Here is a 57,671-nt window from a genome sequence, read left to right as displayed (position 1 = left end):
GTCGACGAATCGGAGGCGGCATTCGTCGTCCCACCGGCGATTGTCGGCGACGAGGCACTGGAGAAGACGTGGCGCGACCAGGTCGAGTCGGCGCAGAAGACATACGTCGCGCTCGTCGATGACCTCATGCAGCGTTACTCGTGGGTGTCGGACAAGGTTCATCGTCGCAAGATGGCGCGTGAGGCGGCGCGCGGCGTCCTCCCGAACTCCACGGAAACCAAGATCGTGGTCACCGGCAACGTGCGGGCATGGCGCACGATGCTCGAACTGCGCTGCGGCGAGGGCGCCGAGCAGGAGATCCGCCGCCTGGGGCTCATGGTGCTGCGCACCATGCAGCAGGAGGCCCCCGCCTTCTTCGGCGATTTCGAGGTGTACATGGCCGAAGATCGCCGCGAATCGGCGCGCCCCGGCTTCCACAAGGTCTGACGCAAGGCCTGACACATCGCCTGAAATCAGCCACAACGCTCGACCAATCATCGCACGCCGACGCACGCCGACGCACGCCGAGTCACATCGACGCGGCGTTAGGCCCGGAAGGACCCGCCCGCTGGCTGGTCCTTCCTGCGTTTGGCGAGAAGGCAAGCTCGTTGTTGACCGATCATGGCACCGCCCCTACTATTGCCGCCTCAGTCGAGCTCTAGCATAACGACAGCGGGCTACGGGTCACGATGCGCATCGGCGTCACGGTCGACGGAACACCTAACGAAGAGGGAGTCGTGGTCGAGCGGGCGTTGCGCTCGCTCGGCGACGTCCACTTCCTCGCCGCCGATGCCACGCTCCCCGCGCGACTCGAGGTGGCCCGCCCGGACATCGTGCTCAACCTGGCCCGCGGCGAGGGGCATCCCGAGCGGCGGCTGCACGTCCCTGCCTTCCTCGAGTACTTCGAGATCCCGTTCTCGGGGAGTGACAGCGTCACGCACGCCACCTGCGTTGCGCGCGCGCGCATGAAGTCGGCGTTGGCGGTTCACGGCGTCCCCACGGCGAGCTACGCGGTCGTCGACCGGCCGGAGCAGCTCGAGCCATTCGCGCGGCGCGCCTTTCCCGTCTCGGTGCGGCGCGAGCGTGGCGTGTCGTCGTGTCACGCCACGCTCGTGGCGCTCGACTACGACGAGTTGGAGTCGATTGTCGCCGAGCTGTTCGGCGTGTCGCCGGAGCCGGTCCTCATCGAGCGATTCCTCCCGGGTGAGTCGTTCGCCTGCGGAATCCTGGGGAACGGCGCAACGGCGGTGATGCTTCCAGCCATCAACATCCCCAACGACCCGTTCGCCCCTACCTCGTCGGCGGCGCGCGGCGTTCCCCTTTGCGCCGACGGCCTGGCAGAAGAGGTCGAGTCGATAGCGCTGCGCGCCTTTCACGCGCTGGGGTGCCGCGACGTGGCGCGCGTCGACATCCGTCTCTCGCATAGCGGCGTTCCCAACGTCTGCGCCGTGGACACCAATCCCTCGCTTACCCGCGCCGGCGACCAGGCGCTGGTGACGGCGGCGAGTGCCGCTGGACTGGCCGAGGAGGAGTTGGTGCAACGCTGCCTGCTGCTGGCGGCGGAGCGATGCGGTGTCCCGATGCCGAGTGTGCCGCCGCTCCCGCGCCTGGCGCGGCGCACGCCGGCCGCGGGAACGCGCCTGCGCTCGCTCGCGTCCTGATCCTCGCCGCGGGCCGCACTGCCACCGCGGTGGCAGTGCAGCTGCACCGCTGGCGAACGTTTGGTGGCCACACGGCGCGCTTCACCCCACGCCCGGGCTCGCCGTCCCGCGCGACTGGACAGCGCAGGCGCTGGCGCGGCAAGTTGGGAGACGCCCCCTTCTCCCCACTCGAGTCACTGACATGTCCATGTCCCCACATGCGCGGCAGTTGCTGACCGGGATCGTCTTCCTCGCGGCCGTCACGGGTGGCTGCGCCAGCGGGGGCGGTCGCTCGGCCGCCGAGGGGCGGCAATCGGACGTCATCTTCCGATCGGAGATCGCGAAGACGAGCGCCCTCAACGCGTACGAGGCGGTGCGCCTGTTGCGGCCGGCGTTCCTGGCCGGGCGTGGCCCTACAACGCTGTTGCGCACACGTGCGGGGAGCAGCACGCCGGTGGTGTACCTCGACAACCAGCGCTTCGGCGACACGTCGGCGTTGCAGAACATTCCGGTTGCGGGAATCATCGAGATCCGCCTGATCGGCTCGGCGCAGGCGCAGATGAAGTGGGGGAGCGACCATCCGGCCGGTGTGATCCACGTGTTGACCGGGACATCACGCCGCGGCACGCCGTGAGCCGCGGCGAACGCGGCGCCGTCAGCCGCGCCATGCGCCACGCCATGCGCCACGCCATGAGCCGCGCCGCGCGCCATACTGTCGGCGGCGCCCAGCGCTCCTAACGAACCGCTAGAGGTCGTGCGGGGCGGGGTGCGCTTCGGCGAGTTGGCCCAGCGCACGCAGCTCGCGCAGGCGAGCGCAGACCGCGATCAGCTCGGCGCCCAGCCGTTCGACGTGTGGCGCGAGCGATTCGGCTGCGGCGCCCTGCGCCAGGGCGTCGAGTTCGCGGGCCTGGCGCGCCAGGCGCAGGGCGCCTAACGTGGCCGCCGAGCCCTGCAGCGCGTGGGCGCCACTGGCCACCGCCTCGGCGTCGCCGTTGGCGGCGGCGGCACGCATCGTCGACAGGCGCCGGGGGGCGTCGTCGATGAAGAGGTCGAGGAGCGCCTGCACGAATTCCTCCGCACCGTCGCCGTAGGCTTCACGCATGCGATCGAGGAAGGCCACGTCGACGAGTGACTCGTCGTCGCGAACGTTGCCCGCCGTCCACCGCTCGACGACTTCCCGGAGGTCATCGAAAACGAGCGGCTTGGCGACGTGATCGTCCATCCCGGCCACGAGGGCGCGCTCGCGATCCTCGCGGCGCGCGCTCGCCGTGAGGGCAACGATTGGGCGGCGCACCACACCACTCGCCTGTTCCTCGCGGCGGATGGCGCGCGTGGCGGCGTAGCCATCCATCTCGGGCATCATGCAGTCCATCAGCACCAGGTCGTAGTGCTGCGCTTGCACCAGGCGCACCGCCTCCGCTCCGTCCCCCGCCACGTCGGCTACACACCCCAGCTTGCGCAGCATGCCGACGACCACCAGCTGGTTCACGGCGTTGTCATCGACCACGAGGATGCGGCGCAGCGGGCGTTTAGTCGTCGGCGGCTCGACCAGCGGGTCGTCGATCGGAGGCGCGCTCGGGCGCGCGGGCGCCGGGAGCGCCGGCGCTTCGGCCGGGGAGCTGGCGAGCGCCGCGAGGAGGTGCGAGGGGCGCAGCGGGAGGGCGAGAACGGCGGAGAATCCCGCATCGCGCAGCGAGGCGCCCGCCATGCGCTGGGCCAGGGGGACGACGGCAATGAGCCGGCGCAGCGAGGGGATCGCCTCGCGGATGGCCACGGCATTGGCGGCGAGCGCCGGGACGGTGGCGCGTCCCCCCACGACGACGGCGGTCACCGGCGTCGCCGGCTGCGCCGACACCAGCGCCGCCACGTCGGCGGCACTGGCCGCCAGCTGCACGCCGACGCCCGCCGACTCGAGGACGCCCTGCATCATGCGCGCGCGCTGCGCGTCGGGCTCGACGACGATGGCCGACCCGTTCGTGCGCCCCGTCGTTGCTGCTGGCGGCGCCCCCACCATCGCCAGGCGCAAGGTGACCCAGAAGGTCGACCCCTTCCCCTCCACGCTCGTCGCGCCGGCGCTCCCGCCCATGGCCTCGGCCAGGCGCCGCGAGATGGCGAGGCCGAGCCCCGTCCCGCCAAACTTGCGCGTCGTGGAGCTGTCGCCCTGCGAGAAGCTCTGGAAGAGGTGCGGGAGGACATCGGCGCGAATGCCGATCCCCGTGTCGTGCACCGAGAGCTTCATGAGCACCTCCGACCCATGGCACTCCAGGCACTCCGCCTCGACCACCACGCGCCCTTCGCGCGTGAACTTGATTGCGTTCCCTACGAGGTTGACGAGGATCTGGCGAATACGCCCCACGTCGCCGTCGAGCATGCGTGGGCACGCCGGGCTCATGCGGACCAGCGCGTCGATCTCCTTCTCCTCGGCGCGCGCCCCCATCAGCTCGAGCACATCCTCGATAGCGTTGCCGAGGTCGAAGGGGGCGTGGTCGAACTCCAGCTTTCCCGCCTCGATCTTGGAGAGGTCGAGGATGTCGTTGATGATCGTGAGGAGCGCTTCGCCTGACGAGGCGATCGTGCGCACGATGTCGCGCTGCTCGTCGCTGAGTGCGGTGTCGAGCAGGAGCTGCGTCATCCCCAGCACGCCATTCATCGGCGTGCGGATCTCGTGGCTCATGTTGGCCAGGAACTCCGACTTGACGCGGCTCGCCGACTCGGCCGACTCCTTGGCCTGCACGAGCGCGCGTTCCGCGGCGCGGCGGGCCTCGAACTGTCCGAGCTTGGAGGCGACATCGTCGACGAGCTTGAGGACGTCCTCGTCCAGCGGCTGTTCGAGCCGACTCTCGAGTTCGATGACGCCGCGCACCACGCCCCCCACGCGCACGGGGACGCCGAGGACCGAGGCAACGCCGGCGCGCTCGGCAATCGGGGCGCGAGGGCACGATGAGTTGCGCTGGTCGCGCACGTCCTCGACCCACATGGGGCGGCCGTTGCTCCACACGTGGCCGGCGAGCCCCACCGAGCGCTCGAAGCGCGCGGCGCGGGTGGCGGAGGCGAGTTCGGCGAGCGCGGGCTCCTCGGCGCACACCAGCCCCACGCATTCCAGCGTGCGATCATCGCCCGCGTCCCACCAGAGGGCCAGGAGGTCCCACCCGATCGCGTCAAAGAGCGATTGCAGGATGGTGGGGGCGGCGGCGCGCAGCGTGGGGGCGTGCTCCAGCGCCTGCGTGGTGCTGGACTGCGAGGCCATGCGACGGTTGGCCTCGCGCAGCTCGGCGCGCTGTTCCGACAGCTTGGCGGCGAGCTTGCGCACGTCGGCGAGGGCGGCGTTCTGCGACATCACCAGCTGCAACAGGTCGACCACGGGATCGTGCAGCGCGAAGTCGCTGATGGTGAGCCCGAACGCCTTGATCGCGTTGGTGTCGGTGAGCCACGGCGAGCCGAGGAAGAGGACCGTCTCCTCGTCGCCGTGCCGCACGTGCATCATCTGGCCGCGCAGCTGCATCCCGCTGCGCGTGTGGACGAGGATCCAGAGGAGCCCCGAGTTCCTGACCAGCGCAGAGAAGGTGACGGGGACGGGCGGCCGCTCGATGCGGAAGACGTCCTCGAGCCGCGCGCCGGGCTGCACATCGGGGCACACGCGCCCGATCGAGTGCCCCACCTGCACGATCGTCAGCTCCACGTCGAGGGCGACATGGAACGGGAAGGCCGTGGCGAACTGATCGGCAGGGAGGCCGAGGTGGAAGGCGCTGGCCGGCGCCCCCCGCGAGCGGGCGCTCACGCCTGCGTTCGAATTGCCCACGTCACCTCAAGGGTGTCATGGGGAACCCCGGGCAGGGCGCAAGCGTGCCCGGTCACGTCACAGCGCGCAGGGCGCGGCAGAGAGAGCGTCGGGAACAGGAGAGCGGCGCGCGTGTTCCGTACATCGTGGCATCCCGGATCGTCGGCGAGTGAGCGTGCGGCGCTCGAGGCTTTCACCTGCTGGTGATGATCGGCAACTTTGGAGGAGTTCTTGACTGATCGGAGACGCGTGGGACGACCACTTTCAACGCACGGTGACGGTGCACCCAAGGCTCTACGGGCAATGGCGTTAGGCCTTGCTCATGAAGGCGTCTCAGCGGCGCTGGCGCGCGCACTCGTGCTGGTCGCGTTGCTCGCGGGCGCGGCGTGTCGCGACGAAGGCAACGGCCCTGGCGATCCAACGCCCCCGGGAGTGGCGTCGGTGGAGGTCGTCCCGGCGACGGCGTGGTTGCACACCGGGGCCACGCTTCCGTTGGCGGGGACGGCGCGCAACGCGAGCGGTGGGGCGGTCACGGGGGTCACGCTACGCTGGGAGAGCAGCGCCCCGGCCGTGGCGAGCGTGTCGAGCGCCGGCGTGGTGCAGGGAGTGGCGGCGGGGAGCGCGCGGATCACGGCGAGTGCGGGGGCATTGCGCGACAGTTCTGACATCACCGTCGTGGGGACGACCATTCGCGTCCCCACCTTCGGGATCGAGCGCGAGGGAGTGACAGACGTCTCGTTGCTCGGCGTCTGGAGCGACCCGGCCACCGGCGAAGGGTTTGCCGTGGGGCAAGGCGGGGTGATCCTGCAAGGCACGGGGGGGAACTGGCGCCTGGTGCGCACCGACACTTCGGTGACCTTCGTGGGCGTGTGGGGATCGAGTGCGCGCGACGTGTACGTCGTGGGGACGGCCGGGGCCATCTGGCACTACGATGGAACGCGTTGGCTCCCGATGGCGAGCCCCTCCAGCGAGACGCTGCTGGATGTCTTTGGCTTCTCGGCGCAGGAGGTGTATGTCGCCGGCACCGACGGCACGATCCTGCGCTGGGATGGGACCGCCTGGCGCGTCCTCTCCGCCGCGCGCGGCTGGGAGCTGTGGGCAATTTGGGGAACGGCGGGCAACGACCTCTGGTTCGCCGGGCAGAACGGGGTGTTGGTGCACTACGACGGTGCGCAGTTCACGCCGGCCTCCTCCCCCACCACTGATGCGATCTTCGGCGTGTGGGGGAGCAGTGCGCAGGATGTGTGGGCGGTGGGGATCAACGGGCTCACGCTGCACTACGATGGGACTAACTGGCAGCAGCGTTCCACGGTCACGCGCCGCAACCTCTTCGCCGTATGGGGGCAGTCGGCCAACGAGGTCTACGCCGTGGGCAACACCGGTGCGGTACTCCAGTTCGACGGCGCCACCTGGCGCGTGGTGACCAACTCGGGCACGGGGCAGAACCTGCGCGGTGTGTGGGGCGACGGCGCGGGGCGCGTGTTGCTGGCGGGGTGGGACGGGACCGTGCTGCGCGGCACGCCGGCCACCGGGTGGCGCGCCGAGATCACCTCGCCGGCGCTGACGTCGGTGTGGGGGCCGGGCGACGGGACGATGTACGCGGTGGGCGGGGGGGGCGTGGTGCTCAAGCGCACCGCACAGGCCGGGTGGTCGGTGCTGGACGACACCCCGCCCACGCAACCGCTGTACGGCATCTTTGGAGCCTCGCCCACGCAGGTGGTGGCCGTGGGCGACACCGGGACGGTGATTCGCTACGACGGCACGGCATGGCGCACCGAGAGCACCGGACTCTTCACCCTGCTTCGCTCGGTTTGGTCATCCGACCCCGCGCACACCTTCATCGTCGGCGAGCGCGGCGTGATCCTCTCGTCCGCGGGGAACGGGACGTGGACGCCGATGACCAGCGGGACGACCGCCTTCCTGCGGCACGTGTGGGGGCTCTCGGCCACCGACGTCTTTGCCGTGGGCGACACAGGGCTCGTGCTGCGCTACGACGGGACCCAGTGGCGGCGGATGGCGACACCCACCCGTCAGCTGCTGCGCGGCATCTGGGGGACGGGGCCGCGCGACATCTTTGCGGTCGGCGACTCGGCAACGATCCTGCGTTACGACGGGAAGCGCTGGTACTCCATGACGAGCCCCGTGGCCCGCACGCTGCGCCACGTGTGGGGAACGGGGCCCACCGACGTGTATGCACTCGGCGAAGGGGGGGCGCTGCTGCGCTTCGACGGCACGGCGTGGCATTCGCTCACCTCGCCAACGACGCAGTACTTGTTGCAGCTGTGGGCCGAGCCCGGCCAGGGACGCATCTTCGCGGTGGGGCTGCTCACGACCATCCTCCGCGGGGAACGGAACTGAGCGAATGGCGCCCCACCACGGCGCGTGTGCTCCCCTTCACCCATCACCTCCTCTCGCCCCCTCGCCCCCTCGCCCCCTCGTGCCATGCACTCACGGCGCCTGACGTCGCTCGCCACCGCCCTGTCGCTCGCCGCCGCACTCTCCGCCTGCGCCGCATCGCCGCGTCACGCGACGACCACGCAGTGGGAGGCATTCGCGGTTCGGTTTGCGACCCTCCCCGGCTTCCCGGTGCGCGCCCTCATTGCCGGGAGCGACAGCGCGCGACGCCTCGACATCGCCATGATGGTGTGGCCGCTCCGTGCACCTGACGGCGACATCGTCCTCGTCGACGCCGGCTTCACGCGCGACAAGTTCATTCGCCAGTGGAAGCCCACCGCCTACGTCACCCCCGACTCGGCGCTGCGCCGCGCCGGTTTCGACCCCGCGCGCGTGAGCGACATCGTCGTCTCGCACATCCACTGGGATCACGCCGATGGCGTGGAGCGCTTTCCGCGCGCCCGCATCTGGCTGCAGCGCGCGGAGTTCGAGCACTACGTCGGCGCCGACGGCTCGGCCAGGGACCGGGCCATCGATCCCGACGTGGCCAAGCTGTACCGGCGCCTGTTCACGGAAGGGCGCGTGCGCCTGTCCGACGGCGACAGCGCGGAGGTGCGCCCGGGAATCCGCGTCTACACCGGCGGGAAGCACACCTTCGCGTCGCAGTACGTTGGCGTGGAGACGCGCGCGGGGCGTGTCGTCATTGCCTCGGACAACGCCTACCTGTACGAGAACCTCTCGTTGCGCCGCCCCATCGCGCAAACGCTCGACACGCTCTCCAACCTTGCGGCACAGACGCGGATGCAGCGCATTGCCGCACCGCCGCGCCTCGTGGTGCCGGGGCACGACCCGACCGTCTTTGGCCGCTTTCCCAGCGCCGGCCCGGAGGTTGTTGCGATTCGTTAGGTGCGCGGCGCGCCGGTCGCACGAACGGCCCGGGATCGCACCCGGGCCGTTCGTCTTTCCAGGCATCACGCGCGGCGAGCCACGCCGTGCAATCAGCCTTCCTCTTCCTCCTCCTTCCTGGCCTTCGCCGACTCGCTCACCACCTTGAGCGCGGCTTCGTGCGGCATCTGCTCATAGCCGTGGAAGCGCTTCCGGAACGACGCATGCCCGTGGCTCAGTGAGCTGAGGTCGGTCGCATAGAGGTGCATCTCGGCCTGCGGCACTACCGCCTTCACCATCGTGTGCCCCGCCATGGCCGAGTCGGAACCCAGGATGTGCCCGCGGCGACCGCTCAGGTCACCCATCACGTCGCCCAGAAAGCTGTCGGGGGTCGTGATCTCGACGTGATCGAGCGGCTCGAGGAGAATGGGCTTGCACTTTGGCGCCACCGCCTTGAAGCCGAGGATCCCGGCCATCTTGAACGACATCTCGTTCGAGTCGACCGAGTGATACGAGCCGTCGTACAGCTCGACCTCGAAGTCCACCAGCGGATAGCCGGCCAGGATGCCGCGCGCCGAGGCCTCCTGGATCCCGCGGTCGATCGCCGGCCGGAAGCCGGAAGGAATCACGCCACCGACGATCTTGTCGATGAAGTGGTAGCCGTCGCCGCGCGGACGCGGCGCCATGCGAATCCAGCAGTCGCCGAACTGCCCGCGCCCTCCGGACTGCTTCTTGTGGCGCCCCTGCCCGTCGCCGCGCGCCGTGATGGTCTCGCGGTAGGCGATGCGCGGCCGCGTGAGCTCGGCGTTCACGTTGTACTTGCGGCGGAGCTTGGCCAGCGACACGTCGAGGTGCCGCTCCCCTAACCCGGAAATGATGGTCTCGTGCGTCTCCGGGTTGTAACTCGTCTCGAAGGTGGGATCTTCGTCGTGCAGCCGGTGCAGCCCCTGCTGCAGCTTCTCCTCGTCGCTGCGCGATGCGGCATGTACCGCAAACTGCACCGCCGGCTCGGGGAAGCTCACCTGCGGCAGGCGCACGGGGTGCTCCCTGGTGGACAGGGTGTCGTTGGTGTGCGTGTTCTTGAGCTTGGCCACGCAGCCAATGTCGCCGGCGTGCAGCACCGGGACCTCGATGCGCTCCTTCCCCTGCCCCACGCACAGGTGCCCCATCTTCTCCACACCGTCGCGCGTGGCGTTGAAGACATCCTGCCCGTTGTTCACGCTCCCCGAGAAGATGCGGAAGAACGACACCTCGCCCACGTGCGGCTCGGACAGCGTCTTGAAGACGAGCGCCGAGAACGGGTTGGTGTCGACGGCGTGGATCTCAACCGTGTGGTCGCCCTCGGCACCCTTGAAGGCGTGGATCTCCTCCATCTCGTACGCCGAGGGCATCAGCTGCACGAGTTCGGTGAGCATGGCCTGGATGCCAATGAGGTGATCGGCCGAGACGGCGAAGAGCGGGAAGAGGTCCATCCGCTTCATCGCTTCCTTCATCCCGTGGATCGCCTCGTCGCGCCCGATCTCCGCCCCTTCCAGGTAGCGTTCGAGCATGGCGTCGTCGGTGGCGGAGATGGCCTCGATCAGCTCCTGGTAGTAGGTGTCGAACGTTTCCTTGTGCTCGGCCGGGATCTCGGCCTCGGTGTAGTCGCTCGACTTGCTCCCCGGGTTGTAGAGGTACGCCTTGCGGGTGAAGAGGTTGATGACACCGCGGAAGTTGGCGCCGCTGCCGATCGGGATCTCGACCGGGACCACCTTGGCGGAGAGCCGGTCCTTGACCTGGTGATAGACGCGGTCGAAATCGGCGTGTTCCTTGTCCATCATCGAGACCACGAACAGGATCGGGTCGCCGCGCGACACCGCCTCGTGAAACGTCTTTTCGGTCCCGACTTCGACCCCGCCCTGCGCGCTGACGACGCTGATGACGCCGTCAGCTGCCGCGATTCCGGCGATCGCATCGCCGTGGAAGTCGAGGTACCCCGGGGTGTCGATCAGGTTGATCTTCGTGTCCATCCATTCGGCGAATGCGCACCCGAGGCTGATGGAGTAGCCGCGCTCGATTTCTTCGGGGGTATGGTCGGTGAGGGTCGTCCCTTCCTTGATGGTGCCGTGGCGTTTACTCGATCCGGACACGAAAGCCAGGGCGTCGACCAAGGTGGTCTTGCCGCTGGCTCCGTGTCCGACTACCGCCACGTTTCGAATGTCCGTCGCGCGATATTCACGCATTGCATGTTCTCCCATGGTGGGATGGTGACATGCCCGGACGCTGGCGCGCGAGCGAGGGAGCGTCAAGAAGCGAACGCCCGATTGCCAAAACGCGAACGGGGCGCCCCGCGAAGGGCGCCCCGTCGACTGCTCGGACAGATCAGGATCGAGGTTCAGTCTCCTTGGTCGAAGTCGAGTCCATCGGCCTGGCGATAGCTGTCGAGAAGTGCATCACGGTGCGCCCCGGCGCCCGCCGGGAGGACGGCATGCGGTGCCAGCGAGAAGCTGATCGCGCGGCGCGTCCCTTCGGGCCAGTCGGGCATGAGGAGCCCGGCCACCAGTCGGCGAATCGCTGCGCCACACTCCGCGAGCAAGAGCTCGGCGGTGTCCTGCAGGACGGCGAACGGGATGGCCAGGTCGCTCGTGACGAGATGTCCCGTCGATTCATCTCGCCACGCGGCGTCTCCCACGGCGCCGCGCTCCGGCCACAAGGCTACGTGTCGGATCGTGTCCAAACGCTCGGTGGGCTCACGGTGCGCTTCGACCGCGGCCGCCAAGGCGAGGGCCAACGACTCGGGCGTGGCATCTCCGAAGAGCGTGACCACGTCCCGCGAGGGGCGCTCGGAATTGAGCGGCGAGGGTACGGAGTTCACGTGCGCGAGCACTGTCGAGTGTTCGGGGCGATCCTCGAGCATCACGAGGACGTCCATCACCCCTCCTTCTCAAAGGAACGCTCCGTATCGCAGCGGGCCGAAGTGTCCGCCTGCGCTTCTCGGAGCGGGAGTCCTTCACAAGGATGGACCCCGCGAGTGCGCCGTCGGCCACACCTCGGAAGATGAGGTTCCGATTACGTGACGTGCCCGATACGCGGACGCACGACGACCACTCCCGCAATGAACGCACCAGCGAGGAGGGCGAGGAGGAAGGCAGTCTGTGCCGAGCTGAGTTGGGCGAACGCCGCCGCCCCCAGCGCCCCGGGGACGACGGTCCCCGCCAAGGCGCCAAGGAAGAGGACGAAGACCAGCGCCCCCGCTGGGAGCGCGAGCCCCCGCAGCGATGTCGCGAAGGCGCTGAAGCACACACCCCACAGTCCCATCCAGAGAAGGTGGGTGACCGCGCCAAGGCCCACGGCGAACGACGGCGAGGCCGTGGCAAGGCGCAGGCTCGCCAGCAGCGCGCGCCCGGCGAGGTCGAACGGCAGCGTGGCGGCGTCGTGGCGCATTCCGAGCCCCACCAGCGCCCCCGCAGTCGCGGCGGCCCCGATGGCCCCGATGGACACCCCGTCTCGAACTCGGTTGGCAAGCACGAGCGAAAGGAAGAGGGGAAGCTGCCGACACTCAAGGGGGAGCAGGAGACCCGACACAGGGAGCTGGCGGAGTCGAGCGAAACGGAGGGCGCATGACGTGCCGCCAATCGCGCCCGCGCCCCCCGTACCGGGTCGTGCCCACTTGCTTGCCCGCGCCGTTGAATCGCATTATGACTTTCTTGCATATGGAACAGACCACATCGACGCAGCAGGGATCGCCAGCGCCGCAGGGCGCGCAGGCCAAGATCCTCGTCGTCGAGGATCGCCGCGAAGTGCTCGACGTCCTCCAGCGTACGCTGGCGGACAACGGCTACACGGTGATAACCGCGACCGATGGGGACGCGGCCCTGCAGGTCGCCCTCGACGAGCAACCGCACCTTATCATCCTCGATATCGGCCTCCCCAAGCGGAACGGGCTGTCGGTGGCGAAGGAGTTGCGGCAGCGCGCCTTTACCGCGCCGGTGCTGATGCTCACCGCGCGCGACACGGTCACCGACAAGGTGCAGGGCTTCGAGGCGGGAGCCGACGACTACCTGGCCAAGCCGTTCGACTATGACGAACTGCTGGCCCGCGTGCGCGCACTCCTGCGCCGCTCGTCGATTCGCGTGGAAGCGACGCTCATGCGCGTGGGCGACCTCACGCTCAATCCCATCTCGCGCGAGGTGATGCGTGGCGAGCGCGTCATCGCGCTCACGCAGAAGGAGTACGCGCTCCTCGAGTACCTCATGCGACACGCCGGAATGCCGGTGTCGCGCGAGCAGATCTCGGAGCACGTCTGGAAGCAGGAGTTCGACCCGACGACCAACATCGTCGACGTCTACATCAACTACCTGCGCAAGAAGGTCGACCACGACGCTGACAAGGCGCTCGTCCAGACGGTGCGCGGCGTGGGGTACATGCTCACGGCGGATCAGTAGCGGACACAGCCCCACCGAACGCCGAAGGCAGGCGCAGGGCGCCGGCGCGGCGGCGTCCATTCATGGAATGGTTTCTAGAATAGCGCGTCGTCCACCGATGAGTCGCTGACTGAACTGGCATCGGCGCTGGCGCTCGCGCTGACGACGGGCGCTGAGGCCTGCTCCAGCTCCGACAGTGGATCGTAGCCGACCATCGTTCCCACGCGCCCTTCCTCGGCGCGAATGCCGACAAAGAACGTCTCGCCCGTGGCGGTGGCGAACCAGGCCGAGGTGTCCCACGCCGTGTCGTCGCCCGCGTGCTGATAGCCCTGCGTGATCTCGGGGAGCGAGATGTGCAGGTCGAAGTCGCGCTCGAGGAGCGCGGCGCGCGCGCGCCCGCCGATCGTGTTGCTGAACTCTCCAAAGACGTCGAGGCCACCGGTGTCGAGCGTCGCCTCGCGCCGCAGCACCTTGCTCGCCAGGCGCACGGCGTCGTCGCGGTTGCAGGCGATGACCACTTCGATGTGATCGGTCTCGCCGGTCAGCGTGATCCGCCCGCAGATCCCGTCCTCGATGCGGTGGCCCGCCGAGTCGAGCGTCGACACGTCCTGTCCCGACATCACGCCTAACGTCTGGCGCGTGGCCGTCACCATCCACTTCCGCGCGTCCTCCCTGAGGTGGCGGCGCAGCTTGTCGATCGGGGCGGAACCGGCAAGGAGCGTTCGACGCAGCTCGGCGATGAACGTCTCGGGGACGAACGAGCGCCGGATCACGCCGGCAAAGTGGCGCACCTTGTCGGCGGGCGCCACGTCGCTGTCCGTCACCAGCCAGAACGAGGGGATCCCGGTGCGCGACTCGATGGCCAGCTTGCTCACCAGGTTCACGACCTGCAGTTCCGACACCAGCGGGAGCCCCTCGGCCACGAGGATAGTCGTGGGCTTGAGTTCCGATTCCTGGTAGACGCGCAGCGCGTGCGCACCGGAGACGGCCTGCGAGATGACGAAGTCGCCTTCGAGCAGCGGGATCGCGAACTGCCGGAAGTTGGGGTCGGAGTCGACGACGAGGAGGGAGGTCTGTCCTTCGGCGCCCTGGCGCTGGCGCCACCCGGCGTGTTGCGAGATCACGCGCCGGAAGCGCTCGTGCACCTCCGACGGGCGCAACGGCTTGAGGATGTAGTCGGCGATCCCGAAGCCCACCAGCCGCGTGATGTCTTCCTTGTCCTTCACCGACGACATGCAAACGATGGGAAGCATGCTGTGGGTGCGCGACGAGCGCACCGCCTCCACAACCGCCGTTCCGTCGAGGAGCGGCATCTGGATGTCGGTGAACAGGAAGTCCGGGTCGTGGCGTTCGATGAGTTCCAGCGCCTCGACGCCATTGCTGGCCTCGAGGATCTCATCCGACATGTGGGTCAGGATGCGCTTGAGGATCTCTCGCGTGACGAGGTCGTCCTCGGCGACCAGGATCTTCATCGTGGGGTGTCGGTTGAAGCGGCGGGCCTGGGGCGAGCCGGGCCCTCTGCCGGAGTATCGGCAGGTCGTTGCGGAGTCCCAACCTTCCCGCCCGCGCCCCGCCCCCGTCAGCGGCGGGGTGCCCCCTGCGACCCCTAGAACAGCTCGATCTCGCCCTCGTCGAGCGACTGCTGTTGCACCACCTTGCGGTCCCACACTCCCAGCTGCATGCGCAGTTCGGCCAGTCGCTCCTCCACGGCGAGGAACTCCTCGTACGACATCCCGATCATGTCCTCGCGCACCGCGGTGCGCAGCAGCGAGGCGTCGCGCGCAAAGCAGTCGAGCCAGGCAATGCGCTTGTCCACGTGCTGCACGAGCTGGTTGGCCATGTCCTCGAACTGCAGGCTCTGCACGACGAGCATCGCCCCCTTGGAGATCTCACCGGCCAGCTCGTGGATGTCGCGCGCCGCCGGCGAGTCCACCTCATCGATGAGCGTGCGGGCCATGTCGCGTTGCAGCTGTGCCTGGCGCACCATCAACTGGAACGCCTGCGAGAGCTTTCCCGTGGCATCACCCAGGAGCCCGCGCAGCTGCTGGAGGTCGCCAAGGGTCTGGCCAAACTGCCCGTCGAGCGACTCGAGCACCGTGGAGTGCAGCGTCGAGAGACGGTCGCGGACTTGCGCCGGGGTGAGTTCCGGGCCCGGTGTCGTGCGGTCGGTGGACATTGGTGAAGGGACGGCCGATGTCAGGGTACGACCTTCGCGATCACCTTGAGGAGCATCTCGGGATTGAACGGCTTGACGAGCCACCCGGTCGCGCCCGCCGCCTTGGCCTGATCCTTCATTGCCTGCTGCGACTCGGTCGTGAGCATGAGGATCGGTACACCCTTGCAGCTGTCGATACCGCGCACGTGCTTGATGAAGGTCAGCCCGTCCATCACCGGCATGTTGAGGTCGGAAATGATCAGGTCAACGGAACGGTTGGCGAGGGCGTCGAGCCCCTCCTGTCCGTTCCCGGCGGTCACAGCCTCGAAGCCCGCTTCCTTGAGCGAGTACGAGACCATCTCCCGCATCGTGGTGGAGTCGTCGACGACTAATGCTGTCTTGCCCATCGTGAGAATGCGTTATGGGTGGTGTGGCAAGGCGAAGAGGTTCCGCCGGCTCCTGTGCCGTACCGGCGCGCGCCGTTCAACAGAGCGGATCGATGCCGGCGCAGCACAGGTGCCCGACGCGGCCGTCCGGCCCCGCCGAGCCCCGCCCCGGCCCAACTCGCCCCTGCCGTAGCGCCAGCAGGAGCTGCAGTGCCGCCGTGTCGCTCGGAGCCGGGTTCGAGGTGTCGAGGACGAGCGTACCGCCCTCCGGAAGGGTGCGCAGCGGCGTGGCCAGCTCCGCCGTCGCGCGCAACGTGGCCGACCGCGGCAGGGTGATTCGAGGGACGTGCATCGATCCGTGGGTACCGAGGTGGTCCATGCTGAGGAGAAGTGTCGGCGCGCTACGCCGGCGGGATTAGCGGAATTTGAGGCGCCGACGCCCCGGCCGTGCCGGTTAACGCGGTGTGCCTCATCGCGTCCAACCGCGCGCCACCCGATGTCGGAGCTCGCCCCATGACCGTGTTGACCGCCAGCCACCGCACGTTGCATGCGCTCGGTGCGATGCTCCTCATGATCGGCTGCGCGGGATCCCGCGCCGGGTCCGCTTTCGACCAACCTCGCCCCGCCGTCGACGAACGCGAACTGGGGCGCGACGAGCAGGCTCGGCACGTCCTCAACCGCCTCGCCTTCGGTCCGCGGCCCGGTGAAGTGGAACGGATCCGCGCGATGGGCGTCGACCGTTGGATCGCGCAGCAGTTGACACCCGATCGCATCGACGACGCCGCGTTGCGCCGTGCGCTCGCGCACTTCCCGTCATCCTCGCGGAGCGCCGCCGAGTTGTTGCGCGACGCTCCGCCACCCGCGCTGCTCCGGGCTCGGCAGCCGCAACGCGATGACTCCATGCGCACACGCCCGCCGGCGCTGGCGCCCGCAGCCGGCGACTCGGTGGCGATGCGTCAGGGTGCGCGGCGCAATCGCCAGTTCGTGGGCGAGATCCTCGCGGCGCGCGTGGCGCGCGCGGTGGGGAGCGAACGACAGCTGCAAGAAGTGATGACCGACTTCTGGCTCAATCACTTCTCCGTGTATGTCGGCAAGGGACAGTTGCGGTACTTCCTGGCCGACTACGAGCGCGACGCCATTCGCCCGCATGTCCTGGGGCGCTTTCGCGACCTTCTGGGGAGCGTGGCGCGGAACCCGGCCATGCTGCTGTACCTGGACAACGCGCAGAGCGTCGCCGACTCTGCGCACCGCACGTTGTCGTCGCGCGCGGTGCGGCGGCGCGTTGCGGTCCAGCGCCCGCCGCTCCAGCGCCCGCCGCTCCCGCGCCCGGCAGGGCAGCGTCCGCGCGGGCTCAACGAGAACTATGCGCGCGAGCTGCTCGAGCTGCACACGTTAGGCGTGGATGGCGGCTACACCCAACAGGACGTGATCGAGGTGGCGCGCGCACTCACGGGGTGGGGTGTGCGGCCGCTGCGGAGCGGGGCGCCGGAGTTCTGGTTCAATCGCAACGCGCACGACGCCGAGCCAAAACGTGTGCTGGGCGTCACACTCCGGGGCGGGCGGGGGATGGAAGACGGGGAAGACGTGCTCGACTTGCTGGCGCGCCACCCGGCCACCGCGCGCTTCATCGCCCGCAAGCTGGCCGTGCGCTTCGTGAGCGACTCGCCGCCGGGCGCCCTGGTCGAGCGCGCGGCCGCGACCTTTCGCCGCACCGATGGCGACCTGCGCGAGGTGGTCCGCACCATCGTCACCTCGCCGGAGTTCTTCACGCGCGCCGCCTATCGCGCCAAGGTCAAGTCGCCCTTCGAGGTGGTGGTGAGCACGGCGCGCGCCCTTGGCGCCGAGCCCGACACGACCACCACGTCGTCGCTCGCGGTCGCGCGGCTGGGGGCCCCCATTTTCGGGCACCAGGCGCCTAACGGGTGGCCGGAGACCGGCGACGCATGGATGAACACCGGCGCCATCCTGTCGCGCATCAACTTCGCTCTCGCCGTCGCGGCGAACCGGGTGCCCGGCGCGCGGGTGACGGCGTGGCCGTCGTACGCCGCGTTGCGCGCCGCACCGCGCGAGCAGCAGGTGGATGGTGTGATCGTCGCCCTCCTGGGCGGCTCCGTCTCGTCCGACACGCGCGCCATCCTCATGAGCGGCGAGCATCCGCTCGCTCGCGAAGGGCTGGCGCCCTCGCCTGACGATCGCCCGCCCGGCGATCCGCCGCGACGCCCCCTTCGCCCCGCCGCTCCCCTCGCCGGACTCGACCAAGTGATCGGCCTCGCGTTAGGCAGTCCCGAGTTCCAGCGCCGTTGATCGCGAGTATCGCCCCCCGCGCTACACCATCTCCCGTCCCCCGTCCCCCGTCTCCCGTCCGCCTTTCCGCCCCTTCCCATGCGCCGCCGCGTCTTCGTCAAGTCGGGCGCCCTCGCCCTGGTCACCCTCGGCCTCTCCCCGTCGTTCCTGCGTCGCACGGCGCTGGCCGCCGAGTTGCCGCGCGCACATCGCGGGAAGACGCTCGTGTGCCTGTTCCAGCGCGGCGCCGCGGACGCGCTCAACGTCGTCGTCCCCCACGGCGAGCGCGCCTATTACGCCCTGCGCCCCACCATCGGCATCGCGCCACCCTCGCGCGCCGGCGACGCCGGTGACCGGGCCATCGACCTCGACGGCTTCTTCGGGTTGCACCCGGCGCTGGCGTCGTTGCAGCCGCTGTACGCCGACGGACTCCTCGCCCCCATCCACGCCGTGGGGAGCCCCAGTGCGACCCGTTCGCACTTCGATGCGCAGGACTACATGGAATCGGGGACGCCGGACCGCAAGTCGACGGCGGACGGGTGGCTCAACCGCTATCTCGCCGTCGCCGGGACGTGCGAGGCGTGCGCCGGCAGCGGCAGCACCGCCAGCCGCAACGCCGACACGCGTGGCTCCGGCGCGACGAGTGCCACGTCGCCCTTCCGGGCGGTGGCGATGACCGCACAGACGCCCCGCATCCTCGAGGGGCCAGAGCCCGCCATCGCGATGTCGTCGTTAGGTGACTTCACGGTGCGCGCCAGCGGCAGCTCGGCGGCACGACTCGAGGCGCTCTATCGCACGGGGACGGCCGACCTGGTGCACGCGTCGGGGAGCGAGATGTTCGAAGCCGTGAAGCTCCTGCGGTCGGCCAACCCGCAGCGCTACCTCCCGGAGCACGGCGCGGCGTATCCGCGATCACCGTTCGCGCAGCGCCTGCGCGAGATCGCCCAGCTCATCAAGTGCGGCGTGGGGCTGGAGATCGCCTTTGCCGACGTGGGCGGATGGGACACGCACGTGAACCAGGGTGGTGCCGCGGGGCAGCTCGCCGCACGCCTACGGGACTTTGGCGACAGCATTGCCGCCTTTGTCACCGACCTTGGCGACCGAATGGACGACGTCCTGATCCTCACCATGTCGGAGTTCGGGCGCATGGCGCGCCAGAACGGCACTGGGGGAACGGATCACGGCCACGCGGGGGCGATGTTCGCGATCGGCAGTCAGGTGCGCGGTGGGCGCGTGCACGGACGCTGGCCCGGGTTGGAGCGCGAGCAGCTGCACGAGGGGCGCGACCTCGCACTCACGACCGACTTCCGCGCCGTATTCTCGGAGCTGCTGTCCCGTCACATGGGCGCGACCGACGCCGCCACGATCTTCCCGGGCTATTCCGCCAGCCGCAACGACTGGCTCGGCGTCCTGCGCGAGGGGTAGCACCACACGGCCCGATCGCGCGGACGCGCCGCACGGCCCCAGCGCATGGCCGCAGCGCATGGCCGCACTACCGCGCCCCGTCAGGCGCCGGTGACCGCGTACGTCGCGATCTGTTCCGCCGTCAGGTTCCCTCCGCACAGGATCGTCGCCACGCGCCCCCCCGCGTAGCGCGCGCGATCGCCCATGATTGCCGCCACCCCCACCGCCCCCGCCGGCTCCACCACGATCCCCAGGTGCGCAAAGAGGAGGCGCATTGCCTGCAACGTCGTGTCGTCGTCGACGAGGACGATGTCGTCAACAATCCCCTGCAGGTCGTCGACGGCCTCGGCGATCGGGACACGCACGGCGATTCCGTCGGCGATGGTGTCTGCGGTGGCGGTCTCGATCACCGCGTGCCGTCGCCAGCTGCGCTCCATCGACGGTGCCCCGCGTGCGCAGACGCCGATGATGCGCACCGACGGAGCCTGGGCGCGTAGCCACGTGGCCACCCCGCCCAGCAGTGCCCCGTTGCCTAACGGGATGACGACGGTGTCGAGGGCGCCCTGCGCCGCGGTGAGTTCGACGGCGATCGACCCCGCCCCCTCGCTGATGGCAACGTCGCGCCCGTCCTCGACGTAGATCGCGCCCTCGGCCGACGCGAACTCCCGCGCCGCCGCCTTGGCCGCGTCGAAATCGCGCCCCACCTGTCGCACCGAAGCGCCGAAGGCTCGCATCCGCTCCACCTTGAGCGGGTTGGCCACCTCAGAGGCGAAGACATCGAGCCGCTGCCCCACGCGCCGCGCCGCGTAGGCCAACCCCTGCCCGAAGTTCCCCGCCGAGGCGCACACGAGTGGGATCGATGCGTCGCCCAGCTCGCGGATGAAGAAGTCGGCACCACGCCCCTTGAAGGAGCGAATCGGGTTCACCGTCTCGACCTTCACGGTGAGCGTCACCCCCAGCGCCGCGCCTAACGACTCGGCGATGAACTGCGGCGACTGCCGGAAAACGGGATCGATCTCGCGCGAGGCGCGCGCGATGCGATCGAGCGAAATGCGAGGCATGGATGGGATGGAAGGCGAGTGGAGGAGTGCAGGAGCGCCACTTCAGGGAAAACTACCGCCTCCCCCGCATGTCGTCCCCAGCCTTCGCTGGGGCAGGCCCCAGCCTTCGCTGGGGCAGGCGTCTCGTCTTCTCGTCTTCTCGTCTTCTACATTCCTTTGCGGACCATCCGGCGAAAGAGATCCACCAGCTTCTCGCCGACGGCGTCCTCCACGTCCTGCAGCCACTCCTCGCGTTCGCGGCGCGGGCTCTCGCACGAGTACTCCGTGGGCTCGGTACCCGGCTTGAACCACTCGCGGCGGCGCGTGTCGCACCACTCCTCGGCCAGCAGCCCGGTCGCCGGGTCGATGTCGCGCGCAATGAGCCCGTCGGGCGCCTTCCACGCCCCGGCGTTGGCGCGCTCGCGCCAGCCGCGCCGGTAGAAGTCGGCCCACGCCGGCGCGGCATACCGCCCGCCGTTGGCCGCCGAGCCTAACGAATGCGGCGTGTCGTAGCCGAACCAGACGCCGGCCACCAGCGTCGGCGTGTAGCCCACGAACCAGACGTCGGCGCCGTTGTTCGTCGTCCCCGTCTTCCCCGCCACCGGACCGGTGATCCCCGAGCTCCGCACCGCTCGCCCCGTCCCCTCATCCACGACGGAACGCAGCATCGACGTCAGCTGGAATGCATCGCGCGGGTCCATCACCGGCTCCGTCTTGACCACCGACGCCCACAGCAGGCTCTTGTCCGACCGCTCGATGCGGCGCACGAGGCGCGGCGTGACCCGCAGACCGCCGTTGGCGAACGGCGCGTACGCGGCGACCAGCTCCAGCGGCGTGACTTCCACCGCGCCGAGGGCGATGGACGGCACCGCTTGCAGCCGCGAGGCGATGCCATTGCGGCGCGCACGCTCGGCCACCCGCCCCTCGCCCACGGCGCGGGAGACCCGCACGGTCGCCGCGTTGGCCGACTGCGCCAGCGCCTGGCGCAACGTCACGCGCCCGCGATACTCGTCGCCATAGTTGGCCGGAGTCCACACGTCTCGCCCGGTCTCCACCGAGACCGGATCGTCGTCGACGATGGTGGCAGGGGTGAAGCCGGCGGTGAGCGCCGCGGCGTAGACGAACGGCTTGAACGCCGAGCCGGGTTGGCGACGCGCGGCGATGGCCCGGTTGAAGCTCCCGCGCTCATAACGCCGGCCACCCACCAGCGCGCGAATGTCTCCCGTGCGCGGATCGAGCGCCACCAGCGCGCCTTGCAGCTGCCGGCTGCCGCGCCGGACGGATGTGCCCCGACCAGAGTCCCCCTCGCCGCCGTCGTCGAGCGCCTCGTCATAGTCCGCGTCGTCACCGCTCCACCACGTCTCGCGCTCGATGCGGTGGGCATGCAGGCGAACCGCGCGCTCGCCCGACTGCTGCGCCGCGAGGTCGAGCGTGGTGTACACGGTGAGTTCGGACATGCGTTCGCCGCTCACACGCAACACCGAATCGACCGTGGCGCGAATGGCATCGAGCGCGAACGACTCGTGCGGCTGCGCCGGCGACCACTCGCGCTCGGCAATCTCCAGCTCCTCGGCACGCGCGGCGGCGACGCCGATCTCGTCGAGATACCGCTCCTCGCGCATGAGCCCGAGCACCAGGTCGCGGCGCGCCTGCGCACGCGCCAGGTCGCGGCGCGGCGTGTACAGCGACGGCCCCTTGGGGAGTGCAGCCAGCATGGCCCCCTCGGCGATGCTCACCTCGCCCACGTGCTTCCCGAACAGGTCGCGACTCGCCCCTTCCACGCCGTACACGCCGTTGCCAAGGTAGATCGCGTTGAGGTAGCGCTCGAGGATCTGGTCCTTGGTAAGGTTGTCCTCGAGCAGCTTCGCCAGCCGCAACTCGATGAGCTTGCGCCCCAACGAGCGCTGCAGCGCCTCGCGTTCGGCCATGAAGGTGTTGCGCGCCACCTGCATCGTGATGGTGCTGAACCCCTCGCGCACGTCGAGCGACGCGGTGTTGCGCCACACGGCGCGCGCAAAGCCGCGCCAGTCGATCCCGTCGTGCGAGTAGAAGCGCCGGTCCTCGGTGGCTACGAACGCCTCACGCACATGCGACGGGACCTTGGCGAGCGGGACGTTCACCCGCTTGACCGTCGTCAGGCGCCCCAGCAGTCGCCCGTTGCGATCGAGCACTCGCCCGCCCTCCGGCGGCTGGAACGCCTTGATCGCGGCCACCGTGGGGCACGCGTTGAAGCCGCAGGTGTAGGCCCACGCGTCGAACGTCGCCGCACCGGCCACGAGCGCCGTGACAACCAGCGTCGAGCGCCAGTGGAGGCGCAGGTCGGCGCGAAGGGTGCGCGCCGGCTGCAGCGGATCGCGGCGAAAGGCCGCTCGAAGGGACTGCCAGCGCGCAGACAGCGCGGCGCGACGCGTCATGGTTTCGTGGGGGAGCGATGGGGCTGCTCGGTTAGATACGTCTCCCCACCCCGAAGGTTTCTCCGGTCGTCCCTAGAACTTCCACCCCCGCAGCGCCTTGAGCGCCGTGTCGAGCGCCTGCTGCTGCGCCGGCTCGGTGGCCCGCTCCAGCAACGATTCGTAGCAGGCGACCGCGAGGTCGAGCATCTCGTAATCCTGCTCGTTGCCGGCCACCCCCGCCGCGTTGTCGGCCACGTTGGCGAGGGCGAGATCGTCGCCGGGAAAGCGCGACACCACCTGCTGCCAGCGCCCTACGCGCTGCCGTGGGTCCGACTCGGCCAGCGCCCACAGGTGCCACCCCCCGCGGTGGGATGGGTCGGCGGCAATGGCGCGGTTGGCCAGTTCCGACACGACATCCGGCCCGAGCCCGAGAAGCCAGTAGGCATTGGCCAGCATGACGAGGGCGCGCGCGTTCTCCGGCTGCACCTCGACGACTGCCTCGTACAGCGGCGCGACGATCTCCGGTTCATCGCGATACGGCTCAGCCGCAATGATCACGGCATCGGGCGTTGCCTGACGAGCCAGCGATTGCAGGTGCTGCTTCAGGTGTGCGATGTTGTGGTGGGCGCGATAGTCGGCCACCAGCGCCGCCAGTTCGGCGGCGAATCCGGAGGTGGGAGCGTTCATGGTCGAAAGCTACGCCGGGAGGACGGCACGCGCATGTTGACCCCGGGCGACGGAGGAAGCGCCTCCAAGCCGTCGTTGGCGCCCCGGTCCGGCGCTCGCAGAACGGGGACCGTCACGCCGCCTGGGGAAGTCGAGCGTCCCCTGCGCCTGGTGTGCATCGCGACCGAAGTGCAGGCAGCGATCGCCCTGCAGGGGACGGTGGCCGCGCTCCTTCCCACGGCGCTCGTCGAGGCCGCCGATACCGCGCTGGTGCGTACCGTCCCCGACGCCGACTGCTTGATCCTCTCCGCGGGGCGTCTCTATGGCGTGGCGATCGCCTTGGCGAACGAGCTGAGGGCGCGCGGATTCGAGGGGCCGATTGCGCTGGTGGTGGAGTCGCCCTCGAGCGTGCAGGCGTCCGACGCCGGGCGCCTCGGCATCGACGCGGTTCTGGCCGAGTCGGAGGTGGCACTCCAACTCCCCGAAGCATTGCTGCGCATCGTGAAGTGGGGGAGTGAACGCGAGAGCTCGCCGCGCGCCGCGGCCATTCATGCGTCGCTCACGCGCGCCCGCGCCCTGATGGCGGCCGGCGAGTTGGTGACCGGATTGCAGCATCGCCTGAACAATCCGCTGGCGGCGCTGCTGGCGGAGATGCAGCTGCTGGAGTCGGAGCCACTCGCCGCCGAGCACCTCGAGTCGGTGCGGCGCATGGTGGAGTTGTGCCGCCGCGTGATCGACGTGGCGCGATCGATCAAGGGGCTCGGACACGAGGGGGAGCAGTCGACCTCGCCCCCCGAGTTCTGACCGGCGACTGCCTCGTGACGCGCCCGGGCGTGTTGCGTTTCGGCGTGGCCGACGGTCTCTACTGGGCAGCTCCGTGGATGGTCGCCGGCGCGCTGGCTCGGTGCGCCGCTTCGTTGTTCCGGCGAGGAGCAGACGACCATTTGTGGCGGTGGCTATCGGTCCGGGCGGCAGCGCGACGCGATCTCTCGAGAGGGGACGGCGCTAGCGCTGCTTGCGCGAATGGCGGAGCCGTGCGATACTCGTAGCATCCGCGGGCAAGCTTCGGTTCCGCCTCAGGATCTGCATCGCGTTGGCCCTTCAGTCTCCTGCCCTCGGGGTGGGAAGGTGGCCAGGAGCGATTGCGACGTAGGGAACGTGGTCATCGGCATCGCGTGAGGATTCCGCGCCGACCGGTGACAACGCGGTCCGTGCGACGAAACGCACGAGTCGCCCCTCTCAGCTCCAAAGCCCGGACTCCCGCTCCGCCAGCGCAATGCGCGCCTGTTTGCGCATCGTGCACCCCATTCGAAATCCGTTCAGGATATCGGTCCATCCAGTTCTTGCGATGCCGTGCGGCGCAGCCGCAAGCACGCGTGTTCACACCCACACCAATTCGTTGCATGACCGAACGTCGACGCCCATTCCGTCGCGGCCGGCGACCGTACAACAAGCGCCAGCAGAACGCCGAGCCGTACGCCGAACCCAATCCCTATCGCGATGGTGACGCCGAGGGCGGTCCCGGCGAGGGAGGAGGGGCGGAAGGGAACGAGGGCGCGGCACCGCCGCGCGAGGGGCGCGAGCCTCGTGGCATCACCGGCGATGATGCCGGGGCCGGTGACGGCCAACCCCGCACCGGTGACAACAGCGCACCTGGCGGCGATGGGGCCAACCCCCGCGAGGTGCAACCCGGCAACGAACGCCCCCCGCGCCAGGAGTTCCAGCGCCGCGACGACGACTTTGGCGGCGGTGGAGGACGCGGGCGGCGCAATCGTCGGCGCCACGGCCGAGGCAAGCGCGACGGGCAGCAGCCGCTCCCGCAGCAACCCATCGTGGCTGACAGCGAGACGCTCGGCTGGTTCGACGCGTCGAGGGATGGCGGCTTCATCCGCCGCGCCTCCAACAGCTACCTCGCCGATCACGGCGATGCGTGGATCTCCCCGCAACTCGTTCGGCAATACACGCTACGCCGCGGCGACCTCCTGGCCGCCACCACCGGGCGCGACAATCGCGGGCGTCACGTCGTGGTGGAGATCACGCAACTCAACGACGTCCTGATCGCCGACCTGGGACGCCGTCCCGACTTCGGGTCGCTCACGGCCACGTATCCCGAGCGTCGCCTAACGTTGGAAACCGGGCGACCGGCCAAGGGCGGTCCCGAACTCACGCGCCGCGCCATCGACCTCGTGGCCCCGATCGGCTACGGGCAGCGCGCCCTCATCGTCGCACCGGCGCGCGCCGGCAAGACGATGCTCCTCCACGCCATCACCGAGGGGATCGCGCTCAACCATCCCAACGCCGTCCTCCTCATCCTCCTGGTCGACGAGCGCCCGGAAGAGGTCAGCGAGGCCATATCGTGGGGCGTGGGGGAAGTCATCGCTTCGTCGTTCGACCAGCCCGCGCCGCGTCACGTCGAGGTGTGCGAGATGGTCCTGGAGCATTCGCGCCGCATGGTGGAGATGGGGAAGGACGTCGTCATCGTCCTCGACTCGCTCACCCGCATGGCGCGCGCGCACAACACCGCCGAGCGTGGCTCGGGTCGCACGATGTCCGGCGGCCTCGACACCAGTGCGATGGCCAAGCCCAAGGCCTTCTTCGGCTCCGCGCGCGCGGTGCACCCCAAGGATGGCGGCGGCTCGCTCACGATCATCGCCACAGCGCTCGTCGAGACCGGGTCGCGTATGGACGACGTGATCTTCGAGGAGTTCAAGGGGACGGGCAACTGCGAGATCAAGCTCGACCGCTCGCTGGCCGAGAAGCGCATCTTCCCGGCCTTCGACATCGCGGCCAGCGGGACGCGCCGCGAGGAGAAGCTCTACAAGGAAGGGCAGCTCGACGCGATCTACACGTTGCGCCGCGGCCTGCAGCAGATGCCGCCGCAGAGCGCAATGGAGTGGCTCATCAAGCGCATCGCGGCCACGCAGAACAACGACGCGTTGCTCGCGGGACTCTGAGCCAGAAGACGAGAGGACGAGAAGACGAGAAGACGAGGTAGAAGCACGGGGGGGTGCGGCACGCGAGTGCGGCACCCCCATTGTTCTTATCCCGTCTTCTCGTCTTCTCCTCCTCTCGTCTTCTGCTCCTTCCTGAGATCCAGCGAGACCGAGTTCATGCAATAGCGCGTCCCGGTGGGGCGGGGGCCGTCGTCGAAGATGTGGCCGAGGTGGGCCCCGCAGCGGGCGCACAGCGCCTCGGTGCGCCGCATGCCATGCGTCTCATCCGTCTCGGTCGCCACCGCCTCGGGCGACACGGGGGACCAGAACGAGGGCCAGCCGGTCCCCGAGTCGTACTTGGTCTCCGAGGCAAAGAGCGGCTCCCCACAGGCAGCGCAGTGGTAGGTCCCCTTCTCCTTGGTGTTCCAGTACTTCCCGGTGAAGGCGCGCTCCGTGCCTTTCTCCCGCATGACGTGAAACTGTTCGGGGGTGAGGCACGACTCCCACTCGCGTTCGCTCTTCTCGATGCGCGCGCCGTTAGGCGGCGTGGCGCCGGCCGCCGCCGAGTCGGTCGCTGCCGAGTGGCCGCGCGCGCGCCCGTCGTCCGCGTCGTGATGGTCCATCATCTCCTCCTTCTCGTCGATCGTTCACCAGGCGTGCAGCTGACGGCCACGCCGGCTCCTCAGGGCCGGCGTCCCGTCTCGTCGAGCGCGCCGGCCACGCCGGCGCGGCGTGGGTCACCGCCACCGCGGATGCGCCCCGCATCGAGCATTACCGCGGAGCCGTACCCCATGCGCAGCTCGCCCTTGAGCGACACCACGTCGAAGTGGTAGCCCATTCCGCGCAGCGTGGCGATGACGTCGGGCGCGAAGCCATCCTCGATGTCGATCACCATCTCGCGCCCAGCGGCGCCGAGGCGCTGCCCCGGGAGGAAGCGCGGCTGTTCCAGCGCGCGCTGCGGCCCCAGTGAGAGATCGACCATCCCGACCACCGCCTGATAAACCGCGGCGTTGATCCAGGCGTTCCCCGCCGCGCCCACGGCGAACCAGGGGCGTCTGGCCGCACCGCTGCCGCGAAAGGCAATGGTGGGGGCGAGCGTGCTGCCGTGTCTCGCATACGGGAGTCGCGCTCCGTACTGGTTGGGGTCGGTCCCATAGGAGGTGAGCTTGTCGTTGTAGAGGAAGCCCAGTCCCGGTGTGACGTAGAAGTTCCCGCCCCATGTGCCCAGCGTCTGCGTCACCGCCACGAGATTCCCCTCGGCGTCGCCCACGGTGAAGGCGGTCGTCCCTTGCGGGCGACAACTGCTCCCCTCGGCGTGGTCCAGTTCCGCGCAGTCGTTGCGCCCCGGGGGCGATGACGGTTCCGCCGGCTGGGCTGACGCCGTGCCCAACGGCGTGTCGACCGCCGTGCCTAACGACGTGTCCTGCGGCGTGCCCAACGGCTTGGCGGGCGGCGTGCCGGCCGGCTTGCCTAACGCCTCCGGCGCCGGCGCGGCGCCGCAGGAAAGCGTGTCGCCGCGGAAGAGCGCGGGAGTCACCGCGCGCGCCGGATCGAAGCAGCGCCAGCGGATCGCAGCCGTGTCCTTGCTGGTGAACGGCTCCGTGTTCACCGGCCAGAGCGATGGGTCGGCGATGCGTCCGCGACCCGATGGCGCGAGCTGCCAGGCGGCGATGGCGGCGTGCAGCGACGCCGCGTCCTCGGTGAGCGCGGCGGGCGCCGCGAAGCGCTCCAGATTGTTGAGCTGCGCGGCGAGGATGGTACCGCCGGACGCCGGGGGAGCGCTGGAGAAGATGGTGTTGCCGCGATACGTGGTCGACACCGGTTCGCGCTCGGGGGCGAAGTAGCGCGCGAGGTCCGTCAGCCGCACGGCGTTTCCCTTGCCGCGCAGGTCCTGCACCAGGCGACGCGCCACTTCGCCCCGATAGAAGCCGTCGGCGCCCCCGGCGGCAACCTGCTCCAGCGTCCAGGCGAGGTCGGGGTTGCGCAGCGTGTCGCCCGCTGCCAACGGTTTGCCATCGCGGAAGAAGAGGGCGCGACTCCCCTCGTACTTGAGGAAGCGCGACTGCTCGAGCCAGAGCGTGGTGGCCAGGCCGTCGCTCACCACGTAGCCCTCGCGCGCGGCGCGGATCGCCGGCGCCAGCAACTCGCGCCACGTCACCTTCCCGCTGCCAAGGCGCTTCCACGCCGCGTGCATCCCGGCCACCGTTCCCGGGACCATCGCCAGCACCGGGCCATCCGAGGGGTAGCGCCCATCCTGCAGCAGCGCCGCGTTGGAGAGCCCGCCTTCCTCGGGGACGCGCGCCATGAACTCGAACAGGACCGGCTTCTCCATCCCCTTGAGAAAGACGAGCATCTCGCCGTAGCCGCCCATGCCGCTGGCGTCCGGTTCCACCACACCCAACGCGAACGACGTTGCCACCGCGGCATCGACCACGTTGCCCCCCTTGGCAAGGATCTCCAGCCCTGCCGCGGTGGCGACCGGGTGTGCGCTGGCCACCGCCGCGCGCCCCACCGCCTCGTCGCGAAACGGGGGGCGTTCGCGCAGCATGGCATGGATGGCGCGTTCGAGTTCGAGGTCGCTCGCCGCCGCCAGCGCCCGCGCTCGCCAACGGTCGCGCAGCCGCTGCCAGGCCGCCCGCCGAGTTGCTGCTGACGGCGCCGAGTAGTACAGGCGATCAAGCCGCGACCAGATGCGATCGAACATCTCGGCGTTCCGCGCGGCGCGTGCCTCGCCCGCCGCCACCACCGGCGCCGCCGCCGACGTCGTGCCACCGTCAGGCGCAACCGGCGCCGCCACCCACCGCAGGCGCGACACGTTGCCCAGCGACTCGGCCACGCGATCGGGGAGACGGCGCGGATCACCGTTGTACCCCTGCTCATCCTGCTCGCGTTCGGCAATCGCCAGCACGCGGCCATCGGGCGACCACGCCGCCCTCCCCTCCACCAGCGCCACGAGGTTCACATACCGCCCGTCGCGCGGCGCCACATACACGCCGCCGCGTGGCGACGCCGCCGAGAAGGCAAGGCGCTCCCCGTCAGGCGACCAGACGGGCTGCTCCGCGCCGCGATCGCCGACAACGATGCTGTCGGGCCCCGACTCGACCAGTGCGCGCACGCGCAGGCGTCGAGCCGACTCCGCCAGCTGCACGTAGGCGAGTCGCGTCCCGTCGGGGGAAAAGGCGCCCCACCGCTCCGCCGACTCCCCCTTGGTCACGCGCCGCTCGGCGCCCGCCGGGTCGCGCAGCCAGAGCCGCGCGCGGCTCCCGCGACCGCGCGTGAAAACGATCGTCCCGTCGCGGGCGACCGTGGCTTCCATGTCGTCGGCATCGTCCGTCGTCAGGCGCACGGCGGCGCCCGGCGCGTCGTCGCCGACGTCGATGCGCCAGAGGTCGAGACCACCGGCACGGTCGGAGGTGAAGACGATGGAGCGCCCATCCGGGGTCCACGTCGGTTCGCGATCCCACGCCTCGCCGCTCGTCAGGCGGCGCCAGGCGCTCCCCTCGCCGGGGGCGCGCTGGAGCCACAGGTCGCCGTCGATGCTCACGGCCAGGCGCCCGTCGGGGGCGTATGCCGGGTCGCGCATCGCCGGCTGCAACACGGTGGCCGGCCCCTGCAGCAACGCCGCCCCCAGCAAGGCTAACCAGGACATGCGGTCTTCCGGAACGAAGAAGTGATTGCGCACGATCGCTCGACCCGCGGTGCGAGCCAGGTGCGTGCGAGGCGGGTGCGCGCAAGGACTCCGTCGCCCGCGCCGTGCATGACGACGCCCGGAACCCGCCACGCGCCCGCGCCGGATGCGGTCAGCTGCAACTCGGCGATGACCGGTCGCGCACGACGATGTCCGCGCACGCTGCCAGGAGAGCGCCCCTCGCGGCACCGCCCCGCATCACGGACGCGTGCGGAATGTATCGGTGGCGTAGAGCGTGGCGTAGTGAAAGAGCGAGACGCCCACCACCGCCAGCAGCGCCGAAAGCCGTCGCAACCCCACGCGCGGCCCCGCCGCCAGCGCCTGCAGCGACGCGAAAAAGACCCCCGAGCCCAGGAAGGTCCAGCAGGTGAAGTGCACGGCGATTGCCAGGACGTACGACCACCATTGGCGATCGGGCTGCGCACGAACGTACAGCAGCGCCGCCAGGAACGACGTGACCATGAGGACGATGAACGACGCCAGCACCGCCCCATTGAGCCACGTGCTCTCCTCACGACTCGTCGCCGGCCGCACCTTGAGGAAGGTGTAGATCACCAGGCAGCCGAAGGGAACGACGGCAAGCCACAGCAGCCCGTACCAGACGGACCACAACCACAGCCCATGCGTGTCGAAGACTGAAATCACCGACTCCTCCGCGTCAACGATCTGATTGGTCGCCCCACCGCTTCCCATTCGGAACTGACGGAGACACCCTTCTCGATCATGTCCAGCTCGCCAACAGCCTCGCTTCCGAGGCAATCGTATCACTCCCTGCCTCTCCTCGTGCGCGTCCTGTCGCTCCGCGACTGTCATCCCGGCCACGCGGGACACGGCGCGCGCGCCACAAGGTGCAGCCAAAGCGCAGGCTTTGCCACCGCCCCGGTCACGTACCGCGTATCGCCGAGCGAATGAGCGCGTCACGAGACGAGCTGCCCAGGCGCCGCGACGTCCCACCGCACGATCGGCCACTCGTGGACGCGCCGCTCCCCGCCGTGGTGCGCGCATCTCTCGCCCCGCTGGAGCGAGCACATCTGGAAGTCGCGCTGCGGATGAACCGCGAGCCGCTGAAAGGGGCGTGGAGCTGGTGCCAGCGGGCGATTGGCGCCACGTGGATCGCGCTCGCGACCGGGCGACTGCTGCGCGTGCAGGGGCTCGAGCACGTGCGCGATGCCTACCCGCGTGGTGCGCTGCTCTTCGTCGCCAACCATCGCACGTACTTCGACCTGTTCATCGTCTCGGCGCTGCTGCATCGCGAACTCCGCGGACGGAAGCGCCTCTACTTTCCCGTGGTGGGGCAGTACTACTACCAGTCGTGGGCCGGGATGGCGCTCAACCAGCTCGTCGCCTTCTGGTCGATGTTCCCGCCGCTGTTCGCCCTTCCGTCGCATGGTGCGAGCGATCGCTACGCGCTCGACGTCCTGGTCGATCTCTGTGCGCGCGGCCAGGGGAACATCCTGGGGATCCATCCGGAGGGAGGGCGCAACCTGGACCCGGACCCGTACTCGTTCATGCGCTTCCAGCCGGGGGCGGGAAAGATCATCCATGCCGCGCGCCCCATCGTCATCCCGACTTTCATCGCCGGGCTCACCAACGACCTCCCGGAGCAGCTGCGACGCAACTGGACCGGGGGCGAGCCCATTCGCGTCTGGTTCGACCAACCCGTGGCGCTGGACCAGTTGCTGGCGCTCCCGGGCAAGGGGAGCACCTACAAGCAGATTACCGACACGGTGATGGAGCGCGTGCGCGCCCTGGCGGAGTGCGACCGGGCGCAGTACCGCGCCTAACGCCGGTTCCTGCGCCGGCCCGGCGCGAACGCCTCACCGGCGCGAGCCTGCCGCTCCCGTCCGTCGCGCGGCATTGGTGGCGTAGGCGACATCGGGGGGCGGGTCGCCGTGCGGCCAGTCCAGCTCCTTTCCCTTGAAGTCGGGGCGCGGGCGCGCGTCGATGAAGCGCGCCACGTCGAACGCTTCCTGCGGTGTGAGGACCCCCATCGAGTCCTGCGGCATCCACTGCTTCACGAAGGCCGCGGCCGTGCGCACGCGCGCCATGCCGGCACCAATGTTGTAGGCACGTGCCCCCCAGAGTGGGGGATATGCGGACGAGCCCTCGCCAGCTGCACCGTGGCAGCGCGCGCAGCGCGTGGCAAAGATGTGCGCCCCGCGCAGCGTGTCCCCCTCCAGCGGCTCCAGCTTCGGCAGCCCCTGCCCCTCCATCTCCACACCCACCGGATAGCCAATGGAGAGAAAGGCCATGTAGGCCACGATGTCGCGCATGTCGCGCGACTCCGGCGTGAGTGGTCGCCCGTTGAGGGAGCGCTTGAAGCAGTCGTTGACGCGATCCTCGATGAGCTGCGTCGTCCCGGCGCGGCTCCGATACTGGGGGAAACGTGCATACACGCCCACCCACGGCATTCCCAGCTTGCGCGTCCCGTCCTGCAGATGGCAGTTGGTGCAGACCAAGCCGTTGCCCACGTGGCGCGGCAACGAATCGCGCGTGTGGCTGAGAAGCGCGCGCCCGCGACGGATCGACGCCAGGAGCACGCTGTCCTTCACTTCCGACTCGGCGGGAACGCGGAACGGCGACTTGGCGCCGGCACCGGTGGAGACTCCCGTTGCCTTCGCCGCGGCCGCAGCGGTCGCAGCCGGCGCGGCCGTCGCCTGCGCATCACGCGACTCACTGTCGCGCCTGGCGCAGCCAAGCGCGGCAACCGTTATCGCGGCGATGGCCATCACTGCACGTGTCGCCATCAGTCGCATCCCCACCGTTCGTCCCATGGTCGGCTAGTTCTCCATGTCTCCGGTTGTGCGGGCGAGTCCGCGGTCACGACAAGCTACCACCGCGGGAGCGCGAACACCTTAGCTTTTCGCGTCACACCACGATCGGGGTCACACCACATGCCCGCACGACGCGTTCAATCGACTCCCCTGGCGACGGCGATGCTCGCCCTCCTTGCCGTCGCCCCGCTGGCAGGACCGTCGCGCGCGAGCGCCCAGCCTTCGCCAGCTGCCGCCGTCCCGCTCCTCGTCAACGAGGAGTGGATGGCGCAGCACCTGAACCAGGCGCGACTGGTCATCCTGCACGCCGCGTCGTCCAAGGCGGAGTACGATGCGGGGCACGTCCCCGGGGCGCGCCTGGTGCTCTTCTCGAGCTACGCACCGACGCTGGAAGGGTTGAGCAGCCAGATCCCCCCTGCCGCTCAACTCGACTCGCTCCTCGAGTCGGTTGGGGTGAGCGATGGCGACCGGATCGTGATCTACGGCCAGCCGCTGCAGGTGGCGCGCCTGCTCGTGACGTTCGACTATCTCGGGCTCAAGGGGCACGCCTCGGTCCTGGACGGCGGCATCGACGCGTGGCGCGAGGCGGGACGCCCGCTCTCGCACGAGGCGCCGACGGTCGCGCGCGGGAACTTCACCCCTCGTGTCGATGCCTCGGTCATTGCCGACGTGACATGGCTGGGCCAGAACACGAACACGCCCGGAGTCCGCATCCTCGACGCGCGCGCGCCCGAGTTCTACCTCGGGTACTCGCCGGGCCAGATGCCGCGCGCCGGACACATTCCCGGGGCGGTGAACATCCCCTTCTCCCAACTCACCGGCGAGCTGACGCGGCTTCGCGAACAGCCAAGGCTGAGCCGCCTGTTTGCGGCTGCCGGCGTGAAACCGGGCGACACCGTGGTCACCTACTGCCACATCGGGATGCAGGCCTCGCTCCTCTACTTCGCGGCCCGCCGCGCCGGATTCGACGCCCGCATCTACGACGGCTCGTGGGAGGAGTGGAGCAGGAAGCCGGACCTTCCCATCGTCACCGAGTCGGCGAAGCGTTAGGCGGCGTCGCTACAGCCGGAAGAGCCAGGACCACTTCATGAAGAAGCCGTCCTGCAGCCGCTTGAGGGAGCGGAACTTGAGCGGCTGGGGCTCGTCGAGCGAGCTGCCGTAGCCGAGAAAGAGCACCGTGCCCGGCGTGGGCTGGTAGGAGAAGAGCCAGTCGGCACGCACGCGGTTGCGCTTGAACCCCGCCAGCCGCACGAAGGAGCCATCCGGGTTCCGGAAGAGCAGCGGATCGTTGGTGCGGCCGTCGTCGCGGCGGTCGAGCTTCTCCTGCGTGTCGTACTGCCCGATCATGCGGAAGAAGATGAAGCGTGACGCCTGGTACTCGACCTTGAGGCGCGGCACCTTGCGGATGTTGACGGTGGTGCCGTCGGTCCAGCGATTGAACTCCTGGTGCTGGTACTGCGCCTCCAGGCGCAGTTGGTCGGTAGGGCGAAAGGCCACGTTCGCCGTGATGAAGTGGATGAGCCCGGACTGCCACTCATCGAAGTTCTCGTCCTTGCCGCCGATGTACTGGAAGTCGGCCGAGACCTTGGACCACTCGGGCGTGCTCACGTTCACCATCAGGTCGACGTTGTGCAGTCGCGGGTCGCCCGCCCCGTCGAAGACGACGGTGTCCTTGCGCGCGCCGAGCGACCGCTCGACGTAGTATCCCGCGTACAGGTCGGGGTCGAAGCCGAAGTTCTCGAAGAAGAGCGCCCCGCTCACGCGCCACCCGCCGCGCACGGCGGCGTTGGAGGTGAAGTGCAGCTTGCGATCCTGCGACGCCTTGCCCCGCACGAAGGCCTCGTACGGGCCCGTCCCCTGCCCGCGCACCGTGAAGCCCCACGTCTCCACGAGCGAACCCGAGGGACGAAAGAAGGTCCACGAATTGGCAACGGCGTAGTCCACCACGTTCCGGCGCGAGAGGAACCCTGCCTGCGCGTCGAAGTCGGCGTCGATGGCGTTGATGCGCGCCGAGAAGTTGTAGTGACGCCCCTGCCGCGCCAGCGTTCCCGCCCACAGCGGGGCGGTCGTGGCGACGGAGTCGGCGCGGGTGCGGCTCAACGCTCCCTGCAGCGTGAGCGACCAGATCTTGCGCATGACCATGCGCGCGTCGAGGCCGGCAACGCGGTTGTAGTCGTCGCCGTCGATGCGATCGGTGTACGTGAAGCCCAGGCGCGACTGCCGCCCCACGTCGCGCGTGCCCCGCAGGATGGTGTAGAGCGGGCGGTCGCTCCCGCTCAGCGAGTTGCGCCGGTCGTCGACCGCCGAGAGGAGGGCGAGGTTGGTGCCGAGCGCCTTCCCGGTGAGCTTGACGGCCACGTCGGGCTGCACGATGCGGCGCGTGTAGATCAGGTTGTTGCCGACGGCAAAGTTCTCGATCCCCTCGAGAAAGAAGGGGCGACGCTCCGGATAGAACAGCGCGATGCGCGGATCGTACTGGAAGGCGACGACGTCGGCCTCGACCTGCGAGAAGTCGGGATTGACGGTGCCGTTGAGCGTGAGGTTGTTGGTCACCCCCCACCGCACCGTACCGCCGTACTCCGGCCCCTGCGGCGCATAGCCCCACCCTACCTCGCCCTTGCGCTGGCCGTTCTGGAAGGCGACGACGGACGGCGTGAGGTCGACGACCACGCCGCGGCGCAGGTCGCGCAGCCCGGTCAGGCGCCCCGACTGGGCCAGGAACGAGGCGGCGTCGCGCCGCGTGGGGGTCCAGGTGTCCTCGTGCCCCAGGTGCTGCACCATGCGCACCAGCTGCAATCCCCAGTCCTGCACGTCACGCGACTGATAGCGCAACGACTTGAACGGGATGCGAACCTCCACCTCGTAGCCGAAGTCGGTGAGCCGCCCCTTGGATTCATAGACGAAGTTGGCGCTCAGGTCGGCCGAGGCGCGCGCCGACGAGTTCGAGCTTCCGGTGGACGTGGTCGTCTGCAGCTCGTTGAGCGTCCCGTCGGCCTGCACGCCTAACGCGTTGACGCCGAACACGAATGCCTGCCGCCCGTCGTTGAACGTGGACAGGATGATCTCGACGTAGTCGTCGGCGGTGATCTTGTCGCGGTCGGAGAGCCGGGCGTTGGTTGCCCCCGGCGGCGCAAAGGCGCGCACGCCGAAGTGGATTGCCGTCGGAGAGTACCAGACCAGTACTTCCGTCGAGTCGGTGGACGGACGCCGGTCGGCCGGCTGGAACTGCGAGAAGCCGGTCAGGAGCGCCGCGTTACGCCACACCTCCTCTCCCAGGACGCCGTCGACGGTGACGCTCTGCTCAAGCCGTGGAGGTGCCACGTCGAGCTGGCCGGCGCGTCCGTTGTACACCCCGCCCGATGGCGGAGGCGCGGATGGCGCGGGGAGACGATCGTGGGAGGCCGTGGCAAGCGCGGCGACCGTGGCAAACGTGGCGAGGGCGGGAACGAGCACGAAGCTGGATCGGCGAGGGGGAGGACGCGGGGCGCGGCCGCCCCCCACCAGGGGAACGGCCGCATCGATACGCGCCAGGCGGGCGGGAACGTTGCCGGGCGAACACCGCTCGGCGCAGGCGAATGCCACGAAGGGCGCTCGCACGCGGACGAGGCGACGCACGATGTTGCACCCCGCACCGCGACCGCGCCACCCATCGCCAACGAGAAGGCGGCGGAAGCCGAAGCTCCCGCCGCCGTTCGTCCAACTCATCCCCAGCCTTCGCCGGGACGGTGTTCTCGTCGTTTCAGGCTAGAAGCCCAACGTGATCCCGACGGTGAAGGCCACGTTGTGCGCGACCTTGCTGCTGAGATCGAACGACGTTGCCTCGTGGAAGTCGAACTTCCCCACGTAGTCCTTCACCGCCCCGCGAAGCGCGATGGAGCGATTGAGCTGCAGGTCGAGCCCGCCGCCGAAGTTCCCCGCGAAGTTGGTCGCGTTGGTGGTGAGGGGGCCCGTGCGCACTTCATAGCGGATGGCGCCCGCCCCCACCTCCACGAACGGCGCGATCCCGGTGCCTAACGCGCCACCCTGCGGGAGGCGGAACTGCAGCCCGCCGTCGTACAACAGCACCTTGCTGTCGGCAATGTTGACTCCCCCGATGATGGGGAGCCCTACACGCACGTTGCTGTCGGTGTAGCCGATGTTCCCCACCAGCGACACGTTGCGGGAGAGGTCGAGCCCCGCCGTCACGCCGTACAGCGCCGAGTTGCTGTTGGTGATGCGCGTGCCGATGGGACCATCGACGTAGTCGCCAAACGCCATGTAGCCGACATACGGCGTGAGGCGGGCCACCACCGGCTTCTGCGCCTGCACGCGCGCCGGCAGGATGACGAGGGCGGCGAGGGCGAGCAGCGAAAGCAACGCGGCAGCTGCAACCGCCTCGCGGCGGGGAAGGACAGACGTGCGGGTCATGGTGACTCCTGGTGAGTTGCAGGACCATGGAAACGCACGCCCGGTGCCGCGCATGGCACCAACCGACACGCCGCGCTAACTCACGTCCGCGCCACCACTTGCGAGGGAACCCGCCGCGACGCCCGAGCGGCGCTGTCCCACGCCGAGGACGTATGAGCGTCCTCGGCGCGCACGACGAAGATCACATCGGCCAGCAACGCGGTCCCCTACAAACGCCCCAGCTCCTCCCAGAGGAACGCCGCCGCCCGGATCCCGCCGGTGAAGTTGGCGTCGCTCATCCACTCGTTAGGGGCGTGCGCGTTCTCGCCGGGGAGGCCAAAGCCCATCAGGAGCACCGGCGCGCCGAGCACGCGCGCAAAGTCGTGCACCACCGGGATCGAACCCCCCTCGCCAACGATCACCGGCGCCCGCTCGAAGGCCCGCTCCAGCGCCCGCGCCCCCGCCTCGAACAGCGGACCCGCCAACTCGCCGCGCCATGGCTTTCCCCCGTGCAGCGCCCGCACCGTCACCGTCACCCCCGCCGGCTGCACCGCGGCAACGTGCGCCTTGAGCAACCGCTCCACCGAGTCGGGATCCTGGTCCGGCACCAGGCGGCAACTCACCTTGGCCATCGCCCTGGCCGGCAGCACCGTCTTGGCCCCCTCGCCCGTGTAGCCGCTCAGCATCCCGTTCACTTCGCAGGTGGGGCGCGTCCAGATGCGCTCCAGCACGGAATAGCCCGCCTCGCCGCCTAACGCCGGCGCCCCCGTCTCGTGGCGAAACGCCTCCTCGTCGAAGGGAAGCGCACGAAGCTGCGCGCGCACTTTCTCCTCCCACGCCCGCACGGAATCGTAGAAGCCGGGAATCGCCACCTTTCCCGTACCGTCGTGGAACGTGGCGAGGATGCGCGCCAGCGCCATGGCCGGGTTCACCACCGCGCCACCATAGCTCCCCGAATGCAGGTCGCCGCCCGGCCCCTGGACGTCGATCTGGAAGTACGCCAGCCCGCGCAACGACGAGAGAATGGACGGAAGCCCCGGCGCAAACATCGCCGAGTCGGAGATGACGACACCGTCGCAGGCGAGGCGAGCGGCGTGGCTCTCGACAAACGGTGCCAGGTGCTCGCTCCCCACCTCCTCTTCCCCCTCGGCGAGCACGATCACATTGACCGGAAGCGCCCCGTGCACCGCGAGATACGCCTCGATCGCCTTGAGGTGGAGGTACAGTTGCCCTTTGTCGTCGACCGAGCCGCGGGCGAAGATCTTCCCATCGCGAATGACCGGCTCGAACGGCGGCGAGTCCCACAGCTCGAGCGGCTCCGCCGGCTGCACGTCGTAGTGCCCGTAGATCAGGATGGTGCGCGCCGCGGCCCCCGCCCCGCGCCACTCCCCCAGCACGACGGGGTGTCCCTCGGTGGGGTGGATGCTGGCGTCGAGCCCGATGCGCTCCATCTGATCGCGCAGCCAGTTGGCCGCGTGCGCGACGTCGGCGTTGTGCTCGGATCGCGCCGAGACGCTGGGAATGCGCAGGAAGTCGAAGAGCTCGGCGTGAAAGCGCTCGTCGTGCGTCTCTAGATAGGACGAGAGGGCGGACATCGTGGGACGGGGGACGGGGGACGGGGGACGGGAGTTGAGGTGCGCGGGGAAGGTGGGGTGTGCGGTGGGGGGGCACAACGGGCGGGGGGGCGCGGGGGGGGGGGGATGGCGCGGCGGAGGCGGTCTGGCACCGCGGGCGGTGGCTGTTGCACGCGCGCACCGGCCGCCCGGGGGAATGTCGGCGGGTGTGCGTGCGCGCTACGGGTCCGCGGCACCGGGCTCGAGGGCGGCGGGGCGGGGGCTACCGCCGGACGCCTTGCGCCTCGCCAAAAAGGTTGCCGCCTCCAGGGACTGGGAAGGACCTGCCGGGTGTGGCACCTTGCTTGCTCCAGCTGTGGTATCCCGTCCGGCGACACGCTCGTCCGTACTGGGGGTAGCAGGTCGCCAGACGTGATCGCGCTGCCACCCCGATCAACACTCCCTTCGTTCGAATGCACACCTCCGACTTCGCCCGATCGAGTCGACGCCTGACGTCGGGCGCCGCGCGCGTCCTGACACTCGCCCTCCTTTCTTGCGCGGGGTTGCTCGCGGCGAGCTGCACCGAACCGATCCCACCCACTCCGCTCAGTTCGCTGCGCATCCTGCCGCAGGCTGACTCCTTCTTCAACGGGGTGACCACGACGTCGAACCCGTTCGCCGTCACATTGCTCGATGCGTCCGGCAACGAGATCAAGGACAACCGCCGGATCACGTACTCGTCGACGAATACGGCGATTTTCACGGTCGACGCGAGCACCGGACAGGTCACGGGCAAGGCGAACGGGAACGCCCTGTTTCGCGCCACGGTCGATGGGCGCTTCATCGAGGCAAGCGTCAAGATCATCAGCGCCGTCGACCGCATCCAACTCAACACGACCGACTTCACGCTCGTCGCCGGTCAGACGCGCCAGCTCAGCCCCACGCTCGTTGCGGCCGACGGATCGCCCATCAGTGGGCGGGCCGTGGGCTATTCCTCTTCGAACCTCAACGTGCTCACTGTCAGCACCGCTGGGCTGGTGACCGCGGTGGCTGAAGGCAGCGCCATCGTCTCGGCGGTCGCCGAAGGAAAGAATGCATCGGTGACGGTGACGGTCACGCGCGAAGCTGTGGCTTCGGTCACGCTCACCCCGGTGGTCGCGCAGCTCATGCGCATTGGCGGGCAGGTGCAGGTGACCGCCACGCCGCGCAACGCGCAAGGACAGCCCCTTACCGGGCGCACGGTGAACTTCACGTCCAACAACCCGGCGGTCGCCACGGTGACCGGCGCGGGCCTCGTAGCGGCACTCGGCGTGGGCAATGCGACCATAACCGCCGACGTCGAGGGGCGTACCGCCTCGCTTGGCATCACCGTCACCGAGGTCCCGGCCAGGACCGTCACGCTCGAACCCGACACCTTCGGGCTCGGCACCGGCCTCACGCGCCAGTTGACCCCAACGGTGATCGACTCGGCGGGACGGCTCGTGACCTCGCTCAACAACCGTCAGGTGGTCTGGCAGTCGACCAGCTCGATCGTGGCGACGGTGAACGCGACCGGCGTCGTGACGGGCATCGGCTCGGGAACGGCGCGCATCAGCGTCACGGTGGACGGCGTCAAGTCGAACGACGTGACGGTGACGGTGACGCCAACTGTGGCCTCGGTGCGCATCACCCCCATCAACCCGCAGCTGCTTCGCGTTGGCACCTCGGTGCAGCTAAGCGCGCAGGCGCTCGACAACCAGGGGCAGGTCATCCCGGGCAAGACGGTGAACTGGCTGACGAACAACGCGTCGGTGGCCAGCGTCTCTGCAAACGGACTGGTGAGCGGCGTGGGCGTGGGGACGACGACGATCACCGCCGAGATCGATTCGCGCACGGCAAACGTCAGCGTGCAGGTGACCCTCGTCCCGGTGGGATCGGTGGCGTTCACCCCGACGCAGGACACCCTCATCATTGGCGACAGCCGCCAGTACAACCCCGTCGTGCGCGACACCGCGGGAGCGATCATCCCAACGTTGATTGGCCGAAACGTTTCCTACATCCCGTCGAACAACCTCGTCATCGGCACATCGGCGGCGGCGGCGGGCGTGATCGTGACGGCAGGGAGCACTCCCGACCAGGCGACGGTCACGGGGATCATCGACAACGTCTCGACCACGGAGCCGCTGTCGATCGTGGTGACGACCGTGGCGACGATCCAGATCACCGCGGGCGCCACGTCCATCCCGGTCAACGGGTCCACGCAGCTTACGCTCATCCTCAAGGACGCGAGCGGGCACACGCTCAAGCTCAATGGGCCGCGGGTGACCTACAGCAGCAGTGCGTCCGGCATTGCGCAGCCGGCGAGCGCGACCGGCGGGCTCACGATGACGATCAACGCCCGGGCCGTCGGCACGGCGATCATCACGGTCTCGGTTGGCGGCGCGATCCAGACAATCACGATCACGGTGACCTGACGCGCAGGCTCCCCGATGGGCGAAGCGCCCGGCGACCATAACGGTCGCCGGGCGCTTTCGCCTTCAACCCTGGCGCGGCTCGCCTACTCGAAGTCGAGCGCCAGGTTGAGCGCCGGCGCCGAGTGGGTGAGCGCACCCACGGAGATGTGGTCGACGCCGGTGAGCGCGATGGCGCGCACCGTGTCGAGCGACACGCCTCCCGACGCCTCGGTGACGGCACGCCCGTTCACGAGCCGCACGCACTCCCGCATGGCCTCGGGCGACATATTGTCGAGGAGGATGATGTCGGCGCGCGCGTCGAGCGCGGCGCGCACCTGCTCGATGCGATCGCACTCCACTTCCACGGTGCCGCCGGCGGCGAGGAGGTCACGCGCGCGACGCACGGCCACCGAGATGTCGCCCTCGACGGCGGCCAGGTGATTGTCCTTGATGAGCACCGACGACGACAGGTCGATGCGGTGGTTCACGCCGCCCCCGCATCGCACGGCGTACTTTTCCAGGGCGCGCCACCCCGGCGTGGTCTTGCGCGTGTCGAGGATGCGGGCCCCCGTCCCCTTCACCTGGTCGACGAACTTGCACGTGAGCGTCGCCACGCCGGACAGGCGCTGCAGGAAGTTGAGCGCCACGCGTTCTGCCGACAAAAGCCCACGTGCATGCCCGGAGATGAAGAGCACGGTGTCGCCCTTCGCCACGCGCGTGCCATCCTCGGCGTCCACGCGTTTCGACGCCTTGGGGTCGAGCTGGTGAAACGCATCGATCGCCAGGGCGAGCCCCGCCACCACGCCCACATCGCGCGCCACCAGGCGCGCCCGCGCCCGTCGATCGCTGAGCACGGTGGCAATCGTCGTGATGTCGTTGAACGCGCCGTCCTCATCGAGCGCCGTTCGCACCAGCGTTGCCACCTGCGGCTCGCTGAGCGGGAAGCGCAACACGGTGCGCCGGTTGATGCTTGGCGTATCCAGCGGCGTGACGCGACGCGGCGGCGTCACGGGGTCTTCGTGCATCGGCATCGGACCTTCCCTCGAACCAGGTAGTGAGGTTACTCCCCGGCCATCTCCGGCGGCACGTTGGTGGCCGCCTGGCTTCCGCCAATGCTCACCATCCGCTCGAGCGCGAGGCGCGCGCGCGCGGCGATGTCGGCAGGGACTGTCACCTCGTACTGCATGCGTTCCAGCGACGCGAGCAACTTGGGAAGCGTGGTCATCTTCATGTACTGGCACTCGGCACGATCGCTCGCGGCATGGAACGTCTTGTCCGGATTGGCGCGCCTCAACCGGTGGAGTATCCCCGTCTCGGTCGCCACGATGAATGACGTGGCGCCGGAGATCCCCGGGCGCTTGATCATTCCCTCGGTCGACAGCACCTGCACCCCTTCACTGGGAATCGCGCCGGCAGACATTGCCTCGAGAACGTTGGTCGAGCATCCACACTCAGGGTGCACGAGGACCTCGGCGCCCGGATGCTCGGCCCGCTGCCGGGCCAGCGACTGCGGTGTGATTCCCGCGTGCACATGACATTCGCCCATCCACACGTGGATGTTCGTGCGCCCGGTCACGCGACGCACGTGGGCGCCGAGAAACATGTCGGGACCAAAGAGGATCTCACGGTCGGCGGGAATCGCATTGATGACCTCGACCGCGTTGCCCGACGTGCAGCAGTAATCGGTCTCGGCCTTCACCGCCGCGGTGGTGTTGACGTAGCTCACCACGACGGCGCCGGGATGTTCCTTCTTCCACGCGATGAGGTCGCTCGCCGTCATCGTGTCGGCGAGGGAGCAGCCGGCGTTGATGTCGGGAAGCAGCACAGTCTTCCCCGGCGAGAGGATCTTGGCCGTCTCGGCCATGAAGTGCACGCCGCAGAAGACGATCACCTGCGCATCGGTGCGCGCCGCTTCACGGCTGAGGCCGAGCGAATCGCCCACGTAGTCGGCGACGTCCTGCACCTCGGGGCGTTCGTAGTTGTGGGCGAGGATGACGGCGCGCTTGTCGCGGGCGAGCGCACGAATGCGGTCAGACAGTTCGCGCAAGCTCGCCGTGGGCGAGTCCGCGGCGGGCAAAGGCGGGGCGGGAGGAGTGGCGAGGGACGTCATGAGGGCAATGTAGGCGTGACGCCATGAATGGTCGACGGCCCAGGTCCAGCGCCGTGCGCCGTCGCGCTGCCATTTGCCTTCGGATCCGACGCCGTCGCTCCCAGCGCGACGCTCAGGATTCTGCGGGGAGCGGCGTCGCGACGAGGAGCGCCGTCACGGAAACGAGCGCGGCGGCGAAGAGAAGCTCGACCGTGACCGTTCGCACCAGAGCGCGCAGGTCGCCGCCGGCGGCGATGCGCGGCGTGACAACTTTCCAGTTGTAGGCTCCGGCGGCTCCCGTTCCCGCGAGGAGGACCAGCTTCCGTACGAGCATGAGGCCGTAGTCGGAGCGCCAGAGTGCGGAGAGCGCTTCGAGGTGAAGCCACGCGGCAAATGCGCCGGTGAGGGCGAGAATGGCGGCGCTGGCGAGGGCGATGGGGGAGAATCGCGAGAGGGCCGCGATCATGACCTCGCCGGGATGCCCGGCAATCGCGGGATGTCCGCGGGCAATGGGAATCGCGACGGCGGCGAGGGCGGTGAGCGTCCCGAGCCACGCTCCCGCGGCCATGACATGGGCTGTATCGAACGCGACGGCGAGCGGCGCGAGTCGTGGCGCGCCCACCGCGTGGCCGGAGAAGGCGGGCGCGGCGCACAGTGCGAGGAGCGCCATGCCTAACGCCAGCCGCGCGATGCCGGCGTGGCGCATCCCGCGCGGCGCGGCGAGGAGCGCCACCGGGAGCGCGAGCGCCTGGAGAATCCACCCCTTTCCCCATGTCGTGCTCCCCAGCACGATGGGGACCGCCGTCTTCCACTCTGATGCCGTATCGGCAAAGGCGGCCGACTGCTGCACGAGTCGCGCAGCGATGGCCAGCGAGGCCAGGACTCCCGCCCAGCGCATCAGGCGTTCCGCTCCGACGCCAGCCGCGCGCCGAGCGTCGCCGGGGAAGACAGGGGCGATGCGCCATGCGAAGAGCGCCGAGCCGACCATTCCAATCAACCCTGCGAAGAGGAGCGCGCGAACAACGCCCTGGGCGGCCTCCGCGACGAACGGGTCGAGCACCGCTACCTGGCCGAGCCTTTCACGGTGAAGCTGAAGTCGCCGCGAATGGGATGTCCGTCCTTTGACGAGGTCTTCCACGACACACTGTAGGAGCCATCGGCGAGGGCGCCCTGAATCACGCTCTGGACCGGATCCTTCGCGCCGCTGCCGCGCGTAGGCGCCGCGAGGGCGACGGAGGCGCCATTGGCGTCGGCGAGCTTGACCGCGGTGACGGCCATCTCGGGAGGAAGGGAGAACCAGAGGCGGATGACCTTTGGCGCCGTGGCGAGCGTCTCGTCCTTGGCCGGCTCGGACTTCTCGAGGCGGAGGTGGAACGGGAATGGTGGCGTGGCGACGCGCACCAACTCGGCGTGCGCCGGACGCAGCGCCGCCACCATGGCGATGACGATGCCGGCGGCAGCGGTGAGCGACGCCAGGGCGGCGCGACGGGCGACGGATACAGTGATCATGGGTCGTGATGAGGAGGGTGTGAGCCTAGCGAGCGGGAAACGGATTGGCAAATCGCGACCAGCGCGCACCGCACCACCATCACCACTCGATATGCTTGCCGCGCCACTCGCCCTTGGCCTTGGGGAAGTCCGAGCGATAGTGCCCGCCGCGTGACTCACGCCGCGCCAGCGCTGCAGCCGCCACCAGGCGCGCCGTCTCGCACATGTTGCGCTCCTCGGTCATCCCCACGTGCAACCGGGCCAGCAGCGCCTCCAACTCGTTGATGCATTTGCGCAGCCCGCGCGCGTTGCGATCGATCGCCGCATGGTCCCACATGAGTTGGCGAATGGTATCGGCCGCGACCTGCGCCGCACCGCGATCGACGAGTGGCGGCACGTCCCACGAGCGCGCCGTGCGCGGTGGCGACGTGCGCGGCGCAGTCCCCATGTCGCGCGCCACGCGTTCCGCGAAGACCAATCCCTCGAGCAGCGAGTTGGACGCCAGGCGATTCGCACCGTGCACGCCGGTGCATGCCACCTCGCCGGCAGCGTAGAGGTGGGGGAGCGAAGAACGGCCCGCCAGGTCGGTGACGATTCCCCCCATCATGTAGTGCGCGGCGGGGGTGACGGGGATCAGCTCCTTGCCCGGGTCGATGCCGCGGTGCTGGCACAGGGCGAAGATCCCCGGGAAGCGATCGGCGAATTGTTTCCCGATCTTGCGCGCGTCGAGCGAGACGCCGCCCGTGCGCTGGCGCTCGCGAAAGATCTCGCGCGCCACCACGTCGCGCGGGGCAAGCTCGGCGAGCTTGTGCCGTCCGACCATGAAGCGCTTGCCTTCCGCGTTGAGCAGCGTCGCCCCTTCGCCGCGCACCGCCTCGGAGATGAGCGCGAGCGGATTCTCCGGCGTGTCGAGCGCCGTGGGATGGAATTGCACGAACTCCATGTCCGCCAGCCGCACGCCGGCGCGATGGGCAATGGCGAAACCATCGCCGGTCGCCACGACGGGGTTGGTGGTGTAGCGGTAGATCTGTCCGCACCCGCCCGAGGCGAGCACCGTGGCGTCGGCGCGGATCTCGACGGCCTGTCCCATCACGCTGGCGCGCACGCCGGCGCACCGCCCATTCTCGACAATGAGCGCGAGGACGCGGGCGTGCTCGAGGACGCTCGCACTCCTGGTGCCCTGCACGCGCGCGATGAGGGTGCGGGCGACCTCGGCGCCGGTGCGATCGCCGTGCGCGTGCACGATGCGACGGCGCGAGTGGGCCGCCTCGCGCCCCAGCTTGAGCTTGCCGTCCGTGCCCAGGTCGAAGGCCGCACCCGCCAGCTGCAGCTCGCGCACCCGCGCCGGCCCCTCCTCCACCAGCACCTCCACCGCCTCGCGATCGCACAGCGCGGCGCCGGCGGCGAGCGTGTCGCGCCGGTGCAGCTCCGGCGAGTCGCCCGCCCCCAGCGCGGCGGCAATCCCGCCTTGCGCGTAGGAGGTGGCGCTGTCGTGCAACGTGCGCTTGGTGAGGACGAGCACGTCGCCCGAGGCGGCGGCGCGCCAGGCGGTGTGCAGCCCGGCTACGCCGCTGCCAATGACGAGATATCGGGTACGAAGAAGGGAGGGCATGGCCCGGCGCTCAGGAGAAGTGCGAGATTGAAGGACCGCGATGTGCACGATATCGCCCCTCCCCACCCCGCGCACCATGCCCCAGCCCCTCACCGTCCGCGACGGTCGCAAGGTACTCCCCTCGCGCACGGCACCATCGCGCCGCCTGACGAGTGCCACCACCTGGGCCGCTCTCGCCCTGGCTGCGTTGGCGCTGCCGGCTTCACGGGCGCGGGCGCAATGGGTTCCGCTCACGAGCGGGACCAATGCCTCGCTGCGCGGGCTGAGCGTGGTCGATGGGCGCACCGCGTGGGCGAGTGGCACCAGGGGGACGGTGATCCATACGACCGATGGCGGCGCCACGTGGGCGGTCGATACGGTGGCGGGAGCCGCGGCCTTCGACCTGCGCTCGGTGCATGCGCGGAGCGCGCGTGTGGCCCACGTGGCCGCCACCGCTGGGCGCATCTGGCGCACCACCGACGGCGGCAAGAGCTGGTCGCTCCGCTACCAGGCGCGCGATACCGCGGTCTTCCTCGATGCCATCGCCTTCTGGGACGACGCGAACGGAATCGCGTTAGGCGACCCGATCGGCGGGCGCTTCTTCCTCCTCGTGACGCGTGACGGCGGCGACAGTTGGCGCGAGGCGCCGTTCGACGAACGCCCCATTGCCGAACGGGGTGAAGCAGCCTTCGCCGCCAGCGGAAGTTCGCTCCTCACGCTGGGGAGTGCGGATTCGCTCGTGGCCCTGATCGGAAGCGGTGGCTCGGTGGCACGCCTGCACCGCAGCACCAATCGCCTGCGGCAGTGGGTGGCGTACGACACGCCGATTCGCCAGGGCGAGTCGGCGGCGGGGATCTTCTCCGTGGCGGAAGTCCCCGGGCACGGGATCATGGTGGTGGGTGGCCACTACGCGCAGGACGACTCCACGCGCGGCAATGCAGCGACGACGGTGTCAGGGCCGCAATGGCGCCTCATCGATCCCAAGGCGCCACGCGGCTATCGCTCGGGGGTCGCCTTCGTGCAGCTGCCCGACGGGGCGCGCATCGGAATCGCCGTCGGCCCCGCGGGGAGCGACATATCGCTCGATAGCGGGGTGCAGTGGGGAGCATTCGACACGGTCGGATATCACGCGGTGCGCGCCTCACGCGATGGTATCTTCTACGCCTCGGGAAGCGGCGGACGCGTGGGGCGGTTCGATGCCCGGTCGCGGCGAACGCCGAAATGATGGTCCATTCCCGAACCGCAACCTGGGCACACCTGGCCGCGTTATGCCAGGAGCGGCGGTCGCACGGCACCGGCGCCGCCGCTCAAGACACTCATCACTCGTTCGACTTCTCCCCTCAGGGACTCGTCATGCTGCGTTTGGCCCCTCGCTCCACCCGTTCCGTTGTCGCTGTCACCGCCTTGGCGGCGACGCTCGCCGCCTGCGGCGCACAGGTTGGAAAGGACGCACCCAGGGAAAGCTCCGACGTTGGCCGCCCGCCGTCGACAACCGCCGAGGCGCCGTCGACGTTCAAGGTCCGCTTCGAGACCAGCAAGGGGGCGTTCGTCGTCGAGGCGCATCGCGCGTGGGCCCCCAAGGGGGTGGACCGCCTGTATTCGCTCGTGAACAGCGGCTTCTTCGACAACACGCGCTTCTTCCGCACGGTTACCGGCTTCATGGTGCAGTTCGGCGTGCACGGTGACCCCGCGGTCAATGCAGCGTGGGAGAACCTGGCCATCCCCGACGATTCGGTGGCGCAGGGCAACAGCCGCGGGCGCATGTCGTTCGCGATGGCGGGGCCGGGAACGCGGACCACGCAGGTCTTCATCAACCTGGTCGACAACCGCTCGCTCGACGAAATGGGCTTCGCCCCGGTGGCTGAGGTGGTCGAGGGGATGGCGGTCGTCGACTCGCTCTACGGCGGCTATGGCGACGGGCCGCCAGCAGGCTTTGGCCCCGACCAGATGCGCCTCATGCGCGAGGGGAACACGTACCTCGACAAGGAGTTCCCCAAGCTCGACTTCATCCGCACCGCGCGGGTGGTGGGCGACGCACCAGCCGCTGCCAGCGACAGCGCCGCCAAGGGGACGGCGCAGGAATCGTCCGCGCAGCCCGCCGCCCCTGCCAACGCCGGGCGTTAGGCTCGGCGCGCGGAGGAGCGCGCTCCGAGCGCTGCCGCTCCACGCGACGGCGCGCGCCCTGGCAGCGCTCTCGCTCGTCGGCGCCCCGCTCGCCGCGCAGCACGAACATCCGGCGCGCAGCGACAGCGCGGCAGGCCGTCCAGAGTTTCGCGCCGGCGCCATGGCCATTGGCCTCGGCACTGTTGCCGCGCCGGGGGCGCACGGCCAGCGCATCACCGAGGGGTATCTCACGCAGCCCATGCTCTTCGGGAGCATGCAGCTGGCGGGCGGGGCCGTGCAGGCGCTGGCGACGCTCAACCTGGAAGGCGTCACCCTGCGCCGCGGCGAGATCAACCCTGGTGGCTACGGCGAGGGATACATCGACCGCCGTCACCCGCACACGTACGCGCACGAACTCATGCTCGGCGCGCAGGGGCGACGCGGTCCCGTCGCTGCATCGCTGTGGGGCGGGAAGGGGGTGGTCCCCTTCGGCAGCGACGACCCCATGGTGCGCCCGTTCGTGAAGTACCCGGTCAATCACCACCTGGCCCAGGTAATGGAGCGCGTCCTCGTGGTGGGGAGCCTTCGCCTCCCACACGCCGCAATCGAGTTTGCCCGATTCAACGGCGACGAACCGGAGGGCGTCAGCGACTGGCCTAACGGGGGGCGGGCAATGGATTCGTGGTCCTCGCGGCTGACGGCGTGGGGGCCGCGCGGTCTCGAGCTTTCGGCGAGCGCGGCACGCGTGCAATCGCCGGAGTTTGCTACTGGGCAGGGGCTCGACCAACGCAAGGAAGCGGCGTCGCTGCGCTGGAGCGCGCCGGGCGGATCCACACGCGCGGTTCGCTACGCCTTTGCCGAGTGGGCACGCACGCGCGAGGGGAACGCGCGCCGCCCAGACATTTTCACCTTTCAGTCGTTGCTTGCCGAGGGCGCGGTCGCCGTGCGCGGCGCAACACTCGCGCTTCGCCTGGAGCGTACCGAGCGCCCGGAAGAAGATCGGCTCAGCGATCCGTATCGCACGGTGCGGCCGCTGCTGGACTTCAACATCCTCGGGCGCACGCGCTGGAGCATCGTGACGGTGAACGTTGCCGCGCCACCGCGCGCGTGGGGGCCCTTGCAACTCGTCCCATTCGCCGAAGCGGGATGGCTTCGCCCACGCGCCCTCTCGCACCCCACACCACTCGATCCCGTCGCCTTCTTCGAGTCGAAGCAGCTCTGGTTGTGGTCAGCTGGCGTACGACTGCACACCGGATCCATGCGCCCCCGCTTCGGCCGATACGGCGCGGCGCTCGAACGAACACCCACGCACTAGCACCCCTACACAATCACACGCACGCCCCCCCCGCTCCGCACGCCAACCGAACTCCCGTCCCCCGTCCCCCGTCCCCCGTCTCCGATGCCCCGCCCCACCCTCACCCTCATCGCCTTGCTGCTGGCCGCCTGTGGAGGCGCAGACGACGCAACGGGCAACGTGTCGCCCACGCCGCAACCGAAGCTGCCGGCGGTGTTGACCGTGAGCGGGCGCGGGGTGATTGACAACCGCTACACGGCGGAAGTGTGGGTGCATGGCAACTACGCCTACACCAGCACGTGGTGGTGCAGCGGCTGTCAGCGCACCGCGGGCAATGCGGTCTTCATCTGGGACGTGCGGGGGGCGACACCGATCCTGGTCGACTCGGTCATCGTCCCGCCGCTGGTGACCGGTGTCCCGATTCGCACCACCGGCGACGTGCAGGTGAGCGACGACGGCAAGCTCCTCATCTTCCCCACCGAGCTTGCCCCTGGTTCGCTGGACATCTACGACCTCACCAACCCCACCGCGCCGCGCCCCCTGTCGCGCTTCACCTCCCCCCGCATCCAGCGTGGGGTGCACACCGCCGAGGTGCAGCGCGTCAACGGCACGCTCTACGCCTTCCTCTCGGTCAACAACGCGGGGACGCATCCGTCGCGGTTGATGATCGTCGACCTCAGCGACCCGTCCAATCCGCGCGAGGTGATGTTCCGCGACATGGGGAGCCCCTTCATTCACGATGTCTACGTGCGCGACGGGATCCTCTTCACCGCCCTCTGGAACGACGGCATGGTGATGTGGGACATCGGTGGGGGCGGCAAGGGAGGGACGCTCCAGAACCCGGTCGAGATCACGCGCCTCCTCACGGTGAACGGCGAGGTGCACAACATCTGGTGGCTGCACGACCCGGCCACGGGCACCAAGCGGTTTGCCATCATCGGGGAAGAAGGGGCCGCGCGCCTGTTCGACCAATCTTCGGGGGACATTCACGTCGTCGACCTCGAGAGCCTCGCGGCACCGCGCGAGGTGGCGTTCTACTCGGTGGACGGGGCGGGGACGCACAACTTCTCGGTGGATGAGAGCCGCAATCTCCTCTATGCCGCGTACTACAACGCCGGTGTGCACGTCCTCGACGTGAGTGGCAATCCAGGCGTCTGCACCCTGGACCAGAAGGCATCCGATGGACGTTGCGACATGAAGAAGGCCGGTCGGCTCGTCGCCACCGGTGTGTTTGAAACGGGGAAGCCGGTCTTTGTCTGGGGGGTGCAATTCACGGGCAATGCGCTCTACGCCTCCGACATGCTCAACGGGTTGGTGAAGCTGCAGCCCGTGACGCGTTGAACGATCAAACGTCCGGGAATGAGGAGGGTGTTGGCATCTTCGCGATTGATGAGCACCTTTCGTTGAAATTCGTGCTCGACTAATTGGCAATTGTGCGCAATACTTTCGCGCGTCACGAAGGAGCCACTTTCTCACGTCCGCACGACGCGCATCGAGAGCACCACGGCTCCGTGCGCACGGCACCCAGACTCGTTCGCCTTTGAGGCGTCAACCGGCTGTATTCCGCAAGCGTCGCACGAGCAAGCAGGGTGTGTCCCCGCTACTCGTCTGGGTCCTGGTCCCCCAGGTCGAAAGCGACGACCCCACCATCCGGTACTACTACGACTTCAGCGCGAGCCAGGCGGAGTTCGAACGCGCCTTCGCCGAGCTGTCGCTCCCGTATCGCTGGCAGCCGGTCACGATGGCGACGTTCCGCGACGTCATCGACTCGATCCGCGCCGAATCCGATGGCTATCGCCCGGTCGTCTTCAACCTGTGCGACGGCGATGAACTCAACGGCGCCCCCGGCCTCTCCGTGGTGCGCTACCTCGACGAGAGCGCGCTCCCCTACACCGGCGCCGACGAGCACTTCTACGACATCACGACGTCGAAGATCACGATGAAGTCGGCCTTCGAGGCCGCCTGCGTCCCCACGTCGCCATGGGAAGTAATCGCTCCCGGCGCCCAGCGCGTCCCCGGGCTCTTTCGTCGCATCCCCGCCCCGCTCATCCTCAAGCCCGCCATCTCCGCCGGCTCGCTGGGCATCGGCTGCAAGAACGTCGTCGCCACCCCGCGCGCACTCAACGAGCAGCTCACCGCCCTGCGCCGCGGCGTGCACGGCTGGTCGCTGGAAGCCGGTGGGCTCTTCGTCGAGCGCTTCATTGACGGCGCCGAGTTCACGACGTTCATCGTCGGAAGCGCACGCGACTACGACCACGCCACCGTCTATCCCGCGGTCGAGCGGGTCTTCAATCGCAAGCTCCCGCCGCACGAACGCTTCCTGTCGTTCGATCGGCTGTGGGAGTTCTACGAGCACGAATCGCCGGTTGGACACGGTGAGGAGCTGTGGCAGTACGCGCCAGCGCCGGCCTCGCTCGCCGAGCGCATTCACGAGGTCAGCTGGGCCGCGTACGAAGCCGTGGGCGGTACCGGCTATGGGCGCGTGGACCTGCGCATGGACGCACGCACCGGCGACCTCTTCGTCCTCGAGGTGAACGCACAGTGCGGGCTGTCGGAGGACGAGAACGTCACCTCGATCGGCGCCGTGATCCGCTTTGCCGGGACGTCGTACGCCGCCGTGGTGAACGCGATCCTCCTCGAGGCCGTGCGCCACGCCGAGCAGGCGGTCCGCCTCGCCTCGTAAGCCACGCCGCGCCCGCCCGTGCGGCACCAGCGCTGGCCGCACACGCGGCATCGCGCGGCACCCCGCAGGATCACGCTCCCCCAGACTCGTTGTCGCGTCCCATGAAGATCTGCGTCCTCCAACCCGACTACTCGAAGTCGGACGTCGACTACGGGCACTACGACCCCAAGCGCGACCTGACGCAGATCCTGGCCCCGCACGACGTCGACCACGTCCAGATCAACAAGCTCACCACCTTCCGTCAGCTGCGTGAGCTGGCGCGGGAGGGATACGACCTCTACTTCAACCTCATCGAGGGGTATCTCCACTGGGACATCCCCTCGATCGACGTCGTTCACTCGCTCGACCGCCTCCAACTCCCGTACACAGGCCCCAACGCGGAGCTGTACGACCCGCCCAAGGTCCTGATGAAGTACATCGCCCATATCTCCGGGGTAAAGACGTCGCCGCACGTGCTGGTCACGAGCGTGGACCAGGTGGAACAGGTGGCGCGCACGCTTCGCTTCCCCCTCTTCGTGAAGCCGGCGCACGCCGGCGACTCGCTCGGCGTCGACGTGCGGTCGCGCGTGACCAACACCGCCGAGCTGCGCGCCAAGGTTGTGGATACGCTCCCCGAGTACCCGGAGCTGCTGGTCGAGCAGTACATCGACGGTCGCGAGCTGACCGTGCTGGTGATCGGCGACCCGACCGCGCATGGGAAGGTGCGCGCCTTTCGGCCGGTGGAATGGGTCTTCGATAGCGAGCCACGCTTCAAGACCTACGCGCACAAGACGAGCGAGCTGCACCCCGACGCCAACGTTCCGGTGACGGACGAGGCGCTGGTGAAGCAGCTGCACGAGGCGGCCATCGCCGTGTTCAACGGCTTCAATGCGGTGGGCTACGCACGCATGGACTTCCGCCTCGATGCGAACGGCGACCTCTACTTCCTCGAGGTCAACTTCTCCTGCTCGATCTTCTACGCCGACGGCTACGAGGGGTCGGCCGACTACATCCTCAAGCACGACGGGATCGGGCAGGCGGGCTTCGCGCAGCTCGTGGTGGCCGAGGCGCTGGCCAGGCACAAGCGCAAGGTGCGGCCGTTCCGCATCGAGGGGAGCCCGATCTCGGGCTACGGCATCCACGCCACGCGCGCCATCGCCGCAGGGGAGACCGTCTTCCGCGGCGAGGAGCGGGCGCAACGCATCGTCACGCGTTCGCACGTGGAGCGCACCTGGGCCGCGAGCGAGCTGGAGAGCTTCAAGCACTACGCGTATCCCATTTCCGACGAAGTCTTCATCCTCTGGGACTCCAACCCCTCGGAGTGGGCGCCGCAGAACCACTCGTGCGACCCCAACACCGAGTTCGTGGGGCTGGACGTCGTCGCGCGGCGCGATATTGCACCTGGCGAGGAACTCACGCTCGACTTCGCGACGATGCTGAGCGAGACGAGCGCGACCTTCGAATGTCGCTGTGGCTCGCCCAACTGCCGCGGCGTGGTGAGCGGGACCGCCGGGAACTCGGTCACGCTGCGCGAGCGTCGCCGCCGCGCTTCGGCGTAGCGCGCGCGGGCGCATGTAGACACACGCTCTCACACGCTGTCACGCGCGCGCGCGGGCGCAGAAAGTCGCGCGCTGTCACACGCTGTCACACGCTGTCACGCGCGCGCGGGGGCGCAGATAGTCGCGCGCGGACAAGCGGCGGCGTATCGGCTGGTCCCGCAACATTGCCGCCCGGGCAATCGCGCGCGAAACTCCACGTGCCCGTACCTCGCCCTTCTCCCGCCCTCCTCCGTCTCATGCAACGCCTTCTGCGCCTCCCCCAGCGGAGCGCCACCCCCTCGCGTGCGCGTGGCGCCCATCGCGCGCCCGCACGCGCGCCCGCACGCGCGCTCGCGCTCGCACACGCACTCGCGGCACTCCTTATCACCGGCGCCGACACGGCAAAGGCCCAGGGCGCGCGACTCCCCCCGCAGCTCGAGTTCCGCATCCCCAAGCCCCCCACCGTCCTCACCGCCGACGGCGCTCGCGTCCTCGTCTACGAGTTGCACCTGACGAACTTCGGCGGCGCCCCCGTCACCCTGCGACGGCTCGACGTCATGACGGAAGGCGACGCTCGCACCCTCATCACACTGCAGGACACGGCGCTCGCCCGCACGCTGGCGCGCCCCGGCGTGACCCCCGCCCCCCCGCTGATGACGCGCGCCACGCTGGGTGGCGGACTGCGCGCGGTGGCATTCCTGTGGGTCCCGCTCTCGGGCGCGACGCCGACGCGTATCTGGCACCGCGCCATCCTGTCGCGCACCACCGGCGGCGATACGGTCGTCACCGATACGCTCGATCGCGCCAGCACGGGCGTCTCCTCGGCGGTCGCCATCGTCGGCCCGCCGCTGCGTGGCGGCCCCTGGCTCGCCGCGAACGGCCCCGACGCCATGGCCGGCCACCGCCGCGCCCTGATTGCAGCTGCCGACGCCCCGACCATCGCCCAGCGCTTCGCAATCGACTACGTCAAGGTCGACACGGCATACAGGACGCACGCGGGCGACGCGGCGAAGAATGAGAGCTACTACGCCGAGGGGCTCGATGCCCTGGCCGTGGCCGATGGCAAGGTGGTCGCCATCAAGGACGGCATTCCCGAGAACGTCCCCGGCATCGACTCGCGCGCCGTTCCCATCACCCTCGAGACGGTGGGCGGGAACCACGTCATCATAGATATCGGCGGCGGACACTACGCCTTCTACGCGCACCTGCGCCCAGGCTCGCTCAAGGTGAAGCTTGGCGACCGGGTCAAGCGCGGGCAGGTGGTCGGGCTCGTGGGCAACTCCGGCAACTCGACCGAACCACACCTGCACTTCCACATCAGCGACTCGCCCTCGCCGCTCGGCTCAGAGGGGGTGCCGTACCAGCACGATCGGTTCGAGCTCCTGGGTCGTTGCGCCCCGACGTTCAGCGGGTGCAAGGTGGGCGCCGCCCAGCAACGGGTGCACGAGATGCCCCTGGGCTTCCAGCTCGTGCAGTTCCCGAAGTAACCGGCCAACGTCCGGCGCGGCGCCGGGACTCGCGCACACGCAAAGGGCGGGGCCCCATGGGGAGCCCCGCCCTTCGTGCGTCATGCCGCCAGGGTGTCGCCTCGCCTAACGGTTCATCGGCGCCCCGTCCGGCTTCTTGCGGAACTCGGCCACCCCGGCCATGTCGAGCTGCACCGACTCCACCTTCCCCGCCCCGTTGATCTGGAAGACCGCCGGGACCACCGGGAGGACCGGCGTGTCGAACTTCACGCGGAAGGCGTCGTACTGGTAGTGCTCCATCTCCCCGCGCCAGTTGGGGCCAAAGGTGAGCTGCAGCTTGCCATTCTCCTCCTTCACCACCACGTCGCCGTACAGCGAGTCGACGTACGTCCCCGCATAGGCCGACAGCGGGAGCGTGGGGCGCGTGTTGGCCACGCGCTGCGATTCCTGGCGCGCTTGCATCTGACGGGCGCGGGCACGCTGCGCCTCGAGCCGCTTCAGAGCCTCGCCGCTCCAGTCCTTCGCCGGTGCCTTGAGCTGCAGGTCGAAGACCTTGTGCATCAGCGCGTTGGGCAGCCCGGTTCCGTTCATGTTGGTGAGGAAGACCACGCCGAACTTCTCCTCCGGCATCATCGCCACCAACGCGGTGAACCCGTCCACGTTGCCACCATGGTGCACCACGAACCGCCCCCGGTAGTCCTCGAGGAACCACCCCATCCCGTAGGCCTGCAAGTGCGTGTCCGGGTTGTTCGCGCGCGCCGCCGAGTCGACGCGAATCACCATCTGCGCCTGGTGCATCTCGTCGGTCATGCGCGAGGAAATGAGCTGCTTCCCCTCGTACTTCCCGCGCCCCAGTTGCAGCCGCAGCCACTGCGCCATGTCGGCCGCGTTCGAGTTGATCGAGCCGGCCGGTCCCGCGTTGTCGATGTTGCGCCACGGGACCTTGCGCACCGTGTCGTTCAACTCGGCGTGCGGCTGCGCGAGGTCGGTCACCGACTCCAGCCCCTTGATCGAGGAGGAGGACGCGGTCATGTGCAACGGCGTGAAGATGCGCTCGCGAATGAAGTCGTCCCACGAACGCCCCGACACCTTTGCCACCACCTGTCCGGCGGTGATGTACATGATGTTCTGGTAGCCGAACTGCGCCCGGAACGACCACGAGGGCTTGAGGTAGCGTACACGCCGCACGATCTCGTCACGGTCGAAGCCCGAGCCGTACCACGCCAGCTCACCGCGCGCGAGCCCGCTGCGATGGCTCAGCAGGTCGCGCACCGTGAGCTCGCGTGACGCATACGGATCGTACAGCTGGAAGCCGGGAAAGTACGTTCCCGGCGACGCATCGAGCACGACCTTCTTCTCGTCCACCAGCATGGCGACCGCCGCCGAGGTGAACGCCTTGGACGACGAGCCGATGGCGAAGACGGTCTTGTCGTCCACCGCCTCCGGACGTCCCACCTCGCGCACGCCGTAACCGCGCGCGTAGATCACCGAGTCGTTGCGGACGATCGCCATTCCGAGCCCGGGGACCTTCCACTGCTTGATCGCTGCCGTGATGTAGGCGTCGAGCCCCGGGAACGGCTCGCGTTGCTGCGCGAGGGCCGGGGTGAGCGCCGCGGACGCCAGCAGCAACGCCGCGCCCTGCACGGCAGCCTGCACGCCGGCGCGCCATGCGGTGCACCGCCAGCCGCAATTCACGGGGCGGTGCATCGACGTCGCGGATTGTTGAATCACCGATCAGCTCCCGAGGTTCGGGTTGTTGATGCGCTCGGCGTCGGGCAACGGGAAGCAGGTCTGGTCGCCGTACGTGCCGCCGCCACCCGGGTACGGCGTCCCCGCCGCCGGGAGCCACGGGAGCCCTAACCGGCGAATGTCGCCCATGCGGTGCCCCTCGAGGAACAGCTCGCGCCGGCGCTCCTCCACGATCTGGCTCACCACCTGCGCCGCCGTCTGCCCCGACGCCGAGTACGTCGGCAGCCCGGAACGTGTGGCACGCACCGCATTGATCGCCGTGGCCGCCCCCGTCAGGTCGCCGGTCGCCGCTCTCGCCTCGGCGATGATGAACTGCGCCTCCGCCCAGCGCGCGATCGGCATGTTCGTCGCGAGCGCCGGGTACTTGTCGGGCGTCCAGATCGTGGTCCCCTGCGCCGTCCCGGCACGCCCGGTGTTGGTTACCGCCACGCGCGGATCGGGTGCGTCGCCGATGGTGAGACCACGGAATGTGGCGTCGACCGTGCTCCAGAAGTTCTGGTTGATCGACAGGTACGAGAA

Annotated in this window: 45 protein-coding genes (2 of these 45 running past the window's edge); 20 read left to right on the top strand and 25 right to left on the bottom strand. The window is 69.3% G+C overall.

The window, feature by feature from the left end; translation table 11 throughout:
- From thyX to IT359_01780, 3 genes are all read left to right on the top strand, one after another.
- Positions 1-426, top strand: partial view of an FAD-dependent thymidylate synthase gene (gene thyX / locus IT359_01790; GenBank protein MCC6927697.1) — the 3' portion only. It extends 324 nt beyond the left edge of the window; only the last 426 of its 750 coding nucleotides appear in the window; its start codon lies off the left edge, out of view; its stop codon occupies positions 424-426.
- A 242-nt stretch (positions 427-668) separates the two neighbouring features.
- Positions 669-1,640 (top strand): hypothetical protein, encoded by a 972-nt coding sequence (locus IT359_01785; protein MCC6927696.1) that lies wholly within the window; start codon positions 669-671, stop codon positions 1,638-1,640.
- A 181-nt stretch (positions 1,641-1,821) separates the two neighbouring features.
- Positions 1,822-2,253: a hypothetical protein gene (locus tag IT359_01780; protein MCC6927695.1), complete on the top strand. Its 432-nt coding sequence runs from the start codon at positions 1,822-1,824 to the stop codon at positions 2,251-2,253.
- A gap of 111 nt (positions 2,254-2,364) precedes the next feature.
- Here the strand turns inward: IT359_01780 and IT359_01775 are convergent, their stop codons facing one another.
- A complete protein-coding gene (locus tag IT359_01775; GenBank protein ID MCC6927694.1) occupies positions 2,365-5,397 on the bottom strand; it encodes a response regulator in 3,033 nt (1,010 codons plus the stop codon).
- Positions 5,398-5,700: 303 nt separating this feature from the next.
- Between IT359_01775 and IT359_01770 the strand changes: the two genes are divergently transcribed.
- Positions 5,701-7,755 (top strand): Ig-like domain-containing protein, encoded by a 2,055-nt coding sequence (locus IT359_01770; protein MCC6927693.1) that lies wholly within the window; start codon positions 5,701-5,703, stop codon positions 7,753-7,755.
- Positions 7,756-7,839: 84 nt separating this feature from the next.
- A complete protein-coding gene (locus tag IT359_01765; protein MCC6927692.1) occupies positions 7,840-8,697 on the top strand; it encodes an N-acyl homoserine lactonase family protein in 858 nt (285 codons plus the stop codon).
- A 92-nt stretch (positions 8,698-8,789) separates the two neighbouring features.
- On the opposite strand, the gene IT359_01760 is transcribed toward IT359_01765, so the two are convergent.
- The 3 genes from IT359_01760 to IT359_01750 all read right to left on the bottom strand — a co-directional run bounded on the left by IT359_01760 (position 8,790) and on the right by IT359_01750 (position 12,183).
- Positions 8,790-10,898 carry an elongation factor G gene (locus IT359_01760; protein MCC6927691.1) on the bottom strand — a complete coding sequence of 703 codons (2,109 nt, stop codon included), beginning with the start codon at positions 10,896-10,898 and terminating at the stop codon, positions 8,790-8,792.
- Positions 10,899-11,050: 152 nt separating this feature from the next.
- Positions 11,051-11,587: a hypothetical protein gene (locus tag IT359_01755; protein MCC6927690.1), complete on the bottom strand. Its 537-nt coding sequence runs from the start codon at positions 11,585-11,587 to the stop codon at positions 11,051-11,053.
- Positions 11,588-11,724: 137 nt separating this feature from the next.
- Positions 11,725-12,183 carry a hypothetical protein gene (locus tag IT359_01750; GenBank protein ID MCC6927689.1) on the bottom strand — a complete coding sequence of 153 codons (459 nt, stop codon included), beginning with the start codon at positions 12,181-12,183 and terminating at the stop codon, positions 11,725-11,727.
- Between the two features lie 185 nt (positions 12,184-12,368).
- On the opposite strand from IT359_01750, the gene IT359_01745 reads away from it, so the two are divergent.
- Positions 12,369-13,100 (top strand): response regulator transcription factor, encoded by a 732-nt coding sequence (locus tag IT359_01745; GenBank protein MCC6927688.1) that lies wholly within the window; start codon positions 12,369-12,371, stop codon positions 13,098-13,100.
- Positions 13,101-13,174: 74 nt separating this feature from the next.
- Here the strand turns inward: IT359_01745 and IT359_01740 are convergent, their stop codons facing one another.
- The 4 genes from IT359_01740 to IT359_01725 form a co-directional block, all read right to left on the bottom strand.
- Positions 13,175-14,551: a response regulator gene (locus IT359_01740; protein ID MCC6927687.1), complete on the bottom strand. Its 1,377-nt coding sequence runs from the start codon at positions 14,549-14,551 to the stop codon at positions 13,175-13,177.
- 134 nt (positions 14,552-14,685) lie between these two features.
- A complete protein-coding gene (locus tag IT359_01735; GenBank protein MCC6927686.1) occupies positions 14,686-15,255 on the bottom strand; it encodes a hypothetical protein in 570 nt (189 codons plus the stop codon).
- Positions 15,256-15,275: 20 nt separating this feature from the next.
- Positions 15,276-15,641 (bottom strand): response regulator, encoded by a 366-nt coding sequence (locus tag IT359_01730; GenBank protein ID MCC6927685.1) that lies wholly within the window; start codon positions 15,639-15,641, stop codon positions 15,276-15,278.
- 76 nt (positions 15,642-15,717) lie between these two features.
- A complete protein-coding gene (locus IT359_01725) occupies positions 15,718-15,972 on the bottom strand; it encodes a hypothetical protein (GenBank protein MCC6927684.1) in 255 nt (84 codons plus the stop codon).
- Between the two features lie 161 nt (positions 15,973-16,133).
- Here IT359_01725 and IT359_01720 point away from each other — a divergent pair, with 161 nt between their 5' ends.
- Positions 16,134-17,924 (top strand): DUF1800 domain-containing protein, encoded by a 1,791-nt coding sequence (locus IT359_01720; GenBank protein ID MCC6927683.1) that lies wholly within the window; start codon positions 16,134-16,136, stop codon positions 17,922-17,924.
- Between the two features lie 78 nt (positions 17,925-18,002).
- Positions 18,003-19,328, top strand: coding sequence for a DUF1501 domain-containing protein (locus IT359_01715; protein MCC6927682.1), 1,326 nt, complete (start codon positions 18,003-18,005; stop codon positions 19,326-19,328).
- An 80-nt stretch (positions 19,329-19,408) separates the two neighbouring features.
- Here the strand turns inward: IT359_01715 and IT359_01710 are convergent, their stop codons facing one another.
- From IT359_01710 to IT359_01700, 3 genes are all read right to left on the bottom strand, one after another.
- On the bottom strand, positions 19,409-20,368 hold the full coding sequence (locus tag IT359_01710) for a pyridoxal-phosphate dependent enzyme (protein ID MCC6927681.1): 960 nt from the start codon (positions 20,366-20,368) through the stop codon (positions 19,409-19,411).
- Between the two features lie 146 nt (positions 20,369-20,514).
- The gene (locus tag IT359_01705; protein ID MCC6927680.1) at positions 20,515-22,761 is read right to left on the bottom strand and encodes a PBP1A family penicillin-binding protein; all 2,247 of its coding nucleotides are present in this window, start codon (positions 22,759-22,761) and stop codon (positions 20,515-20,517) included.
- A 72-nt stretch (positions 22,762-22,833) separates the two neighbouring features.
- A complete protein-coding gene (locus tag IT359_01700) occupies positions 22,834-23,427 on the bottom strand; it encodes a hypothetical protein (GenBank protein ID MCC6927679.1) in 594 nt (197 codons plus the stop codon).
- A gap of 150 nt (positions 23,428-23,577) precedes the next feature.
- Between IT359_01700 and IT359_01695 the strand changes: the two genes are divergently transcribed.
- Both IT359_01695 and rho read left to right on the top strand, forming a co-directional pair.
- On the top strand, positions 23,578-24,210 hold the full coding sequence (locus IT359_01695) for a hypothetical protein (protein ID MCC6927678.1): 633 nt from the start codon (positions 23,578-23,580) through the stop codon (positions 24,208-24,210).
- A 599-nt stretch (positions 24,211-24,809) separates the two neighbouring features.
- Complete coding sequence (gene rho, locus IT359_01690; protein ID MCC6927677.1) at positions 24,810-26,360, top strand: transcription termination factor Rho; 1,551 nt, start codon at positions 24,810-24,812, stop codon at positions 26,358-26,360.
- A gap of 86 nt (positions 26,361-26,446) precedes the next feature.
- Here rho and msrB read toward each other — a convergent pair whose 3' ends face one another.
- The 3 genes from msrB to IT359_01675 all read right to left on the bottom strand — a co-directional run bounded on the left by msrB (position 26,447) and on the right by IT359_01675 (position 30,672).
- Complete coding sequence (gene msrB / locus IT359_01685) at positions 26,447-26,962, bottom strand: peptide-methionine (R)-S-oxide reductase MsrB (GenBank protein ID MCC6927676.1); 516 nt, start codon at positions 26,960-26,962, stop codon at positions 26,447-26,449.
- Positions 26,963-27,021: 59 nt separating this feature from the next.
- On the bottom strand, positions 27,022-29,988 hold the full coding sequence (locus IT359_01680; protein MCC6927675.1) for a gamma-glutamyltransferase: 2,967 nt from the start codon (positions 29,986-29,988) through the stop codon (positions 27,022-27,024).
- Between the two features lie 237 nt (positions 29,989-30,225).
- Positions 30,226-30,672 (bottom strand): hypothetical protein, encoded by a 447-nt coding sequence (locus IT359_01675; GenBank protein MCC6927674.1) that lies wholly within the window; start codon positions 30,670-30,672, stop codon positions 30,226-30,228.
- A gap of 263 nt (positions 30,673-30,935) precedes the next feature.
- On the opposite strand from IT359_01675, the gene IT359_01670 reads away from it, so the two are divergent.
- Entirely contained in the window at positions 30,936-31,811 is an 876-nt protein-coding gene (locus tag IT359_01670) for a 1-acyl-sn-glycerol-3-phosphate acyltransferase (protein ID MCC6927673.1), read from the top strand.
- A 33-nt stretch (positions 31,812-31,844) separates the two neighbouring features.
- Here the strand turns inward: IT359_01670 and IT359_01665 are convergent, their stop codons facing one another.
- Positions 31,845-32,774 (bottom strand): c-type cytochrome, encoded by a 930-nt coding sequence (locus IT359_01665; protein ID MCC6927672.1) that lies wholly within the window; start codon positions 32,772-32,774, stop codon positions 31,845-31,847.
- Between the two features lie 147 nt (positions 32,775-32,921).
- Here IT359_01665 and IT359_01660 point away from each other — a divergent pair, with 147 nt between their 5' ends.
- Positions 32,922-33,851 (top strand): sulfurtransferase, encoded by a 930-nt coding sequence (locus IT359_01660; GenBank protein ID MCC6927671.1) that lies wholly within the window; start codon positions 32,922-32,924, stop codon positions 33,849-33,851.
- A gap of 9 nt (positions 33,852-33,860) precedes the next feature.
- Here IT359_01660 and IT359_01655 read toward each other — a convergent pair whose 3' ends face one another.
- The 3 genes from IT359_01655 to IT359_01645 all read right to left on the bottom strand — a co-directional run bounded on the left by IT359_01655 (position 33,861) and on the right by IT359_01645 (position 38,782).
- Positions 33,861-36,506, bottom strand: a complete 2,646-nt coding sequence (locus tag IT359_01655) for a carbohydrate binding family 9 domain-containing protein (GenBank protein ID MCC6927670.1) — start codon at positions 36,504-36,506, stop codon at positions 33,861-33,863.
- A gap of 39 nt (positions 36,507-36,545) precedes the next feature.
- Positions 36,546-37,208: an outer membrane beta-barrel protein gene (locus IT359_01650; protein MCC6927669.1), complete on the bottom strand. Its 663-nt coding sequence runs from the start codon at positions 37,206-37,208 to the stop codon at positions 36,546-36,548.
- Between the two features lie 206 nt (positions 37,209-37,414).
- Positions 37,415-38,782, bottom strand: coding sequence for a dipeptidase (locus tag IT359_01645; protein MCC6927668.1), 1,368 nt, complete (start codon positions 38,780-38,782; stop codon positions 37,415-37,417).
- Positions 38,783-39,213: 431 nt separating this feature from the next.
- Here IT359_01645 and IT359_01640 point away from each other — a divergent pair, with 431 nt between their 5' ends.
- Positions 39,214-41,193 (top strand): Ig-like domain-containing protein, encoded by a 1,980-nt coding sequence (locus IT359_01640; GenBank protein MCC6927667.1) that lies wholly within the window; start codon positions 39,214-39,216, stop codon positions 41,191-41,193.
- Positions 41,194-41,276: 83 nt separating this feature from the next.
- Here the strand turns inward: IT359_01640 and nadC are convergent, their stop codons facing one another.
- The 5 genes from nadC to IT359_01615 all read right to left on the bottom strand — a co-directional run bounded on the left by nadC (position 41,277) and on the right by IT359_01615 (position 46,361).
- A complete protein-coding gene (nadC, locus tag IT359_01635) occupies positions 41,277-42,203 on the bottom strand; it encodes a carboxylating nicotinate-nucleotide diphosphorylase (protein MCC6927666.1) in 927 nt (308 codons plus the stop codon).
- Positions 42,204-42,232: 29 nt separating this feature from the next.
- Positions 42,233-43,282, bottom strand: a complete 1,050-nt coding sequence (gene nadA / locus IT359_01630; GenBank protein ID MCC6927665.1) for a quinolinate synthase NadA — start codon at positions 43,280-43,282, stop codon at positions 42,233-42,235.
- Positions 43,283-43,394: 112 nt separating this feature from the next.
- Positions 43,395-44,249: a CopD family protein gene (locus tag IT359_01625; protein ID MCC6927664.1), complete on the bottom strand. Its 855-nt coding sequence runs from the start codon at positions 44,247-44,249 to the stop codon at positions 43,395-43,397.
- A gap of 74 nt (positions 44,250-44,323) precedes the next feature.
- On the bottom strand, positions 44,324-44,770 hold the full coding sequence (locus IT359_01620) for a copper resistance protein CopC (protein MCC6927663.1): 447 nt from the start codon (positions 44,768-44,770) through the stop codon (positions 44,324-44,326).
- Positions 44,771-44,849: 79 nt separating this feature from the next.
- Positions 44,850-46,361: an L-aspartate oxidase gene (locus tag IT359_01615; protein MCC6927662.1), complete on the bottom strand. Its 1,512-nt coding sequence runs from the start codon at positions 46,359-46,361 to the stop codon at positions 44,850-44,852.
- 76 nt (positions 46,362-46,437) lie between these two features.
- Here IT359_01615 and IT359_01610 point away from each other — a divergent pair, with 76 nt between their 5' ends.
- The 7 genes from IT359_01610 (at position 46,438) to IT359_01580 (ending at position 55,424) form a co-directional block, all read left to right on the top strand.
- Positions 46,438-47,565 (top strand): hypothetical protein, encoded by a 1,128-nt coding sequence (locus tag IT359_01610; GenBank protein MCC6927661.1) that lies wholly within the window; start codon positions 46,438-46,440, stop codon positions 47,563-47,565.
- Between the two features lie 128 nt (positions 47,566-47,693).
- Positions 47,694-48,464, top strand: coding sequence for a peptidylprolyl isomerase (locus IT359_01605; protein MCC6927660.1), 771 nt, complete (start codon positions 47,694-47,696; stop codon positions 48,462-48,464).
- Between the two features lie 160 nt (positions 48,465-48,624).
- On the top strand, positions 48,625-49,758 hold the full coding sequence (locus IT359_01600) for a hypothetical protein (protein MCC6927659.1): 1,134 nt from the start codon (positions 48,625-48,627) through the stop codon (positions 49,756-49,758).
- 84 nt (positions 49,759-49,842) lie between these two features.
- Positions 49,843-51,078, top strand: coding sequence for a hypothetical protein (locus IT359_01595; protein MCC6927658.1), 1,236 nt, complete (start codon positions 49,843-49,845; stop codon positions 51,076-51,078).
- Between the two features lie 250 nt (positions 51,079-51,328).
- A complete protein-coding gene (locus tag IT359_01590; GenBank protein MCC6927657.1) occupies positions 51,329-52,420 on the top strand; it encodes a hypothetical protein in 1,092 nt (363 codons plus the stop codon).
- Positions 52,421-52,521: 101 nt separating this feature from the next.
- On the top strand, positions 52,522-53,958 hold the full coding sequence (locus IT359_01585; GenBank protein ID MCC6927656.1) for an SET domain-containing protein-lysine N-methyltransferase: 1,437 nt from the start codon (positions 52,522-52,524) through the stop codon (positions 53,956-53,958).
- A 236-nt stretch (positions 53,959-54,194) separates the two neighbouring features.
- Positions 54,195-55,424 carry a M23 family metallopeptidase gene (locus IT359_01580; GenBank protein MCC6927655.1) on the top strand — a complete coding sequence of 410 codons (1,230 nt, stop codon included), beginning with the start codon at positions 54,195-54,197 and terminating at the stop codon, positions 55,422-55,424.
- Between the two features lie 105 nt (positions 55,425-55,529).
- Here IT359_01580 and IT359_01575 read toward each other — a convergent pair whose 3' ends face one another.
- Positions 55,530-57,134, bottom strand: a complete 1,605-nt coding sequence (locus IT359_01575; GenBank protein ID MCC6927654.1) for a serine hydrolase — start codon at positions 57,132-57,134, stop codon at positions 55,530-55,532.
- A gap of 3 nt (positions 57,135-57,137) precedes the next feature.
- On the bottom strand, positions 57,138-57,671 hold the end of the coding sequence (locus IT359_01570; GenBank protein MCC6927653.1) for a RagB/SusD family nutrient uptake outer membrane protein. 825 nt of this gene lie beyond the right edge of the window; only the last 534 of its 1,359 coding nucleotides appear in the window; the start codon falls outside the window, past its right edge — the gene reads right to left on this strand; the stop codon is at positions 57,138-57,140.

Source organism: Gemmatimonadaceae bacterium (assembly GCA_020852815.1).
In the GTDB taxonomy this organism is placed as follows: Bacteria; Gemmatimonadota; Gemmatimonadetes; order Gemmatimonadales; family Gemmatimonadaceae; genus SCN-70-22.
This window is presented reverse-complemented; position numbering and strand designations above follow the sequence as displayed.

Excerpts from the sequence above, each read along its gene's own strand:
- IT359_01620 (MCC6927663.1), bottom strand. The coding sequence starts at position 44,770 with ATGATCACTGTATCCGTCGCCCGTCGCGCCGCCCTGGCGTCGCTCACC.
- IT359_01725 (MCC6927684.1), bottom strand. The coding sequence starts at position 15,972 with ATGCACGTCCCTCGAATCACCCTGCCGCGGTCGGCCACGTTGCGCGCG.
- IT359_01700 (MCC6927679.1), bottom strand. The coding sequence starts at position 23,427 with ATGAACGCTCCCACCTCCGGATTCGCCGCCGAACTGGCGGCGCTGGTG.
- IT359_01595 (MCC6927658.1), top strand. The coding sequence starts at position 49,843 with ATGCCCCGCCCCACCCTCACCCTCATCGCCTTGCTGCTGGCCGCCTGT.
- IT359_01785 (MCC6927696.1), top strand. The coding sequence starts at position 669 with ATGCGCATCGGCGTCACGGTCGACGGAACACCTAACGAAGAGGGAGTC.
- IT359_01770 (MCC6927693.1), top strand. The coding sequence starts at position 5,701 with ATGGCGTTAGGCCTTGCTCATGAAGGCGTCTCAGCGGCGCTGGCGCGC.
- IT359_01645 (MCC6927668.1), bottom strand. The coding sequence starts at position 38,782 with ATGTCCGCCCTCTCGTCCTATCTAGAGACGCACGACGAGCGCTTTCAC.
- IT359_01760 (MCC6927691.1), bottom strand. The coding sequence starts at position 10,898 with ATGCGTGAATATCGCGCGACGGACATTCGAAACGTGGCGGTAGTCGGA.
- IT359_01615 (MCC6927662.1), bottom strand. The coding sequence starts at position 46,361 with ATGCCCTCCCTTCTTCGTACCCGATATCTCGTCATTGGCAGCGGCGTA.
- msrB (MCC6927676.1), bottom strand. The coding sequence starts at position 26,962 with ATGGACCATCACGACGCGGACGACGGGCGCGCGCGCGGCCACTCGGCA.
- IT359_01600 (MCC6927659.1), top strand. The coding sequence starts at position 48,625 with ATGGCCATTGGCCTCGGCACTGTTGCCGCGCCGGGGGCGCACGGCCAG.
- IT359_01715 (MCC6927682.1), top strand. The coding sequence starts at position 18,003 with ATGCGCCGCCGCGTCTTCGTCAAGTCGGGCGCCCTCGCCCTGGTCACC.
- IT359_01710 (MCC6927681.1), bottom strand. The coding sequence starts at position 20,368 with ATGCCTCGCATTTCGCTCGATCGCATCGCGCGCGCCTCGCGCGAGATC.
- IT359_01720 (MCC6927683.1), top strand. The coding sequence starts at position 16,134 with ATGACCGTGTTGACCGCCAGCCACCGCACGTTGCATGCGCTCGGTGCG.
- IT359_01580 (MCC6927655.1), top strand. The coding sequence starts at position 54,195 with ATGCAACGCCTTCTGCGCCTCCCCCAGCGGAGCGCCACCCCCTCGCGT.
- IT359_01640 (MCC6927667.1), top strand. The coding sequence starts at position 39,214 with ATGCACACCTCCGACTTCGCCCGATCGAGTCGACGCCTGACGTCGGGC.
- IT359_01745 (MCC6927688.1), top strand. The coding sequence starts at position 12,369 with ATGGAACAGACCACATCGACGCAGCAGGGATCGCCAGCGCCGCAGGGC.
- IT359_01740 (MCC6927687.1), bottom strand. The coding sequence starts at position 14,551 with ATGAAGATCCTGGTCGCCGAGGACGACCTCGTCACGCGAGAGATCCTC.
- IT359_01730 (MCC6927685.1), bottom strand. The coding sequence starts at position 15,641 with ATGGGCAAGACAGCATTAGTCGTCGACGACTCCACCACGATGCGGGAG.
- IT359_01585 (MCC6927656.1), top strand. The coding sequence starts at position 52,522 with ATGAAGATCTGCGTCCTCCAACCCGACTACTCGAAGTCGGACGTCGAC.
- IT359_01625 (MCC6927664.1), bottom strand. The coding sequence starts at position 44,249 with ATGGTCGGCTCGGCGCTCTTCGCATGGCGCATCGCCCCTGTCTTCCCC.
- IT359_01610 (MCC6927661.1), top strand. The coding sequence starts at position 46,438 with ATGCCCCAGCCCCTCACCGTCCGCGACGGTCGCAAGGTACTCCCCTCG.
- IT359_01655 (MCC6927670.1), bottom strand. The coding sequence starts at position 36,506 with ATGAGTTGGACGAACGGCGGCGGGAGCTTCGGCTTCCGCCGCCTTCTC.
- IT359_01670 (MCC6927673.1), top strand. The coding sequence starts at position 30,936 with ATGAGCGCGTCACGAGACGAGCTGCCCAGGCGCCGCGACGTCCCACCG.
- IT359_01665 (MCC6927672.1), bottom strand. The coding sequence starts at position 32,774 with ATGGCGACACGTGCAGTGATGGCCATCGCCGCGATAACGGTTGCCGCG.
- IT359_01680 (MCC6927675.1), bottom strand. The coding sequence starts at position 29,988 with ATGTCCTGGTTAGCCTTGCTGGGGGCGGCGTTGCTGCAGGGGCCGGCC.
- nadC (MCC6927666.1), bottom strand. The coding sequence starts at position 42,203 with ATGCCGATGCACGAAGACCCCGTGACGCCGCCGCGTCGCGTCACGCCG.
- IT359_01605 (MCC6927660.1), top strand. The coding sequence starts at position 47,694 with ATGCTGCGTTTGGCCCCTCGCTCCACCCGTTCCGTTGTCGCTGTCACC.
- rho (MCC6927677.1), top strand. The coding sequence starts at position 24,810 with ATGACCGAACGTCGACGCCCATTCCGTCGCGGCCGGCGACCGTACAAC.
- nadA (MCC6927665.1), bottom strand. The coding sequence starts at position 43,282 with ATGACGTCCCTCGCCACTCCTCCCGCCCCGCCTTTGCCCGCCGCGGAC.
- IT359_01765 (MCC6927692.1), top strand. The coding sequence starts at position 7,840 with ATGCACTCACGGCGCCTGACGTCGCTCGCCACCGCCCTGTCGCTCGCC.
- IT359_01755 (MCC6927690.1), bottom strand. The coding sequence starts at position 11,587 with ATGGACGTCCTCGTGATGCTCGAGGATCGCCCCGAACACTCGACAGTG.
- IT359_01650 (MCC6927669.1), bottom strand. The coding sequence starts at position 37,208 with ATGACCCGCACGTCTGTCCTTCCCCGCCGCGAGGCGGTTGCAGCTGCC.
- IT359_01780 (MCC6927695.1), top strand. The coding sequence starts at position 1,822 with ATGTCCATGTCCCCACATGCGCGGCAGTTGCTGACCGGGATCGTCTTC.
- IT359_01705 (MCC6927680.1), bottom strand. The coding sequence starts at position 22,761 with ATGACGCGTCGCGCCGCGCTGTCTGCGCGCTGGCAGTCCCTTCGAGCG.
- IT359_01660 (MCC6927671.1), top strand. The coding sequence starts at position 32,922 with ATGCCCGCACGACGCGTTCAATCGACTCCCCTGGCGACGGCGATGCTC.
- IT359_01735 (MCC6927686.1), bottom strand. The coding sequence starts at position 15,255 with ATGTCCACCGACCGCACGACACCGGGCCCGGAACTCACCCCGGCGCAA.